Source organism: Pseudomonas sp. LBUM1647 (assembly GCF_059716175.1).
Genome location: NZ_CP166809.1, coordinates 339,478 through 397,148 on the forward strand (window position 1 = coordinate 339,478; position 57,671 = coordinate 397,148).

Consider the following 57,671-nt stretch of genomic DNA (forward strand, 5'->3'; position numbering starts at 1 on the left):
TGTGGTTCAACAATGAACCCAAGGCTCACGGCGAGTTCGTCGACGGTAGCCTCGCGTTGCTGTTCGAGGCTGAAGGCAAGGCGCAGAAAGGTCAGCTCAAAATCAACGACAAGAGCGTGAACTGGCGCGTGCGTTTGAGTGATGGGGGGTTGTTGCTGACGGTGGTGGCGGCCCGGCCACTGCAGGGCGAGTGGGCCGGTAGCGAGGTCGATGACCGCTGGCGGCTGGAGATCCATCTCCGAGAGCAATAAAAGAGGGAATCCCCGGCCTGCCTGTACCAAGGTCCCCAAAACGGAAGGGCTCGCGCATTGCGTCGTGAGCCCGGTGTAAAGAAGGAACCCCTGACCTGCCTGTATCAAGGGCCCCAAAACTGCTTGGGCTCGTCGCTTGTGCGGTGTGAGCCCGATGTAAAGAGGGGAATCCCCGGCCTGCCTGTACCAAGGTCCCCGAAACCGGGTAGTGAATCGAATCACTGAATGGACTATTGCAGGGGGCGTGCCAGGTTTTAACAAGTTGAAACAGAATGTCGCGCTGAAACGTCGAAAGCCCCGTATTCCGGGGCTTTCGTGTTTTTTCGATAGGGGTTCGATTGCGAACGCAGGCGGGGATTCGGATCGGTTGCCGTGCGCGATTGCGGTTCACAGTGCATTGCGGCGGTGCACGAAGCTTTAAAAATGTGGGAGCAGGCTTGCTCGCGAAGGCGGTGGGTCAGTCGATATCCATGCTGGATGTGCCGGCCCCTTCGCGAGCAAGCTCGCTCCCACAGGGTTCGGCGGTGTTCACTCGATTATGAAACCACCAAAGATTCACTGTGGGAGCGAGCTTGCTCGCGATTGGATGTAACTGTCAGCGAAGAGCTAAAGGCTGCTTAGCCCTCTTCCCCCTCATCATCATCCCCACCATCAACCTTCATCCCCAATTCCTTGATCTTGCGCGTCAGGGTATTACGCCCCCAGCCCAGCAAAACGGCGGCATCGCGGCGGCGGCCGGCGGTGTGTTTGAGGGCGGTTTCGATCATGATCCGTTCGAACGCCGGTACAGCGCTGTCGAGCAGGCTCGACTGGCCACGAGCCAACGCCTGATCGGCCCACTGGCGCAGCGCTTGCTCCCAGTTGGTCACCGGCGCCGAATCCTGCGGCAGGTTCAGCAGCTCCGGCGGCAGGTCGCTGATGTGCACTTCGCGACCCGAAGCCATCACCGTGATCCAGCGGCAGGTGTTCTCCAGCTGACGCACGTTGCCGCCCCACGGCAGGTTCTTCAGGTATTCCTCGGTTTCGCTTTTCAGCAGCTTCGGCTCCACCGCCAGTTCTTGAGCGGCGCGGCTTAGGAAGTGCTTGGCCAGGGTCGGGATGTCTTCGCGACGGTCCGACAACCGTGGAATGTGGATGCGGATCACGTTGAGGCGGTGGAACAAGTCCTCACGGAATTTCCCGGCGTGCACCAGGGTTTCCAGATTCTGGTGCGTCGCGGCGATGATTCGCACATCGACCTTCACCGGCACATGGCCGCCGACGCGGTAGAACTCGCCGTCCGCCAACACCCGCAGCAAACGAGTCTGGGTGTCAGCCGGCATGTCGCCGATTTCATCGAGGAACAGCGTGCCGCCGTCAGCCTGCTCAAAGCGCCCGCGTCGCAGGTTGGCCGCGCCGGTGAACGCGCCTTTCTCATGGCCGAACAGCTCGGATTCCATCAGGTCTTTCGGGATCGCCGCCATGTTCAGCGCAATGAACGGCGAAGCCGCACGCGGACTGTGACGGTGCAGCGCGTGTGCCACCAACTCTTTACCAGTACCAGATTCGCCGTTGATCAGCACAGTGATGTTGGAGTGGCTCAAGCGCCCGATGGCGCGAAACACTTCCTGCATCGCCGGCGCTTCACCGATGATTTCCGGGGTGCGGGTCAAGGCGACCGGGACTTCCAGGCCTTGCTGTTCCTGGGCGTGCTGGTTCGCGCGTTTGACCAGCGACACCGCCTCGTCAACGTCGAACGGCTTGGGCAGGTATTCAAACGCACCGCCCTGATACGACGCGACAGCGCTGTCCAGATCGGAGTGAGCCGTCATGATGATCACCGGCAGCCGTGGGTGTTGTTCGCGAATCCGCGCCAGAAGGTCCAGGCCACTGGCGCCCGGCATGCGAATGTCGGAGATGATCACGTCCGGCTGCTGGCGCGCCAGGCGGCTCATTACGCCATCGGCGCTGTCGAAGCTTTGCGTGGTCATGCCTTCTTGCTGCAAGGCTTTTTCCAGGACCCAACGGATAGAACGGTCGTCATCGACGATCCACACGGTTTCACTACGGCTCATGTCGATGTGGCTCCTTGTTCCAGTGGCAGAAAGATCGAGAAGGTGGTGTGGCCTGGATGGCTGTCACATTCGATCAGGCCCTGGTGCTGGCTGATGATGTTCTGGGTAATGGCCAGGCCCAGCCCGGTACCGTCCGGGCGGCCGCTGACCATGGGAAAGAAGATGGTTTCCTGCAACTCCGCGGGAATACCCGGGCCGTTGTCGATGATTTCGATCTTGGTCACCAGGCGATGGCGCACGTGGCCGATGGTGAACTGGCGCATGGCGCGGGTGCGCAAACTGATCCGGCCGAGGCGAAGCTCGTTCTGGCTGCTGATGGCCTGCATCGCATTACGCACAATGTTCAGCACGGCCTGAATCATCTGTTCGCGGTCGATCAACACGTCGGGAATGCTTGGGTCGTAGTCGCGCACCAAGGTGATGCAGCCCTGGCTTTCGGCCTCGACCAGATGGGAAACCCGCTCCAGCACTTCGTGGATATTGCACATGGCCAGGGATGGCAACTTGTTGGAGCCGAGCATCCGGTCCACGAGGTTTCTCAGGCGGTCGGCTTCTTCGATGATGACGTTGGTGTAGTCCCGCAGGCTTTCTTCCGGCAGCTCACGGGCCAGCAGTTGTGCGGCGCCGCGAATCCCGCCCAGCGGGTTCTTGATTTCGTGAGCGAGGCCGCGCACCAGCATCTTGCTGGTTTCCTGTTTGGACAGCTGCGCTTCTTCCTTGGTGATCCGCAGCAAGCGGTCACGGGGGTGGACTTCCAGCAGCAGCATCGTGTCGCCGTTGCTGAGGATCGGTGTTACCGCGTAGTCAACGGTCAGGGTCTGGCCGGTGAGGGCGGTGAGCATCGCTTCGCGCTTGGTGAACGGGTGGGCCTGCTCGACCGCCTGGCGCAGGGAGTTCAGCGCTTCGGTGGATTCGGTGAACAACTCGCTGATGAACTGCCCATGGCTACGCTGACCGCTGATGGCCAGGAGCATCTCCGCTGCCGGGTTCATGTACTCGAGGCGCAGTTCGGCGTCGAGCAAGATGGTGGCGGTGGTCAGGTTGTCGAGTAGCAAGCGGTGTAGTGCGTCGCTAATGGTCATCAGGACCTCTTTTGGAGCAGGGCATGCGCATGAATAACGCGCGTTTACGAGGAAAATGCAAAAACCAAACCAAGGCTCCGAAAAGAAGCGTTTAAGGCCTGAAACAGGCGTTTGACGCTCGTTTGCGTGGCGTTCTGCCAGCTTTGACGGGTACTTTCGAACCAAAATGGGATGGGATGTGAGTACGGTGCAACCAATTGCACCAATATAGTGCGCAAACCTGAGCGGTGTTAAAAGAAGCGCAGGAAGGGATTTTTTTCTTCTACGGGTTTGTCTTTGAGCGGGCATTCCGGCCGTTGACCGTAATCGGGGAGGGCGCAGGGTTTGACCTGGCGTTTCTGCGCGAGGGAGATGCGCAGCATGTGGAACGGCTGGTTGGCTGTGCGCTCGACCGTGCGGCCTTGCTCGTCAAGAATTTCCACGGAGAGGTTATGGCTGCCGCGATCGATGTTGCTCAGGGCGAACACCGGGCTCAGGCCGGGCGCTGCGGTAGGTTGGCCGTCGAGTAGCAATCGGTAGCGGTGACCGCGTTGCAGGCCGGGTTCGCTGGTGACGCTGACGATAATCTCGCCAGCACTGCTGCGCACCGTGGTGTCTGGCTCTGGCACCAGGACTCTCAGCATGTCGTAGTGAAACAGTGGTTTTGTTTCGGGCTTCTTTCCAGTCATCACCGGTGCTGCGCCGCCAGGGTTGGCGGACATGCGGTTACTCGGCGCCAGCGGCACGCGCTTGGCGTTGCGGGAGCCTGGCTGGTCGGTGTAGACCCGATTGCCCTGGGCGTCGACGTAGGTGAAAACCTCGGCCGTCACCGGCAGGGCTATCAAGCAGGTGATCAGCAGCCACAGCCTCACGGCTTATGCACCCGTTGTACGGTGAACGTCACGGAGGGACTTTGTTGAACGATGTTTTCCCCGTCGATCACCTGCACCGCGAGGCTGTGCGTGCCGCGATCAATATTGACCAGTTGCAGGATCGGCACGTTGCTCGGCTGGCCGTAAGGTTGATCGTCCAGCACCAGCCTGAACAAATGTGGGCCTTGCAGGCGGGGTTTGATCAGCACATTGACGGTGAAAGTGCCGTTGTTGGCACGCAGCGCTTCGGTAGTGGGTAAGTTGGTCAGCTCCAGCATCTCGTAAGCGCTGTGCGGCTGTTCGCGGCGGGTGGCTTCGACAGGTGGCGCAGAAGGGGCTTGGGGCTCAACCCTGTTCAGCGGTGGCAATTCGACCGGCTGAGCCTTCACGCCATCGGGCGGTTGATTGCTGTAGGCGGTGTTGCCGTCGGCGTCGGTGTACTTATAGATCTGCGCGGCGGCGGGCAAGGCGATCAGCAGCAGGATGAATAGAAAACCACGACCCATAAAATCGACCAGAAACGAAGGCGTTGGGTTGCAGCATAGGTCAGGGGCGGTGGTTGACCCAAGTTGTTAACATTTGGGCATGATTTAACGAATATCTCCCAGACACCACAACCCCCCTGTGGGAGCGAGCCTGCTCGCGAAAGCGCCAAGTCAGTCAATATCAATGTTGAATGATCACCCGCCTTCGCGAGCAGGCTCGCTCCCACAGGGTTCATCACCAATCTCTGAATCCCGGGCATAAAAAAGGCCTCCCGAAGGAGGCCTCTTTTTTGTCACGCCGCTTGCGCAGGCGCTACTGGATTAGCAGCTGTAGTACAGCTCGTATTCCAGTGGGTGTACAAAGGTACGTACTTTGATTTCTTCTTCGCTTTTCAGGGCGATGTAAGCGTCGATGAAGTCGTCGCTGAAAACGCCGCCTTTGGTCAGGAACGCACGACCTTTGTCCAGCTCTTCCAGGGCTTCTTTCAGGCTGCCGCAAACTTGTGGGATCTCTTTCGCCTCTTCAGGCGGCAGGTCGTACAGGTTTTTGTCAGCTGCGTCGCCAGGGTGGATCTTGTTCTGGATACCGTCCAGGCCGGCCATTACCAGGGCAGCGAAGGCCAGGTACGGGTTGGCTGCTGGATCCGGGAAGCGAGCTTCGATACGGCGAGCGCGAGGGCTGGACACGTAAGGAATACGGATCGAAGCGGAACGGTTGCGAGCCGAGTAGGCCAGCATTACTGGAGCTTCGAAACCTGGGACCAGACGCTTGTAGGAGTTGGTCGACGGGTTGGTGAAGCCGTTCAGTGCTTTACCGTGCTTGATGATGCCGCCGATGAAGTACAGGGCGGTGTCGGACAGGCCGGCATAGCCTTCGCCAGCGAAGGTGTTCTTGCCATCTTTGGCGATGGACAGGTGGACGTGCATACCCGAACCGTTGTCGCCGTACAGAGGCTTAGGCATGAAGGTTGCGGTGCGGCCATAAGCGACAGCCACGTTGTGTACGCAGTACTTCAGGGTCTGAACTTCGTCAGCCTTGGCTACCAGGGTGTTGAACTTCACGCCGATTTCGTTCTGACCGGCAGTCGCCACTTCGTGGTGGTGAACTTCGATGACCAGGCCCATTTCTTCCATGGCGTTGCACATGGAGGTACGGATTTCGTGGTCGTGGTCGAACGGCGGAACCGGGAAGTAACCACCTTTGATACCTGGGCGGTGGCCATGGTTGCCGCCTTCGATGTCCTGGTCGGACATCCACGAACCTTGTTCGGAGAAGATTTTGAACATCGAGCCGGAGATGTCGGACTTGAACTTCACTTGATCGAAGATGAAGAACTCAGGCTCCGGGCCAACGAAAACGGTATCGCCGATACCGGTCGACTTCAGGTATTCCTCGGCACGCTTGGCGATCGCACGTGGGTCGCGATCGTAGCCTTGCATGGTCGAAGGCTCGATTACATCGCAAACGATGATCAGCGTTGGGTCTTCGGTGAACGGGTCGAGAACGGCAGTGCTGTCGTCCGGCAGCAGGATCATGTCGGAAGCTTCGATGCCTTTCCAGCCAGCGATGGAGGAACCGTCGAACATTTTGCCTTCTTCAAAGAAAGCGTCATCCAGCGCGTCGCGAGCCGGCATGGTCACGTGGTGCTGAGTGCCTTTGGTGTCCGTGAAGCGCAGATCAATCCACTTGACGTCATGATCTTTGATGAGTTGAACCGACTTCGACATAGTGTCCTCCGGGTGGCTTCGGGCTTAGTAGTGGATGCCCTTAGAATGTGGGTGATGCCGGCGCGAATACTCTGCCAAGGCAACCTGCCTCACAAGGGAGCAAATTGCATGCCAGTGCCCCACCATGGGTTTTTTGCCCCAATTTCACGCTTATAAAGGAACAAAGCAGCGCATTACTGAAAATCGCGCCCCGTAATGTAGCGTTAAATTCAACAAATGACCTGTTTTGGTGCGTGCAAAACCTTCTGAACATTAACTGGTTAAACCTTGAGCAATTTCCGCTATAATCCGCGCCCCCCTTTTTCGGCTGGCCCAGCGCGCGCTGTTTTCATGAAACTAATCGTAAAAGTCTTCCCCGAGATCACCATCAAGAGCCGCCCGGTACGGATGCGTTTCATCCGCCAGTTGGCCAAAAACATCCGTACCGTGCTCCGCGACCTGGACCCGGCTGTGGTGGTGAACGGTGTGTGGGACAATCTCGAGCTTGAAACCCGCGTGGCCGAGCCCAAAGCCCTGAAGGAGATGACCGAGCGCCTGAGCTGCATGCCGGGCATCGCGCATTTCCTGCAGGTCGACGAATACCCGTTGGGCGACTTCGACGACATCGTCGCCAAGTGCAAGCAGCACTTTGGTGATGCGTTGGCGGGGAAGATTTTTTCGGTGCGCTGCAAGCGTGCCGGCAAGCATGAATTCAGTTCGATGGACGTCGAGAAATACGTCGGCAGCCAACTGCGTCGTCAGTGCGGCGCCGCCGGAATCTCGCTGAAAGAGCCGGAAATCGAAGTTCGCATCGAAATTCGCGACAAACGGTTGTTCGTGATCCACAACCAGCACAACAGCATCGGCGGTTATCCGCTGGGTGCACTGGAACAGACACTTGTGCTGATGTCCGGCGGCTTCGATTCCACTGTTGCTGCTTACCAGATCATGCGCCGCGGGCTGATGAGCCATTTCTGCTTCTTCAATCTGGGCGGACGAGCCCATGAACTGGGCGTTATGGAAGTCGCGCACTTCATCTGGAAGAAGTACGGCAGCTCCCAACGCGTGTTATTTGTGAGTGTGCCGTTCGAGGAAGTACTGGGAGAAATTCTCGGGAAAGTCGATAACAGTCATATGGGCGTAGTTTTGAAGCGTATGATGTTGCGCGCTGCTTCCCGTATTGCCGATCGGCTGGAGATCGATGCGCTGGTCACCGGCGAAGCGATTTCCCAGGTGTCGAGCCAGACGCTGCCGAACCTGTCCGTGATCGACTGCGTGACCGACAAGCTGGTCTTGCGTCCGCTGATCGCCAGTCACAAGCAGGACATCATCGACCTGGCCAACGAAATCGGTACTGCCGACTTCGCCAAGCACATGCCGGAATACTGCGGGGTCATCTCGGTGAACCCCAAGACCCACGCCAAGCGTCCACGCGTGGAGTACGAAGAACAACAGTTCGACATGGCAGTACTTGAGCGTGCGCTCGAGAACGCCAAACTGGTGCCGATCGATCGCGTGATCGACGAATTGGGCCAGGACTTGCAGATCGAAGAAGTCAGCGAAGCGCTGGCTGGTCAGATCGTCATCGACATCCGTCATCCGGATGCCGCTGAAGACGACCCGCTGGGCCTCGTTGGCATTGAGGTACAAACGATGCCGTTTTATGCATTGAACGCTCGTTTCAAGGAACTGGACCCTACTCGCCAGTACCTGCTGTATTGCGACAAAGGCGTGATGAGTCGCCTGCATGCCCACCATTTGCTCAGTGAGGGGCATGCCAATGTGCGCGTTTATCGACCGAGCTAAGTGCCCGGGGCTGTTTGCCTGTGGCCTGCGTCACCGGCCCCCCGACGCCGCCGTCAAGCTGTAACGGCTTTGCCGGACTCTACTGTTAATCGCTGCCAAGACTTGTCAGCACACCGAATCCTCTGATCGAGATACACAAGTGATCGAAAATCTACGCAACATCGCCATCATTGCTCACGTTGACCATGGTAAGACCACCCTGGTAGACAAACTCTTGCGTCAATCCGGCACCCTGGAGCGCAACGAGCTCAACGACGAGCGCGTGATGGACTCCAACGACCAGGAGAAAGAGCGCGGTATTACCATTCTGGCGAAAAACACCGCCATCAACTGGAACGGCCACCACATCAACATCGTGGACACCCCGGGCCACGCCGACTTCGGCGGCGAAGTTGAACGCGTAATGTCGATGGTTGACTCCGTTCTGCTGCTGGTTGACGCTCAAGACGGCCCTATGCCGCAAACCCGTTTCGTGACCAAGAAGGCTTTCGAAGCCGGCCTGCGTCCAATCGTGGTCATCAACAAGGTTGACCGTCCAGGCGCGCGTCCGGACTGGGTTCTGGACCAGATCTTCGACCTGTTCGACAACCTGGGTGCTACCGAAGAACAGCTGGACTTCAAAGTCGTCTACGCCTCGGCCCTGAACGGCATTGCCGGTCTGGAACACACCGACATGGCTGAAGACATGACCCCGCTGTACCAGGCGATCATTGACCACGTACCGGCTCCAAAAGTTGACCGTGACGGTCCGTTCCAGATGCAAATCTCGGCACTGGACTACAACAGCTTCCTGGGTGTTATCGGCGTTGGCCGTATCGCCCGTGGTCGCGTCAAGCCGAACACTCAAGTTGTGGCTATCGACGCCGACGGCAAGCGCCGTAACGGTCGTATCTTGAAGCTGATGGGTCACCACGGTCTGCACCGTATCGACGTTGACGAAGCAGCTGCCGGCGACATCGTCTGCATCAGCGGCTTCGACCAGCTGTTCATCTCCGACACTCTGTGCGACCCACTGAACGTCGAAGCGATGAAGCCGCTGACCGTTGACGAACCAACCGTTTCCATGACCTTCCAGGTTAACGACTCGCCGTTCTGCGGTCGTGAAGGCAAGTTCGTCACCAGCCGTAACATCAAAGAGCGTCTGGACAAAGAACTGCTCTACAACGTTGCCCTGCGCGTTGAAGAAGGCGACACCGCCGACAAGTTCAAAGTCTCCGGCCGTGGTGAGCTGCACCTCTCGGTGCTGATCGAAACCATGCGTCGCGAAGGCTTCGAAATGGGTGTTGGTCGTCCGGAAGTGATCATCCGCATGGTTGACGGCGTCAAGCACGAACCGTACGAAAACGTGACCATCGACCTGCCAGAAGAATCGCAAGGTTCGATCATGGAACAGATCGGTATCCGTAAGGGCGACCTGACCAACATGGTTCCGGATGGCAAGGGCCGTGTGCGCCTTGAGTACAACATCCCGGCTCGTGGCTTGATCGGTTTCCGTAACGAGTTCCTGACCCTGACCTCCGGTGCAGGCATCCTGACCTCGATCTTCGACCGTTACGACGTGATGAAGTCCGGCGACATGTCCGGCCGTCAGAACGGCGTGCTGGTTTCGGTTGCTACCGGTAAGGCTCTGACTTACTCGCTGGAAACCCTGCAAGCTCGCGGCAAACTGTTCCTGGGTCACGGTGAAGACGTGTACGAAGGTCAAATCGTCGGCATCAACAGCCGCGACAACGACCTGGGCGTCAACCCAACCAAAGGCAAGAAGCTCGACAACATGCGTGCCTCGGGTAAAGACGAAACCATCGCTTTGGTTCCGCCTATCCGTTTCACCCTGGAACAAGCTCTTGAGTTCGTGCAAGAAGACGAACTGTGCGAAGTCACTCCTAAGTCCATCCGTCTTCGTAAGAAGATCCTGGGCGAAAGCGAGCGTACCCGCGCTGCCAAGAAAGCCGGTAACTGAGTTTCGACTTAGTTAGCTGCTAAAAAAAACGCCCCCGACCGCAAGGTCGGGGGCGTTTTTGTTTGTCTGGCTGTAGCGACTCGTTCGTCTCTGTAGCAGCTGTCGAGCTCCAGCGAGGCTGCGTTATGTGGCGAGGGGATTTATCCCCGTCCGGCTGCGCAGCAGTCGTAAAACCATTGCATGCGGTGTGTCAGACAAAACGGGGCTGCAAGCTTGGGGCCGCTTCGCGACCCAACGGGGATAAATCCCCTCGCCACATAACGCAGCCTCGCTGGAGCTCGACAGCTGCTACGGGGATCGAGGTGGGGTTAAAACTTCTCGAGAGTGCGGCGGCTCTCGCTGGTCTCACGCGCCACTTCTTTAGGCTTGTAAGCGCAATACCCCGGCCGCGGCCCGATTTTCGGGTGGTTGCGGCAAGTATCCGGGCGCTTTTCATAAATAGTGCACAGACGGCTCTTACGATCCAGGTACAGGCAATCGTTGTTGCTCATGCGCTGAAGGGTGAAGATCTCGGACTTCTGGTTGTAACGCTCGACGATCCCTTCCTTCTGCAGGCGCTTGGCGATGTTCTTCGGCGGCTCGCCGCGCTCGAATTCATCGACGATGCCGATACGGATCAGATCCTTGATCTTGACCTCGACCGGCAGGGTGCAGCAGCTGGAAACGCACGAACCACACATCGGGGCGGAGTACTTGGCCCAGGTATCGAGGCGATCGATCTCCGCGGCGGCGATCAGGTTGGACTTCATCATCGGTTGTTACCAGCGTGCATCAGGGCGCGCGATCATACCGGGACTGGTGGATTTTTGAACAACCTTTCGCCAGATTTTTTCGTATGCCGCCCAATAACACCTGTAACCCGGCACGGCCCCTGCATTCTTTCCGGTGCGCGACAAGGTAATGTCGATCTATCTCGCACTATCAGGAAAAACTGCCGAACCAGAGTTCCAACGGCCTGTCAGACCGTCTAGGCTCAGACAATTCCAAGCTCGCTCGAGGTCCTATCGATGACTCAAGAACCACTTGTTCGCGAAGCAGAGGTGGCCGCATTCCGCGACGCCGTCTTGACCAAACTCACCTACGCGGTGGGCAAAGACCCGGATCACGCCTTCGACCACGACTGGTTCGAAGCCATTGCCCTGGCGGCGCGCGATCATATGGTCGAGCACTGGATGGATCACACCCGGCAGATTTACCGCAAAGGTCAAAAGCGGGTTTATTACCTCTCCCTCGAATTTCTGATCGGCCGTCTGCTCTACGACAGCCTGAGCAACCTTGGCCTGCTGGACGTCGCCCGCGAGGCCCTGACTGAGCTCGGCGTCGACCTTGAGCGCATCCGCCTGCTGGAGCCCGACGCAGCGCTGGGCAACGGCGGCCTCGGTCGTCTGGCCGCGTGCTTCATGGAAAGCATGTCGACCCTCGGCATTGCCGGCCACGGTTACGGCATTCGTTACGAACACGGCTTGTTCCGCCAGGCCATCGTCGACGGCTGGCAACAGGAACAGACCGAACACTGGCTGGATTTCGGTAACCCTTGGGAGTTCGAACGGCCAGAGGTTGTTTACCCGATCGGTTTCGGCGGCAGTGTCGAAACCGTCACCGACGAAGCGGGCAAGTCCAAGCAAGTCTGGACGCCAGCGGAAACCGTTCGCGCGATTGCTTATGACACGCCGGTCGTCGGCTGGCGCGGGGCGAGCGTCAACACGCTGCGCCTGTGGCGCGCCCGGGCCATGGAAGATTTGCACCTGGAACGCTTCAACGCCGGCGACCACTTGGGCGCCGTAGCAGAAGTGGCCCGGGCCGAAAGTATTTCCCGTGTGCTCTACCCGGCGGACAGCACCGAAGCGGGCCAGGAACTGCGCCTGCGTCAGGAGTATTTCTTCGTCGCCGCTTCCTTGCAGGACTTGCTGCGCCGCCATCGCAACATGCACACCACGGTCCTGACCCTGGGCGATCATGCCGCGATCCAGCTCAACGACACCCACCCTTCGATTGCCGTGGCCGAGCTGATGCGTCAGCTGGTCGACGTTTACGACGTCGCGTGGGATGCGGCGTGGCAAGTCACCGTCGACACGCTGTCCTACACCAACCACACGCTGCTGCCGGAAGCGCTGGAAACCTGGCCGGTCGGTTTGATGGAGCGGATGTTGCCGCGGCACATGCAGATCATTTATTTGATCAACGCCCAGCACATCGATTCGCTGCGGGCCAAGGGTATCCATGACTTCGAGGTGCTGCGCGCGGTGTCGCTGATCGAGGAAGACAACGGTCGCCGTGTGCGCATGGGCAACCTGGCGTTCCTTGGCTCCCACAGCGTCAACGGCGTGTCCGGGCTGCACACGCAGTTGATGCGCAAAACGGTGTTCTCCGAGCTGCACAAACTCTACCCGGACCGGATCAACAACAAGACCAACGGCATCACCTTCCGCCGTTGGCTTTACCAGGCCAACCCCGAACTGACCTCAATGATGGTCGACGCCCTCGGCCCGGATTTGCTGGACAACGCCGAAGAGCGTTTGCTCGACCTGGAGCCATTTGCCGAGAAAGCCGCGTTCCGCAAGGCATTCGCCGAGCAGCGGCTGCACAGCAAGAAAGCCTTGGCATACATCATTCACGAGCGACTTGGCGTTGCGGTCAACCCGGCGGCGATGTTCGACGTGCAGGTCAAACGGATCCACGAATACAAACGTCAGTTGCTTAACCTTTTGCACACCGTTGCGCTGTATCAGGCGATTCGCGCCGAGCCGGAAATCGACTGGGTGCCGCGGGTGAAGATCTTCGCCGGCAAGGCGGCGGCCAGTTATCACCAGGCCAAGCTGATCATCAAACTGACCAACGACATCGCCCGGGTAGTGAACAACGACCCGACCGTGCGCGGTTTGCTGAAAGTGGTGTTCTTGCCCAACTACAACGTCAGTCTGGCGGAAAGCATCATTCCGGCAGCGGATTTGTCGGAGCAGATTTCCACCGCAGGCTTCGAAGCCTCGGGCACCAGCAACATGAAGTTCGGCCTCAACGGCGCGCTGACCATCGGCACCCTGGACGGGGCCAACGTGGAAATGTGCGAACGCATCGGCGTCGAACACATGTTCATCTTCGGCCTCAGTGCTCAGCAGGTTGAAGCGCGCAAGCAGAACCATGAGTTCAACGCGACGCCGGATATTGCCGCATCCCATCGGCTTAATGACGTGCTGCAAGCGATACGCGGCGGGGTGTTCTCGCCGGATGATCCTTCCCGTTACACAGGATTGATCGATTCGCTGATCGACTACGATCGCTTCCTGGTCTGCGCCGATTTCGACTCTTACTGGGACGCGCAGATGCGCGTTGAAGCCCATTGGCACGATTCGAAGGAATGGTGGCGTTCGGCGGTGTTGAGCACCTCCAGGATGGGCTGGTTCTCGTCCGACCGGACCATTCGCGAGTACGCCACGGATATCTGGAAAGCTTTGGAGTAAGCCTTCGTTCGGGTCGATATACTGGCGCCCCGGAAAAGATCGCAGCCTTCGGCAGCTCCTACAGTCAGCGTTCACCTAACATTGGGTGAACGCGGTCGGTGTAGGAGCTGCCGAAGGCTGCGATCTTTGCTGTACGGGCTGCGCTAATCTTCTTGGATTGGCCACTGCGCTTAGGGATATCGACCATGCAATGGATGTTCATGCTGATTGGGCTGGTGCTGGGCTGGCTACTCGACGAGTCGTTCAGCGATGCGCTGCTGGGCGCGCTGCTCGGGTTGGGTATTGGCCAGGCCATTCGCATTGGTCGCTTGGGTTCACAGGCTGAGGAGCAACGTAAGCTACTTGATCAGGCTCAGATCGCGCTGAATGCGCTGCAGCAACGGCTGTCATTGCTGGAAGTGTCAGGCGTCAAGACGCCGGAAACCCACGAATCTGCGCCGTCTCCTGAGTTCACTCTCGACGAAATCCCTGTCGAAGCCCCGGAGCTGATCTGGGAACTCCCTCCCGAACTGGAACCGATTACCGCGGCCGCCGCCGAAGCTAGCCGTCCAGTGCCCCTTGATGCCTGGAAACCCGAACCGGTCGCCCGCGAGCCGCAACAACCCGCCATCCCACGTGGTCCGAACTTCATCGACCGCGCCATCAGTGGCGCCCGCAACTGGCTGTTCGGCGGCAACACGGTGCTGCGGGTCGGTGTGGTGCTGTTATTTCTCGGCTTGGCCTTCCTGCTGCGTTACGCCACCGAAGGCATGGTGGTGCCGATCGAGTTGCGTTACGCCGGTGTTGCGGCGGCGGCATTGGGTCTTCTGGGACTGGGTTGGTGGCTTAGAGCACGCAACAGCCATTACGCGTTGATGTTGCAGGGCACCGGGATCGCGGTGTTGTACCTGACCGTGTTTGCTGCGATGCGCCTGCATCCGCTGCTCGATCCTACGGCGGCGTTAGGTCTGCTGGTTGCGGTGACGGTGTTCTCGGCGATTCTTGCCATCACCCAGGATGCCTTGGGCCTGGCTGCCGCTGCGGCACTCGGTGGTTTCGCGGCGCCGATCCTGACCTCCACCGGTGCCGGCAACCATGTCGCGCTGTTCAGCTACTTCGCCTTGCTCAACGCCGGCATCCTCGCCATTGCCTGGTTCAAGGCCTGGCGGTTGCTTAACCTGATCGGTTTCGTCGGCACCTTCGGCATCGGTTTCGCCTGGGGCCTGCGTTCCTATACCCCGGAACTGTTATGGAGCACTGATCCGTTCCTGATTGTGTTTTTCCTGATGTACCTGGCCATTGGTCTGCTGTTCGCCCGGCGCACGTTGCTGGACATGAGCGACGCGCCCGAGGACGGCAACCGTGAAGCACTGCTGAATTGGTCGGCGCGCAAGGGCGATTACGTCGACGGCACAATGCTGTTCGGTCCTCCGTTGGTGGGCTTCGGTTTGCAATTCGCACTGGTTCAGCATCTCGAGTTTGCCGCAGCCTTCAGCGCGTTGGCATTGGGCATGATTTACATGGGCCTGGCGCGGCTGCTGATGGGCGGACGAGCGTTGTTGCTGGCGGAAACCTGTATGGCGCTGGGGGTGATCTTCGCCAGCCTCGCGATTCCGTTGGGGCTCGATGCGCGCTGGACCGCTGCTGCCTGGGCCGTCGAAGGCGCCGGCATCTTCTGGCTCGGCCTGCGTCAGCAACGACCGCTGGCCCGAGCTTTTGCCTTGCTGCTGCAACTGGGCTCGGCGTTGGCGTTTATCAGTGAGCTGCGAATCGGTGAAAGCAGCCTGCTCGACGGTGCGCCGCTCGGTGCGTTGATGCTTGGCGTGGCATTGCTGTTCAGTTTCTACCAGTTGCGCAAAGCCTTGCCCGAGCAGACGTCGGACTGGGAGCGCAAAGGGCTGCCGGTGTTGGCCTGCCTCGGACTGACCTTCCTCTATCTGCAGGCGCCGTTGTTCTTCTTCATTCACGGCACGGCGATCAGTTGGGCGCTGGCGGGGTTGGCGACGTTGTTTGTTGGCTTGCGTCTGCAGTCGCGCACCTTCCTGTTCACCGCATTCGCCGTGCAGTTGCTCGGCGGTGCGTTGTTCCTGCTGCGGCTGCAGGGTTCGAGCGGTGAGTCTGGCGCCGTGTTCCGTGCGGGTTGGAGCGGTCTGCTGAGCGCGTCGTTGATCGGCCTGGCGCTGATCGCTGGCATGTTGCTGGCGGCGCGCGATGAGATGGTCCGAAGCGACGTGCGATTGCTGCGCGGCTTGTCGGTGCTGCTGCTCGCCGGTCTGGTGTTGATCAATCTGGCGGTGCTGTTCGTCCTGCCTTGGCAAACGGCGAGTGCGGTGTGGGCGGCCAGCGGTCTGTTCATCATCTGGCTGAGTCTGTACCTCAAGCAGCGCGTGAGTTTTGTCTTCGGATTGCTGTTGCAGGTCATCGGCGGCGCGGCGTTCCTGATGGCCGGGCCTGATTTGCTCGGACCGCTTGCGAGCGAAGGGTTGAAGCCTCTGGCTCATAGCGGTTTCTGGACACCGCTGGTGTTGGGTTTGGCTGCGATGGTTGGCGCCTGGCGCTTGCAGCTCGGCAACCATGCCTCGGCCTTCGATGTGCTGAGCTTGCAGCGTTTGTCCGAAGTGCTGCTGGTGTGGGGCGCAGGGTGGTGGGCGCTGGCGTGGGTGAGTGAAGTACTGCGCTTGGCACCGTTGAATCTGCAAGCGACGTTGTTGCTGGCGGTTGCGGCAGTGAGTGTGGCGCTGTGGACAGTCTTGGCGTTGCGTTTGAATTGGTCGTCGCTGGGCTTGCTCTGCACCTTGCTGATACCTGCGGCCGGTTTGGTGTTGCTGGCTGCGTGGCACTCGCGTTATCACCCGGCGGCCAACTTCGGATGGCTGGTATGGGCGGCCGTGTTCGTTGTGCATTTCATCTCCCTGCGGCGTTTGGCGCCGATGTTGCCGGCCCGCGCCCTCAGTACCGCGCACGTGCTCGGCTGCTGGCTGTTGATCGGTGTGCTGGCCTTGGAGCTGCGTTACGGCCTGTTGCTGTTGTCCGAGCAATACAACGCCTGGCGCTGGTTGGGTTGGGCGATTCTGCCGAGCCTGTATCTGGTGCTGATGGCGGCACCCCGTGCATGGCCATGGCCGGTGTCGGCTTATTCGCGCGAATACCGTGTGTACGCGGCGGCACCGCTGGCGTTGCTGATGCTCGGCTGGTTCTGGCTGGCGAACGTCGTCAGCGACGGCACCGCCGAGCCGTTGCCTTACGTGCCCCTGATCAACCCGCTGGAGTTGGGTCTGCTGTTTGCGCTGTTCGGCGTCTACGTGTGGTCCCGCAGCGCCGTGACGCAACTGGCGATTCGCAAGGACTATGCCGAACACGCCACGCAACTGATCGCTGGCGCCTCACTGTTTGTGTTCTTTACTGCGCTGGTGATGCGCACGGCCCACCATTGGGGCGATGTGCCGTTCGAGCTGGAGGCGTTGCTCGAATCCATGCTGGTGCAGGCCGGTCTGTCCATCGTCTGGACCTTGATGGCCCTGAGTCTGATGATCGGCGGCCATCTGCGTCATCGCCGTGAAGTCTGGCTGATCGGTGCGGCGCTGATCGGTGTGGTGGTGTTCAAACTGTTCTTTGTCGAATTGAGTAACCGCGGCGGACTCGCCCGGATCGTCTCGTTTATCGGCGTTGGCGTGTTGCTGTTGGTGGTGGGCTATTTCGCCCCGTTGCCGCCCAAGCGCTTTGATGCTGTGCCGGAGGCTGAAAAACCGGCCCCGCAAACCGAAGGAGTGTCGTCTTGAGTCAGAAGCTGAACCTTGTCTGGTTGGGCGCTGTTGCGCTGGGTGTGGCGCTGTCGGCCAGTGCTCAGGAAAAATTGGCGGACTTCGCCACACAGGTGCCGTTGTCGGTCAGCGGCGAAGGTCCGTGGTATCGCCTCGAATTGCCGTTGAGCGTGCAATTGAATGCACGGCAAACCGATCTCAGCGATGTGCGCGTGTTCAACGCCGCCGGTGAGGCTCAGGCGTATGCCTTGGCGCGCGCTCCGGCGCAGACCAGCGACAATCGCACCCTGACCGACGTGAAATGGTTCCCGCTGTACAACTCGGCGGATTCCACCGAGCACGCACCGAGCGTGCGGGTGCAATCGAGCGCCAATGGCACGCTGGTCGAAGTGCAACCGTCCAGTCAGTTGGAGGCGGGCGAAGAAATGCTGCGCGGTTGGTTGCTCGACGCCAGCAGCATCAAAGCACCGTTGCAGCAGTTGATCCTCGACTGGACCAGCGAACGCGATGGCTTCCAGCGTTTCACCATCGAAGCCAGCGACGACTTGCAACATTGGCAGTCATGGGGCGAAGGACAGGTGGCACGCCTGACGTTCGCCGACGAGCGGGTCGAGCAACATGAAGTCGCCCTGCCGGGTCAGACGGCCCGTTATCTGCGCTTGCTGTGGAACACGCCGCAATCGGCCCCGACATTGACCTCGGCGCAACTGCAAAGCGCCAAGACCCGCAGCCTGCCGCTACCGCTGGCCTGGTCGCAACCGCTGGCCGGTAGCAGCGTGAAGGCCGGTGAATACACCTGGCAATTACCCATGGGACTGAATGTCGAGCGCTTGCAGGTCGAGTTGAGTCAGCCCAACAGTTTGGCGCCCGTGACCTTGTCCGGTCGTCGGGAAAGCAGCCTGCCGTGGCAGCCGCTGAGCAGTGGTTTGCTCTATCGCCTGACCCAGAGTGGCCAGGACGTGGTGCAGAACGAATTGCAGCTGTCGGGGCAAACCGTGCAGCAGTTGAAGCTGACGGTGGACGAACGCGGCGGCGGTCTGGGGGCTGAGGCACCGACTGTGCGGTTCGCTGTGCGCTCCATTCAATTGGTGTTCCTGGCGCGCGGGGCGGGGCCTTATACGCTTGCGCTGGGAAGTGCCACGGTGAAGGCGGCGAACCTGCCGCTGTCGACGTTGATTCCGGATTACAGCGCTGCAAAGTTGGCGACATTGGGCAAGGCTACGGTGGAGGGCGGGGCGGTGGTCACGCCGGCGTCGACCGTGACCACGGCTGCGACGATGGACACAAACTGGAAGAAGTTCGGGTTGTGGGCGGTGTTGCTGCTCAGTGTTTTGTTTCTGGCCGCGATGGCATTCAGTCTGTTGCGCAAGCCTCCGCTCAAGCCTTGAAACTGGCAGCAACGCCCGGTGCACATCCGGGCGGTTTCGAACTACGCTCAACCGGGCGCATGAACTCTATTGGGTGTAACACGTCTGATAGGAGGAAATGCGCCCCGACTCGCGTTAAACTGCGCGGGTTTTTAGCCCCCCCATTCCACCGGAGCCTTCCATGTCCCGCGTTACCCTGAGTCGCTATTTGATTGAGCAGACCCGTAGCAACAACACCCCTGCCGATCTGCGTTTCCTGATCGAAGTGGTGGCGCGCGCCTGCAAGGAAATCAGCCACGCCGTGTCCAAAGGCGCCCTCGGTGGTGTTCTGGGCAGCATGGGCACCGAAAACGTCCAAGGCGAAGTGCAGAAGAAACTCGACGTGATCTCCAACGAGATCCTGCTGGAAGCCAACGAATGGGGCGGTCACCTGGCCGGCATGGCGTCCGAAGAAATGGACAATGCCTACCAGATTCCGGGCAAATACCCGAAAGGCGCGTACTTGCTGGTATTCGACCCACTGGACGGCTCGTCGAACATCGATATCAACGCACCGGTCGGTACTATCTTCTCGGTGCTGCGTTGCCCGAGCGAATACCTGAGCCAGAACGAAGCCTTGAACGAAAAGGCCTTCCTGCAGCCAGGCACCGAGCAGGTAGCCGCCGGTTATGCCATCTACGGCCCGCAGACCATGCTGGTGCTGACCTTGGGCGACGGCGTAAAAGGCTTCACCCTGGACCGTGAAATGGGCAGTTTCGTGCTGACCCATGAAGACATCCAGATTCCGGCCTCCACTCAGGAATTCGCGATCAACGCCTCCAACCAGCGTCACTGGGAAGCGCCGGTACAACGCTACGTCGGCGAACTGCTGGCTGGCGAAGAAGGCCCGCTGAAAAAGAACTACAACATGCGCTGGGTCGCCGCGATGGTCGCGGACGTGCACCGCATCCTGACCCGTGGTGGTCTGTTCATGTACCCACGCGACAGCCGCGAACCCTCCAAGCCGGGCAAGCTGCGTCTGATGTACGAAGCCAACCCGATGTCGTTCCTGGTTGAACAGGCTGGTGGCGCTTCCACCGATGGCCATCAGCGCATCCTCGACATCAAGCCTGACGGCTTGCACCAGCGTGTCGCGGTGTTCCTCGGTTCGAAAGAAGAAGTCGAACGCGTCACGGCTTACCACAAGGAATAAACCATGACCGCGCCCTGGCAGCCGTTGCTCGAATGGTGGTTCGGAACGCTCGAATCCCCCCACGAGATAGCGGCTGACAAGGGCAAGTTATGGTTCGGCAAGCGCGACAGCCAGGACCTCGAAGCGCAAACGCGTTTCGGGGACTGGGTCGAGCAGGCACTGGCCGGCGGATTGACTGACTGGGTGCAACGTCCCGAAGGTTGGCTGGCCCTGGTGCTGCTACTCGATCAACTCCCGCGAATGATCTTTCGCGATACTCCCAAATCCTTTTCCGGCGATCTCAGGGCTCAGGCACTGGTGGCGCAAGGCATTGCTGCTGATTTCGATCGGCAGTTGCGGCCCATACAGCGGGTATTCATCTATCTGGTGTTTGAGCATTGCGAGAATCTGGCGGTGCAGAACGAAGCGGTTTCGCGGTTTATCGAGCTGGTGGCGCAGCAGCCTGAGGCTGATCGGGCGGTGCTTGCCGATAACCTGGATTATGCCGAGCGGCATCAGAAAGTGATTGCGCGGTTTGGGCGGTTTCCGCATCGCAATGCGGTGTTGGGGCGGGAGTCTACGGCTGAAGAGCTGGAGTTTCTGAGCGGGCCAGGGTCGCGTTTCTGAACACGCCCTGAACTTAGGGATTGCCTTGCAACAGTCGCTTCATCAGCAGTGTTGGCAAATTTTTCCGCGTATCGGCAACGATGTGGATGTAGACCGTTTGCTCTCGCACTTCATAAATGACGCGGTTCATTCCTGAGAGAATTTGTCGATACTGGCTGAGATTGAGCTTCTCGATTTCTTCCGGGATTGCCCCTGCATAGGGCAAGGACTCCAAATGGCGAATTGCAGCCTTCAGGCTGGCATAGGTGCTTTGCCAGGTCTGGGCAGAGAAGTGCTTGGTGAGATAGGTACGGAGTTCTTTGAGGTCTGTTTCGGCTGACTGAAGAATGACGACCTTAAAACTCATTGATGGTCGACCCTGTCCAGCTCTGCAAAGACATCTTCGGCATCCCGGAATTTACCTTCTTCAATCTCACGATTACCCATCGCCAAGAGCTTTAACAGGGCCATGGTGTCTTCTTGTTCTTCAAAACTTTTCACATCCATGACCACGAGCTTGGCTTCACCATTTTGGGTGATGACCAAAGGCTCTCTGCTTTCTGTGATCGTTTTGACGATTTCGGCCGCGTGGCTTTTCAGGTAGCTGATCGGCTTGATTTGAGATGAAAGCTTCATGGAATGAACCCCGTCAGATTAAGTAGGACCGAGTTTAGTCTTAATTCAGTCTTGCGTCAGGTTGTGTCGACCGGCGTTTGATCGTTCCCACGCGCAGCAAAGGATGCAGTCCGGGACGCTCCGCGTCCCTTCCAAAGCCGAACGCGGAGCGTCCAACTTTTGGGGTGCAGACCAGAGCGTGGGAACGATCAGTGACGGGCTGTCAGATCCGGAAGCTACCCACCAACTGCTTCAACCGCGCCGCCTGTTGCTCAAGATCCGCACACGCGCGCAAGGTCGACTGCAAGTTCTCCACGCCTTCCTGATTCAGCGTGTTGATCTCGGTAATGTCGACGTTGATCGACTCCACCACCGCCGTTTGCTCTTCCGTCGCAGTGGCCACCGACTGATTCATTCCGTCGATTTCACCAATACGCTGGGTCACGCTGCCCAGACGTTCACCAGCCTGGTTGGCAATACCGACACTGCTTTCGCTTTGGCGCTGGCTGTCGGTCATGGTGATCACGGCTTCCCGGGCGCCGACTTGCAGTTCCTCGATCATCTTCTGCACTTGTTGCGCCGAATCCTGAGTACGGTGCGCGAGGTTACGCACCTCGTCCGCTACCACGGCAAAACCGCGACCGGCTTCACCGGCACGGGCCGCTTCGATGGCGGCGTTGAGTGCCAGCAGGTTGGTCTGCTGGGAGATGCTGGTAATCACTTCCAGAATCTGCCCGATGTTTACGGTGTTGCTGTTAAGCGTTTCGATGTTGCCGCACGAATCGCTGATCTTCGCCGAGAGCTGCTGCATCGCTGCGATGGTTTTATCGACGACTTGCTGGCCATCCTCGGCCAATGCGCGAGCATCGCTCGAATGCTGAGAGGCGAGGGCGGCGTTCTGGGCGATTTCCTGGGCAGCGGCGCCCAGCTCGTTGATGGCGGCGGCCACGCTGCTGGTGCGCGAGGCTTGCTGGTCGGAGTTGAACATCGACGAGTTCGACGCGGCAACCACACGCAAGGCGACTTCGTTGACCTGGCCGGTGGCCGAGGACACTTCGCGAATCGACGTGTGAATACGCTCCACAAAACGGTTGAACGAGGTGCCCAGTGCACCGAATTCGTCGTGGCCGTGAATGGTCAGGCGTTTGGTCAGGTCACCTTCGCCTTCGGCGATGTCATGCATGGCGCGGCCCATGGTCAACAGCGGTTGCATCAAGAAGCTGATCAGCATGCCCAGCAACGCGATGATGATCACCACGGCAATGACCATGGCGATGATCGCCGAGGTGCGAAATTCGCTGAGCATCGCGAACGCGGTGTCCTGATCCAGCACCAGCGCCACGTACCAGTCTGCCGAGGGCACACCATTGACGTGGGTAAAGGAGATGAATTGAGTCTTGCCGTCGATCTCGACTTCTTTCATGCCAGGGCTGACTTTCGGCGCGCCGTTCGGGTAGGCGTCGGTCAGGCTCTTGAGCACCAGTTTGCTGTCCGGGTGGATCAGGATTTTGCCGTCGGCGCTGACAATAAACGCATGGCCGTGGCCTCCGAAGTTCAGCGAGTTGATGATCGCGCTGACGCTGGACAGGTCGATGTCTGCCCCGGCGACGCCGATCATTTGATTCTGATGTTTCACTGGCGTGGCGACGGTGATCACCAGTTTGCCCGACGACGCGGCGATATAAGGTTCGGTGACGATGGTCTGTTGCGCACCGTTGGCCGCCTTGTACCAGCCACGGGCGCGGGGGTCGTAATCCGCCGCTCGATTGCCGGCCGGGACCGAAAACATCACGCCATCGGTGCCACCGAAGTAGCTCAACTGAAAATTACTGGTGTAGGCCGGCAGGTCGATGGCGCGCTTGAGGTTGGCCAGGGCGCTGCCGTCCACGGCGATCTGCTGGGACAGCGATTGCAGCAACTGCATGCGGCTTTCCAGCCAGGTCTGGATGTTGCTGCTGGTCAGGCTGCCGAGTTCCTGCATCGAGGATTCGGTACTGCTGCGCAGGGTTTGCCGCTGGCGGTAGTCGTTGAAGAGGATGAAACAAGCGAATGCAACGGCCACCACGAGGGCGGCAGCCAACAAGATCTTGTGGCTGAACTTCATGTTTCTGGTCATTAAATGAGCTACCGCGGAGAGGCTGGTCAACAAAGGGGCGTCAATTTGCCACAGTCGTGGGCTTTGCGCTGCTTTTATGTCGACTGACCGGCGCCAAAGATTAGGCAGCTTTTTGCGAAAACCGACGAAATACTCAATAGCGAAAGAAAGTTGCTGATTTTTCGAAAAAAGGTAGACGAGCGGCCCAACAAATAGCCGGCCGGCCAGGGAACCAGACAGGGGTTTTCTCTTCTAAGCTTCTGCTTGGCAGCCATGCCATTCCCCTTCGCCCCAGGAGCTACACCATGTCGCTGCGTTCTATTGCCCTGCTTTCGTTCTGCGTGTTGTTGGCCGCGTGCAGCAAGGTTAATCAGGAAAACTACTCGAAGCTGTCGTCAGGCATGCCCAAGGCCGAAGTAGAAACCTTGCTGGGCAAACCCGCCGATTGCTCGGGCGCGCTCGGCATGTCCAGTTGCACCTGGGGCGACAAAAACAGCTTTATCAGCGTGCAGTACGCCGGTGACAAAGTGCTGATGTTTTCTGGCCAAGGCCTGAAGTAATCCGGGGTTATACGCCCACGGGAGAAAAACAATGAAGCGGTTATTGATAGTCCTTTTAGCCGGCCTGGTATTGGCCGGCTGCGCCACGTCTGGCGTCGATCCGTTGGCACCGAAAACCGCCAATAGCGTCAATCTCAAGAAGTACCAAGGGACCTGGTACGAGTTGGCTCGTCTGCCGATGTATTTCCAGCGCAACTGCGCGCAATCCGAAGCCCATTACACGCTCAAGCCTGACGGCAAGGTGTTGGTGCTCAATCGCTGCCTGACGGCGGACTGGCAGTGGGAAGAGGCCAAAGGCACGGCCTGGCCACAGGACCCGGGCAAAACCGACAAGCTGTGGGTCGAGTTCGATACTTGGTTTTCGCGGCTGATTCCGGGTGTGTCGAAGGGTGAGTACTGGGTGTTGTATGTCAGTGATGACTACAAGACCGCCATTGTTGGCGATCCGAGCCGCAAGTATCTGTGGCTGCTGTCACGGACCCCGACGGTCAATGGCGTAGCGCGTGAAGAACTGCTGAGCAAGGCACGTCAGCAAGGTTACGACACTACGCGGCTGATCTGGCGCGCGACAGACACGCAGATGGCCAAGACCTCGAACTAACTGCGCGGCTGAAAAAAGATCGCAGCCTTCGGCAGCTCCTACAGGGATCAAGTGATTCTGTAGGAGCTGCCGAAGGCTGCGATCTTTTGCTTTTAACCGAGCAAGTCGCGCAGGACTTGGGTGAAGGCGCGGTTACTTGCTTCTTCGTCCGCATGACGCCCGTCGCGCACAACCCACTGGCCATTGACCAGCACATCCCGCACCTGGCGATCACCACCGGCAAACAGCCAACGATTGAGAATCCCGTCGCCACTGGCTGTCGCCAGGTACGGATCGTTGCCATCCAGCACCAGCCAATCCGCACGTTTGCCAACTTCCAGCGCACCAATCGACTGACCCAGCGCTTGAGCGCCGCCATCCAGTGCCGCGTCGTACAACGTGCGGCCAACCATCGGCTGATCCGCGCCATACAAACGATTACGCCGTTGGTCGCGCAGACGCTGGCCGTATTCCAGCCAACGCAATTCTTCCACCACGCTCAAAGACACATGGCTGTCGGAACCGATGCCCATGCGCCCGCCCTGAGCGAGGAAATCCACCGCCGGGAAGATACCGTCGCCGAGGTTGGCTTCAGTCGTCAGGCACAAGCCGGCGATGGCGCGACTCTTGGCCATCAGCGAGACTTCTTCCGGGTTGGCGTGGGTCGCGTGAACCAGGCACCAGCGTTGATCGACCTCGGTGTTTTCGTACAGCCATTGCAGCGGACGGCGACCGCTCCAGCTCAGGCAGTCATCGACTTCTTTCTGCTGTTCGGCAATGTGAATGTGCACCGGGCACTGCTTGTCGCTGGCGGCCAGGACTTCGCTGATTTGCTGTGGTGTTACCGCGCGCAACGAGTGGAAACACAAACCCAGTGACTGCGCCGGTTGCTGCGCCAGGATCGGCTGCAAGCGCGACTGAAGCTTGAGGTAGTTTTCGGTGCTGTTGATAAAGCGGCGCTGGCCTTCGTTCGGGGCCTGGCCGCCGAAACCGGAATGGCTGTAGAGCACCGGCAGCAGGGTCAGGCCGATCCCGGCGGAACTGGCGGCCTGGCTGATGCGCAGCGCCAGCTCGGCCGGGTCCGCGTAAGGCTGGCCGTTGGTGTCGTGGTGTACGTAATGAAATTCCGCGACCGAGGTGTAACCGGCCTTGAGCATTTCGATGTACAGCTGACGGGCGATGACGCCGAGTTGGTCCGGGCTGATTTTTCCGACGAGGCGATACATCAAATCGCGCCAGGTCCAGAAACTGTCATTCGGATTACCCGCCACTTCCGCCAGCCCGGCCATGGCGCGCTGGAAGGCGTGGGAGTGTAAATTCGGCATACCCGGCAGCAGCGGACCGCTTAGCCGTTCGGCGCCATCTGCATTGGAATCGGCCTGGATATGGGTCAACACGCCATTGGCGCTGACCTCAAGACGTACATTGTTGGCCCATCCACTAGGCAGCAGCGCGCGTTCGGCAAAGAAGGCGGACATGGTTCAGCACCCCATCGTGTGTTATTTGTATATACATATACAGACGTTTGCCTGCTCGGTAAACTCCGGCAAGCTAGTAACCTCTCTTCAACGAACAAGGATTAACCGTGCCGACTCCGCCTGCAGTCTCTCCGTTGGCCGCACACATGGGCGACAGTCCGGCGCCCTTGTACGCCCGTGTCAAACAAATGATCACCCAGCAAATCGACAGTGGAAACTGGCCGCCGCACTACCGCGTTCCGTCGGAAAGCGAGTTGGTCAACCAACTGGGCTTCAGCCGCATGACCATCAACCGCGCCCTGCGCGAGATGACCGCCGACGGTCTGCTGGTGCGCATGCAGGGTGTCGGCACGTTCGTCGCCGAGCCGAAAAGTCAGTCCGCGCTGTTTGAAGTCCACAACATCGCCGACGAAATCGCCTCCCGTGGCCATCGCCACACCTGCAAGGTCATCACCCTCGAGGAAGAGGCCGCCGGTTCCGAGCGCGCCTTGGCGCTGGACATGCGTGAAGGCCAGAAAGTCTTTCACTCGCTGATCGTGCATTTCGAAAATGATATCCCGGTGCAAATCGAAGACCGTTTCGTCAACGCACTGGTGGCGCCGGACTACCTCAAGCAGGACTTCACCCTGCAAACGCCATACGCCTATCTGAACCAGGTCGCGCCGCTGACTGAAGGCGAGCACGTGGTCGAGGCGATTCTGGCCGAGGCCAGCGAGTGCAAATTGCTGCAGATTGAAAAGGGCGAGCCGTGCCTGCTGATTCGTCGCCGCACCTGGTCCGGCCGTCAGCCAGTGACTGCCGCCCGCTTGATCCACCCCGGTTCCCGTCATCGTCTGGAAGGGCGGTTTCATAAATAGAGAGCCATAAATGAATGAGTTGAAGGTTTTACGCGCCATTGATTACCCGCGCATGCCATGGAAAAACGGCGGCGGCAGCACTGAAGAAATCACCCGTGATGGAGGTGCCGGCCTTGAGGGTTTCGGCTGGCGCCTGTCGATTGCCGACATCGGCGAGTCGGGCGGCTTCTCGACATTCGCCGGCTATGAGCGAGTGATCACTGTGCTGCAAGGCGACGGCATGACCTTGCGGGTTGATGGTCAGGACACTCGGCCATTGTTACCGCTGGACCCATTTGCTTTCAGCGGCGAGAGCCAGGTTTCCTGCACATTGCTCGGTGGGCCGATCCGCGACTTCAACCTGATTTATGCACCGCAGCGTTATAGCGCGCGATTGCAGTGGCTGGACGGCGAGCAGCGGTTTTTCAGCTCGGCAGGCACCGTGCTCGTATTCAGTGTCACCGACGAGCTTGAAGTGAAGGTCGGTAACAGTGCCTCGCAACTCGGTCGCCATGATTGCCTGCAACTCGACGGTAACGCCGGCCTGCTGGAAGTTTCCAGCAATGGTCCGTGCTGTGTGATCGAGCTGATCGTACGCTGATTCAAAATCCCTAAAAGATCGCAGCCTCGTTTCACTCGACAGCTCCTACAGGGTGAACGCCATCCCCTGTAGGAGCTGTCGAGTGAAACGAGGCTGCGATCTTTTGCTTTTCAACGTTCCCGAATGCGCACCACTTTGTTACCGAACGCCCCAGCGTGGCGCAAAACCCCGCTCAAGTAACAGCTGTAACCCTCCTCGCAAAATCCCCCCGAAAAATTTCATCTTTGCCAGAACCCTTGATCCAGGCGCTTTCCAGCCCTTTCAAAACTTTTCTTGAACACTCATCCAGCAAGTTGGCCGCTTGATTGCATATGCTTGTATGTACAAGTAAAGACGTATGCGTATGAGTCGATCGAGACTCCTCGCAACGTCCACTGATTCGCTTGGGGCGCAACGATGCGCACAAGCTGGCTTGCCCACCGCCAGGGTTGGTTTGGATTGATCGCTGAGGAGTCTTTTTCGTGACTGACAATACCCAGAAACCTACTAAGTTTCGTGACGTTGAAATTCGTGCCGCTCGCGGTAACACGCTGACCGCCAAGAGCTGGCTGACTGAAGCGCCGCTGCGCATGTTGATGAACAACCTCGACCCGGAAGTCGCCGAGAACCCTAAAGAACTGGTGGTTTACGGTGGTATCGGTCGTGCGGCGCGTAACTGGGAATGCTACGACAAGATCGTCGAAAGCCTGACCAACCTGAACGACGACGAGACCCTGCTGGTGCAATCCGGCAAGCCGGTCGGCGTGTTCAAGACCCACAGCAATGCCCCGCGCGTGTTGATCGCCAACTCCAACCTGGTGCCTCACTGGGCGAGCTGGGAACACTTCAACGAACTCGACGCCAAAGGCCTGGCCATGTACGGCCAGATGACCGCCGGCAGCTGGATCTACATCGGCAGCCAGGGCATCGTTCAAGGCACCTACGAAACCTTCGTCGAAGCCGGTCGCCAACACTACAACGATGACCTGAAAGGTCGTTGGGTCCTGACCGCAGGCCTCGGCGGCATGGGCGGCGCTCAGCCTCTGGCCGCGACCCTGGCCGGCGCTTGCTCGCTGAACATCGAATGCCAGCAGGTCAGCATCGATTTCCGTTTGAACAGCCGTTATGTCGATGAGCAAGCCACCGACCTCGACGACGCGCTGGCCCGTATCGCCAAATACACCAAGGAAGGCAAAGCGATTTCCATCGCCCTGCTGGGTAACGCGGCTGAAATTCTGCCGGAACTGGTCAAGCGCGGCGTGCGCCCGGACATGGTCACCGACCAGACCAGCGCCCACGACCCGCTCAACGGTTACCTGCCAGCCGGCTGGACCTGGGAAGAATATCGCGCTCGCGCCAAGACCGAGCCAGCCGCTGTCGTCAAAGCAGCCAAGCAATCGATGGCCGTGCACGTTAAAGCGATGCTCGAATTCCAGAAGATGGGCATTCCGACCTTCGACTACGGCAACAACATCCGTCAGATGGCGCAAGAAGAAGGCGTGGAAAACGCATTCGACTTCCCAGGTTTCGTACCGGCTTACATCCGTCCGCTGTTCTGCCGCGGTATCGGCCCGTTCCGTTGGGCTGCACTGTCGGGCGATCCGCAAGACATCTACAAAACCGACGCCAAAGTAAAAGAACTGATCCCGGACGACGCGCACCTGCACAACTGGCTGGACATGGCGCGTGAGCGCATCAGCTTCCAGGGTCTGCCGGCACGTATCTGCTGGGTTGGCCTGGGCCTGCGCGCCAAGCTCGGTCTGGCGTTCAACGAAATGGTTCGCAGCGGTGAATTGTCCGCACCAATCGTAATCGGTCGCGACCACCTGGACTCCGGTTCGGTAGCCAGCCCGAACCGCGAAACCGAATCCATGCAGGACGGTTCCGATGCCGTGTCCGACTGGCCACTGCTCAACGCTCTGCTCAACACCGCGAGCGGCGCGACCTGGGTTTCCCTGCACCACGGCGGCGGCGTCGGCATGGGCTTCTCCCAGCACTCGGGCATGGTGATTGTCTGCGACGGTACTGACGAAGCGGCCGAGCGTATCGCTCGCGTTCTGCACAACGACCCGGCTACCGGTGTCATGCGTCACGCCGATGCGGGTTACCAGATCGCGATCGACTGCGCCAAGGAACAGGGGCTGAACCTGCCGATGATTACCGGCAAGTAACGCAAAACCCTGTAGGAGCTGCCGCAGGCTGCGATCTTTTGGCGTCGTTACTGACGCCGAAGATCAAGATCAAAAGATCGCAGCCTCGTTTCACTCGACAGCTCCTACAGGGACCGAGTGAATTCCATAACAATCCACAGAGGTTGAATCATGGCTGTTAACAGCGATCGTGCAGGCAGTAAACCGTTGATCGAGAAACGTTCGATCGACTACATCCCGGAAGCGGAGAGACACGGTCGTCTGTTGAGTCAGTTCACCCTGTGGATGGGTGCCAACCTGCAAATCACCGCGATTGTCACCGGGGCCTTGGCCGTGGTGCTGGGCGGTGACGTGTTCTGGTCGTTGATCGGTCTGTTGATCGGTCAACTGCTCGGCGGGGGCGTAATGGCGCTGCATGCGGCGCAAGGGCCCAAGCTTGGCCTGCCGCAGATGATCTCCAGCCGGGTACAGTTCGGCGTGTATGGCGCGGCCATCCCGATCGTGCTGGTCTGTCTGATGTACCTCGGTTTCACTGCGACGGGCACCGTGCTTTCCGGCCAGGCGCTGGGCCAGTTGTTTGGCGTCAGCGACAGCGTCGGTATCCTCATCTTCGCCAGTGTCATCGTGCTGGTGACGGTGCTTGGTTATCGGGTGATCCATTGGATCGGCCGTGTCGCCAGCGTCATTGGCGTGATTGCCTTCGTTTACCTGTTCAGTCGCCTGATGAGCCAGACTGACGTTGGCGCACTCCTGCAAATCCGCCACTTCAGCTGGACCAGCTTTCTGCTCGCGGTGTCGCTCGCGGCGTCCTGGCAGATCGCCTTCGGCCCCTACGTGGCTGACTATTCACGCTACCTGCCGAGCAAGACTTCCTCGGTGAAAACCTTTTTCGCCGCCGGTGCGGGTTCGGTCATTGGCGCACAGGTGGCGATGATCCTCGGCGTGCTTGCCGCCGCCTCGGCCAATGGGCAGTTCGCCGGCCACGAAGTGGCCTACATCGTGGGTCTGGGCGGTACCGGTGCCACCGCTGCGCTGCTGTACTTCAGCATCGCGTTCGGCAAGGTCACCATCTCCACGCTGAACTCATACGGCAGCTTCATGTGCATTGCGACCGTCATCAGCGGTTTCCGTGGTGACCTGCGGGTAACGCGCTTGCAGCGTCTGGTCTTCGTGTTGGTCATCGTCGGCACTGCGACCCTGATCGCGTTGCTCGGTCAGCACTCGTTCCTCGGTGCGTTCAAGTCCTTCATCCTGTTTTTGCTGGCTTTTTTCACGCCATGGAGCGCGATCAACCTGGTGGACTACTACTGCATCACCCGCGAGCGCTATGACGTGCCGGCGCTGGCCGATCCGAACGGTCGCTACGGCCGTTGGAACCCCCTCGGTATCAGCGTCTATGTCTTCGGTGTGCTGGTGCAACTGCCGTTCATCTCTACCAAGTTCTATACCGGTCCGCTGGTGGACGCTCTGGGTGGTGTGGATATTTCCTGGATCATCGGTCTGGTGCTTCCTGCAGCCCTGTATTACGTGTGCGCGAAAAAATGGCACAGCGCAGTACCCGATCAACTGATCCTGCCGGTCGAGCAGGACAGCGTTGTACAACCTAAAAATAGCGGGGCCGGTCGCGCTGCGGCGCAGGCCTGATTGGACGTGGACAGGGCTGGATGCCTCTTGACTGCCGTAAGCCAACTCATGATTAGGAGCGTCACACAATGAAATCGAACAAGACCCTGCTGACCACTTTGCTTTCCATGGGCCTGCTGGCCAGCGCCGGCGCCACTCAGGCGGCTGGTTGGTGCGAGTCGGGCAAACCGGTGAAATTTGCCGGCCTGAACTGGGAAAGCGCCATGCTGCTGACCGACGTGCTGCAAGTCGTGTTGGAGAAAGGCTACGACTGCAAGACCGACAGCCTGCCGGGCAACTCCATCACCATGGAAAACGCCCTGAGCAGCAACGATATTCAAATCTTCGCCGAAGAGTGGGTTGGTCGTAGCGAAGTCTGGAACAAGGCCGAAAAGGCCGGCAAGGTTGTCGGTATCGGCGCTCCGGTCGTGGGTGCTGTCGAAGGCTGGTACGTGCCGCGTTACGTGATCGAAGGCGACGCCAAGCGCAAGCTGGAGCCTAAAGCTCCAGACCTGAAAGCGATCGCCGATCTGGGCAAATACGCTGCAGTGTTCAAGGATCAGGAAGAGCCATCCAAGGGCCGTTTCTATAACTGCCCGGCCGGCTGGACCTGTGAGCTGGATAACAGCGAAATGCTGAAAAGCTACGGCCTGGAAAGCACCTACACCAACTTCCGTCCGGGCACCGGTCCGGCACTGGATGCCGCGGTGTTGTCGAGCTACAAGCGTGGTGAGCCGATCCTGTTCTACTACTGGTCGCCAACCCCGCTGATGGGCCAGGTCGACCTGGTCAAACTCGAAGAGAAACCAGGCGTGGACAAACGCGTGACCATCAAGGTCGGCGTGTCCAAGGTCTTCCACGAGCAAGCCCCGGAACTGGTGGCTGTGCTGGAAAAGGTCAACCTGCCAATCGACCTGCTCAACCAGAACCTCGGGCGCATGGCCAAAGAGCGGATCGAGTCACCAAAACTGGCGAAAATCTTCCTCAAGGAACATCCTGAAGTCTGGCACGCATGGGTGAGCGAAGACGCAGCCAAAAAGATCGACGCGGCCTTGTAGGTTGAGCCTCTCCGACTGCCCTGAGCGGCAGTCGGATGCTTGATCGCAACCCCTTGATTGAGAGTCTCTTATGTTTCCCGAAAGCTTTACCTTTTCCATCGCCGACTGGGTCAACAGTTGGGTCGATTCACTGGTCACCAACTACGGCGACGTGTTCCGGCAAATCTCCGATACCCTCCTGTGGGCCATCGTCAATCTTGAAGGGCTGCTGCGTGCGGCGCCCTGGTGGCTGATGCTGGCGATCGTGGCGGGCGTTGCCTGGCACGCGACCCGCAAAGTCGTGACCACCGCCGTGATCGTTGGCTTGTTGTTCCTGGTGGGTGCGGTCGGCCTCTGGGACAAGCTGATGCAGACCCTGGCGCTGATGATGGTGGCGACCATCATTTCGGTGCTGATCGGCATTCCGCTGGGCATTCTTTCGGCGCGCAGCAATCGCCTGCGTTCGATATTGATGCCGTTGCTGGACATCATGCAGACCATGCCGAGTTTCGTGTACCTGATCCCGGTGCTGATGCTGTTCGGCCTGGGCAAGGTCCCGGCGATTTTCGCCACCGTGATCTACGCCGCACCACCGCTGATCCGCCTGACTGATCTGGGTATTCGCCAGGTTGACGGCGAAGTGATGGAAGCGATCAACGCCTTCGGTGCCAACCGCTGGCAGCAACTGTTTGGCGTGCAACTTCCGCTGGCCCTGCCGAGCATCATGGCCGGGATTAACCAGACCACCATGATGGCCCTGTCGATGGTAGTGATTGCCTCGATGATCGGTGCCCGTGGCTTGGGTGAGGACGTGTTGGTGGGGATTCAGACCCTCAACGTCGGACGTGGTCTTGAGGCGGGTCTGGCGATCGTGATTCTGGCAGTGGTTATCGACCGTATTACTCAGGCGTATGGTCGGGCACGGCATGAGGTGAGCAAATGAACAACGAAGCCATCAGCAAGATCGAAGTCAAAAACGTCTTCAAGATTTTCGGCAACCGTTCCAAGGATGCGCTGGCCATGATCGGCCAGGGCAAAACCAAAGATCAGGTGCTGTCCGAAACCGGCTGTGTGGTCGGCGTTAACGACTTGTCCCTGAGCATCGGCACCGGCGAGATCTTCGTGATCATGGGCCTGTCGGGTTCCGGCAAGTCCACCTTGGTGCGCCACTTCAATCGCCTGATCGACCCGACCAGCGGCGCGATCCTGGTAGACGGCGTGGACATCCTGCAATACGACATGGAAGCCCTGCGCGAATTTCGCCGGCATAAGATCAGCATGGTGTTCCAGAGCTTCGGCCTGCTGCCGCACAAGACCGTGGTGGATAACGTCGCCTACGGCCTGAAAGTGCGTGGCGAGACCAAGCAAATGTGCTCCGAGCGTGCGCTGCACTGGATCAACACCGTGGGCCTCAAGGGCTACGAAAACAAATACCCGCATCAGCTCTCGGGCGGCATGCGTCAGCGTGTGGGCCTGGCTCGCGCCTTGGCGGCAGACACCGACATCATCCTGATGGACGAAGCCTTCAGTGCCCTCGACCCGCTGATTCGCGCCGAAATGCAGGACCAGTTGCTGGAACTGCAAAAGACCCTGCACAAGACCATCGTCTTCATCACCCACGACCTCGACGAGGCCGTGCGCATCGGCAACCGCATTGCGATTCTCAAGGATGGCCGTCTGATTCAGGTCGGCACGCCGAGAGAGATCCTGCATTCGCCGGCGGATGAGTATGTGGACCGGTTCGTACAGCGTCGGGCTGCGGTGGTTTAAGAGATTTGCGGTGTCTGTGCTGGCCCCATCGCGAGCAAGCTCGCTCCCACAGGGATTTTGTGAACGCTGGAGATCCACTGTGGGAGCGAGCTTGCTCGCGATGAGGCCGGTGAAGCTGCATCAATATTCAAGTTGTACGCACGAGGTCAAAGATGTCCCAGGCTGAAAAAATCGTTATCGCCGACGCCCCGTTGCGTTGGCAGGATGTGGTCGCCGTAGCCCGCCATGGCGCACAGCTTGAGCTGTCGACCGAGACCTGGGCGCGGATCGACAATGCCCAGGCGATCGTCCAGCGCATCGTCGTCAGCGGCGAGCGCGCGTATGGCGTCAACACCGGCCTCGGCGCGCTGTGCAATGTCTCGCTCAAAGACGAGCAACTCAGCCAACTGTCGCGCAACACCCTGCTCAGTCACGCCTGTGGCGTTGGCGCACCATTGGCCGACGAACAGACCCGCGCAATCATCTGCGCCGCCATTCGCAACTACAGCCACGGCAAATCCGGCATTCATCGCCGGGTGGTCGAAGCCCTGTTGGAACTGCTCAATCGCGGCATTACCCCGCAAGTGCCGTCCCAGGGTTCGGTGGGTTACCTGACCCACATGGCCCACATCAGCATCGCGCTGCTGGGTGTCGGCAATGTCAGCTATCGCGGGCAGATCGTTTCCGCCCAGCAAGCTCTGGCCGAAGAAGGTCTGCAACCGGTTCAGCTGGGCGCCAAAGATGGCCTGTGCCTGGTCAACGGCACGCCGTGCATGTCCGGCCTCAGCTGCCTGGCAATCGCCGACGCGACACGTCTGGTGCAATGGGCCGACGTGATCGGTGCCATGAGCTTCGAAGCTCAGCGCGGTCAGATTGCCGCGTTCGATGCCGAGATCATCGCGCTCAAACCGCATCCAGGCATGCAGCAAGTCGGCATCAACCTGCGTGCGTTGCTCGATGGCAGTGAAGTGATCGCCAGCAGCAAAGGCATTCGTACTCAGGACGCGCTGAGCATCCGCTCGATCCCGCAAGTCCACGGCGCCGCTCGCGATCAGCTTGAGCACGCGAAAAAGCAGATCGAAACCGAACTCAACTCTGTCACCGACAACCCGATGCTGCTGGGCACGCCGGATGACTTCCGAGTGGTGTCCCAGGCCAACCCGCACGGTCAATCCGTGGCCTTGGCGGCGGATTTGCTGGCCATCGCCATGGCTGAAATCGGCTCCATCGCCGAACGTCGGCTGGATCGCTTGATCAACCCGCATGTCAGCGGTTTGCCGGCATTCCTGGTGGCCAATCCGGGGGTGAACTCCGGGATGATGATCGTCCAGTACGTCGCCGCTTCGCTGTGTGCGGAAAACCGCCAGTTGGCGCAACCGGCCGTACTCGACAACTACGTCACCTCCGGCCTGCAGGAAGACCACTTGAGCATGGGCACCAACGCGGCGCTGAAGCTGCACCGCGCTTTGGAAAACTGCACGCAGATCCTCGCGATCGAGTACCTGCTGGCGGCCCAGGCGTTTGAATTTCTCAAGGAACAACGCTTCGGCGCCGGCACCGATGCCGCCTGGCGTCTGCTGCGCGAGCGAGTCCCGGCCTACGACCAGGACCGCTGGCTGGCACCGGACATCGCCAGTGCCGCCGCCGTTTTGAAAGACCCGATTTTGCTGCACAACGCGTTACCGAACCTGAACTGATTTCCACCACACCAGCGTGCCAAGGCGCGGCTCCCCAGAAGGCGAGACGCGACGGACAACGGACAACTCCGGAGCGTCTGGTGAGTTAATAAAAGACTCTCAAAAGGAGAATGAAATGACTGCGTTAAACCTTATTCCCGGCCAACTGAGCCTTGCCCAACTGCGTGATGTGTATCAGCAGCCGGTCAAAATCACCCTCGACAACAGTGCCTCGGCCCAGATTGAAGCCAGCGTTGCCTGCGTGGAACAGATCCTCGCCGAGAACCGCACCGCTTATGGCATCAACACCGGTTTCGGCCTGCTGGCGTCGACCCGTATCGCCAGCGAAGACCTGGAAAACCTGCAGCGCTCGCTGGTGCTGTCCCACGCCGCCGGTGTCGGCGAGCCGATCAGCGACGCGCTGGTTCGACTGGTCATGGTGCTCAAGGTCAACAGCCTGAGCCGTGGTTTCTCCGGCATTCGTCGTAAGGTCATCGATGCACTGATCGCCCTGATCAACGCCGAGGTTTACCCGCACATTCCATTGAAAGGTTCGGTCGGTGCATCCGGTGACCTGGCGCCTTTGGCCCACATGTCGCTGGTGCTGCTGGGCGAAGGTAAAGCTCGCTACAAAGGCGAGTGGATGGAAGCAACCGAAGCGCTGAAAGTAGCCGGTCTAACACCGTTGACCCTGGCTGCCAAAGAAGGTCTGGCGCTGCTCAACGGCACTCAGGTGTCCACCGCTTACGCGCTGCGTGGTCTGTTCGAAGGTGAAGATCTGTTCGCTGGCGCTGTAGCGCTTGGCGCCCTGACCGTTGAAGCCGTGCTGGGTTCGCGCTCGCCGTTTGATGCTCGCATCCACGCCGCTCGTGGCCAGAAAGGCCAGATCGACGCCGCTGCCGCTTACCGCGATCTGCTGGGCGAGCGCAGTGAAGTGTCCGACTCGCACCAGAACTGCGACAAGGTCCAGGACCCGTACTCCCTGCGCTGCCAGCCGCAAGTCATGGGTGCTTGCCTGACCCAGTTCCGTCAGGCCGCCGAAGTGCTGGCGGTCGAAGCCAACGCCGTGTCCGACAACCCGCTGGTGTTCGCCGCTGAAGGTGACGTGATCTCCGGCGGTAACTTCCACGCCGAACCGGTCGCCATGGCTGCCGACAACATGGCGTTGGCCATCGCTGAAATCGGTTCCCTGAGCGAACGTCGTATCTCGCTGATGATGGACAAGCACATGTCGCAACTGCCGCCGTTCCTGGTGGCCAATGGCGGCGTCAACTCCGGCTTCATGATTGCCCAGGTGACCGCTGCGGCACTGGCCAGCGAGAACAAGGCGTTGTCCCATCCGCACTCGGTGGACAGCCTGCCGACTTCCGCGAACCAGGAAGACCACGTTTCCATGGCGCCGGCTGCCGGCAAGCGTCTGTGGGAAATGGCCGAAAACACTCGCGGCGTTCTTGCGGTGGAATGGTTGGCGGCCTGTCAGGGTCTGGATTTGCGTGATGGTCTGAAGACTTCGACCAAGCTGGAAAAGGCTCGCGCCATCCTGCGTGCTGAAGTGCCGTTCTATGAGAAGGATCGGTTCTTTGCGCCGGACATCAATGCTGCTAGCGAGCTTCTGGCGACTCGTTGCCTGAACGAGCTGGTTTCGGCGAAGTTGCTGCCTAGCCTGTGATGACCTCTTCGCGAGCAGGCTCGCTCCCACAGGGTTTACGCAATCCAATGTGGGAGCGAGCTTGCTCGCGATTCGATTTTGCGTCGAATAAGAATAATTAAGGACGAGCAATGCAACAGTCAGAAAAGGGTTTGAAACGCGGGCTCTCTGCCCGACATATTCGCTTCATGGCACTGGGGTCGGCGATCGGCACCGGGCTGTTTTACGGTTCTGCCTCGGCCATTCAAATGGCCGGACCTGCGGTCCTGCTCGCTTACCTGATCGGTGGCGCGGCGGTGTTCATGGTCATGCGCGCCCTCGGTGAGATGGCGGTGCACAACCCGGTGGCCGGTTCTTTCGGCCACTACGCCAGCACCTACCTGGGGCCGATGGCGGGCTTCATCCTCGGTTGGACCTACGCGTTTGAAATGGTCATCGTCGGCATGGCCGACGTCACCGCATTCGGTATTTACATGGGCTTCTGGTTTCCGGAAGTCGCCCGCTGGATCTGGGTGCTGGGCATCGTTTCGGTGGTCGGCGGCTTGAACCTGTGCAACGTCAAAGTCTTCGGTGAAATGGAGTTCTGGCTGTCGCTGCTCAAGGTCGCAGCCATCGTCGCGATGATCCTCGGTGGCTTCGGCATCATGTTGTTCGGCATCAGCACGGCGCCTGGCGCCCAAGCGACCGACATCAGCAATCTCTGGAGCCATGGTGGCTTCATGCCCAATGGCGTGGGCGGCCTGATCGCTTCGTTTGCGGTGGTGATGTTTGCGTTTGGCGGCATTGAAATCATCGGCGTGACCGCCGGTGAAGCCAAAGACCCGCAGCGCGTGCTGCCCCGGGCGATCAATGCCGTACCGTTGCGTATCCTGCTGTTCTACGTGCTGACGATGTTCGTACTGATGTCGATCTTTCCATGGCAGCAGATCGGCAGCCAAGGCAGTCCATTTGTGCAGATTTTCGACAACCTGGGGATTAGTTCGGCGGCGACCATTCTCAATATCGTGGTGATCTCGGCGGCAGTGTCGGCCATCAACAGCGACATCTTCGGCGCTGGCCGCATGATGTACGGTCTGGCCCAGCAAGGGCATGCGCCCAAGGGCTTCGCCCGCTTGTCGCGCAATGGCGTGCCATGGATGACGGTAGTGGTGATGAGTGTCGCGTTGCTGTTGGGCGTGCTGCTGAACTACCTGATTCCGGAAAACGTGTTCCTGTTGATCGCCTCTATCGCCACCTTTGCGACGGTGTGGGTCTGGTTGATGATTTTGTTCACCCAAGTGGCCATGCGTCGTTCCATGAGCGCCGAACAGGTCGCACAGTTGAAATTCCCGGTGCCATTCTGGCCCTATGCGCCGATGGCGGCGATTGCCTTCATGCTGTTCATCTTTGGCGTGCTGGGCTATTTCCCGGACACCCAAGCGGCTCTGATCGTCGGCGTAGTCTGGATTGTATTGCTGGTGCTGGCCTACCTGACGTGGGTGAAACCGGCGGCAGGGAAGGCAGTACCGGTGGAGCGGGAACCTTCTTTTTCTCATCGATAACCTAACGGAGGCCACGGATGAAAACTCTCTGGCAACACTGCCACGTCGCAACCATGGCGCAAGGCATCTACTCGATCATCGAGGATGCGGCCATCGTGACGTCAGGAGCGCACATTGAGTGGATTGGCCCACGCGCTGAACTGCCGTCGGGCGAGTACCCGGCAGTCAATGATCTTAACGGGGCCTGGGTGACGCCGGGCCTGATCGACTGCCACACCCACACGGTGTTCGGCGGTAACCGCAGCGGTGAATTCGAACAGCGTCTGCAAGGCGTCAGCTATGCAGAAATCGCAGCGGCCGGTGGTGGCATCGCCAGCACCGTACGCGCCACTCGCGCGGCCACTGAAGATGAACTGTTCGCCAGTGCCGCCAAGCGTCTGAAGAGCCTGATGCGCGACGGCGTGACCACGGTCGAAATGAAATCCGGCTACGGTTTGGACCTGGCCAGCGAACGCAAGATCCTGCGGGTCATCCGCCGTCTCGGCGCCGAACTCCCGGTCAGCGTGCGCAGCACCTGCCTGGCCGCTCACGCCTTGCCGCCGGAATATGCGGATCGCGCCGACGACTACATCGACCACATCTGCGCCGAGATGCTCCCGGCCCTGGCCGCCGAAGGGCTGGTGGATGCGGTGGACGCGTTCTGCGAATACCTGGCGTTTTCGCCGGCACAGGTTGAACGGGTGTTCATCACCGCGCAACAACTCGGTTTGCCGGTGAAGCTGCACGCCGAGCAATTATCGTCGCTGCATGGATCGAGTCTGGCCGCGCGTTACCACGCACTGTCGGCCGATCACCTGGAATTCATGACCGAAGACGACGCCATCGCCATGGCCAAGTCCGGCACCGTCGCGGTGTTGCTGCCCGGCGCGTTCTACTTTCTGCGGGAAACCCAATTGCCGCCGATGGAGGCTCTGCGCAAACACGGCGTGAAAATCGCCATCGCCACCGACCTTAACCCAGGCACCTCACCGGCACTGTCGTTGCGTTTGATGCTGAACATGGCGTGCACCTGTTTCCGCATGACCCCGGAAGAAGCCTTGGCGGGTGCAACGATTCATGCCGCCACGGCGCTGGGCATGGCTGAAACCCACGGTTCGCTGGAAGTCGGCAAGTGTGCAGATTTCGTCGCCTGGCAAATCGATCGTCCGGCCGACCTGTCTTACTGGCTGGGCGGTGACCTGGACAAACGCGTCGTGCGTCACGGCGTTGAAGTGAGCATTTAGGAGAACAGTTGTGGATAAGGTTCTGAACTTCAAACATGGTCGCGTACCGCTGCTGATCAGCATGCCCCACGCCGGCCTGCGCCTGACCCCGACGGTCGAAGCCGGATTGATCCCCGACGCGAAAAGCCTGCCGGACACCGACTGGCATATCCCGCAGCTTTACGAATTTGCTGCCGAGCTAGGCGCCAGCACCTTGGCCGCCGAGTACTCGCGTTTTGTCATCGACCTGAATCGACCGTCTGACGACAAGCCGTTGTATGTCGGTGCGACCACCGGTCTGTACCCGGCGACGCTGTTCGACGGCATTCCGTTGTTCCGTGAGGGCATGGAGCCGTCAGCGGCGGAACGCGCGACTTACCTGGAGCAGATCTGGACGCCGTACCACACCACCTTGCAGCAGGAACTGGCGAGACTGAAAACCGAGTTTGGCTACGCATTGCTGTTCGATGCGCACTCGATCCGTTCGGTGATCCCGCACCTGTTCGAGGGCAAGCTGCCGGACTTCAACCTCGGCACCTTCAACGGCGCCAGTTGCGATCCACAGTTGGCCACTCAGCTGGAAGCCATCTGCGCGCGCCACGGCGATTTCAGCCATGTGCTGAACGGTCGCTTCAAGGGCGGCCACATCACCCGGCATTACGGCAATCCGGCCGAGAACATTCATGCGGTGCAACTGGAGTTGGGCCAGTGCACGTACATGGAAGAGTTCGAGCCGTTCCGTTATCGCCCGGACCTGGCGGCGCCGACTCAGGTGGTGCTTAAGGAATTGCTGCAAGGGCTGTTGGCCTGGGCCGAAAAGCACTACGGCGCATAAGATCAAAAGATCGCAACCTGCGGCAGCTCCTACAGGTGTACACAAAACCCTGTAGGAGCTGCCGAAGGCTGCGATCTTTTAAGGCACTTCCTGTCGCCACCGTGCAAAACACGGTCGCTACAGTTCGCTTTTACCCTCTCGACGCTGCGTAATGTTCCGGGCACGGTGCACAAAGACACCGGCCCGACAATAATCCGCTGCCGCACGAGATCCTCCCAATGAAAAGACTGTTTACCCGCTGTCTCTCAATCCTCTGCGGCACTGCTCTCCTGAGCACCAGCGTACTGGCCAGTGACGACGCTTCCTGCAAGGCCGTGCGCATGGGCGTGGTCAACTGGACCGACGTGATCGCCACCAGCGGCATGGCTGACGTACTGCTCAATGGCCTGGGCTACGAAAGCAAGCAAACCAGCGCCGTGCAGCAAATCATCTTCGCCGGCATCCGCGACAAGCGTCTGGACATCTACCTTGGTTATTGGAAACCGGCGATGGACAAAAACATCGCGCCGTTTCTGGCTGCCAATCAGGTGAAGGTCATGGACAAACCGAGCCTGGCCGATGCTCAGGCAACGCTCGCCGTACCTGAGTATGTCGCCGAAGCGGGTCTGAAAACTTTCGCCGATATCGCCAAATTCAAGGATCAACTCGGCGGCAAGATCTACGGCATCGAGCCCGGCAGTGGCGCCAACACCACCATCAAAACCATGATCGAGACCAATCAATTTGGCTTGAAGGATTTCAAGCTGATCGAGTCGGGTGAGGCCGGCATGCTAGCCGCCGTTCAGCGGGCGGTGAATCGCAAGGAGTTCGTGGTGTTCGTCGGCTGGACCCCGCACCCGATGAACATCAACATGAAAATCGCCTACCTGACCGGCAGCGAAGACGTTTACGGCCCGAACGAAGGCGCTGCGACCGTCTCCACCGTGACCGCCCCGGACTACGCCCAGCGCTGCCCGAACGTAAACCGTCTGCTGGAAAACCTGACCTTCACCGCGGCCCAGGAAAGCCAGTTGATGGTGCCGATCATGGAGCGCAAGACGCCGCAGGACGTTGCCAAACAATGGCTGCGTGATCATCCGGAAGATTTGCAGCGTTGGCTTGCCGGTGTCACCAGTTTTGATGGCAAGGATGGCGTGGCGACCGTTCAGACCCGTTTGAAACTTTGATGAGTTCCTATCCGTTATCCGAGCAAATGGCGGCTTTCGTCGAAAAAACCGTCAGCTTCAACAGCACCGACAGCAGCCTCGGCGGTTTGCGTCGGGCCTACAGCGGGATGTGCCGGGCGTTCACCCCGTCGCGTCCCGCCGGGCTTTATGTGGTCGACTTTGAATTGGCCGGCGTGCCAGTGCGGTCTTATCAACCGACGGTTTCGCCACCGACCGGCGGTTGCCCGTGCATCGTTTATTTGCACGGCGGCGGGTGGGTGGTGGGAGACCTGGATTCCCACGACTTCATCTGCGCCGAACTGGCGTCGACGCTCGGTGTGCTGGTGATCGCCGTCGATTATCGATTGGCGCCGGAATATCCGTTTCCGGCGGCGTTCGAGGATTGTCTGGGTGTCTGGCGCGCGCTACGGACCGGGCCATTCCGGCTCGATCCCGAGCGAACGCTGGTGGCCGGGGACAGCGCCGGTGGCAACCTTGCGGCTGCGTTGTGTCTGGGGTTGCGCGATGCGGGCGAGCCATTGCCGGCTGCGCAGGTGCTGATTTATCCGGGGCTGGGCGGTGATCACCGATTGCCGTCGCGCAGTGAATGCGTCGATGCTCCCTTACTCAGCAGCAGCGATCTGGATTGTTATCACGCCCTGTACTTGCGCGGCACCGGACAGCCAAGTGCTTATGCGATGCCGTTGCTCGCCGAGGATTTCAGGGGCTTGCCGCCGGCCTTGATCGCCGTGGCGCAATTCGACCCGCTGCGCGATGACGGCATGCTCTACGCCGAGCGACTGAATGCAGCAGGCGTGGCAGCGACGCTTTATTACGGCGAGGGGTTGGTCCACGGCTGTTTGCGGGCTCGGGGGCAGGTCGCCGAGGTCGACGCACTCTATGAAACGCTGCTCGGCTATTTGTCTGAAAAAACGGGCTGAAAAACTCTGACTCTGCAAGGCATGCTCATTGGCGTAATTCGGGTTTATGATGCCGGACGGCAGAATAATAGAAGTCCCCCCAGGGATGACCTCGACCCCTTACGGAGCGCGCAATGCAGACTTTGTACCCGCAGATCAAACCCCACGCCCGGCACGATCTGGCCGTCGATGAAACCCACACGCTGTATGTCGACGAAAGCGGTTCGCCGGAAGGTTTGCCGGTTGTATTCATCCACGGCGGCCCCGGCGCCGGGTGTGATGCCCAGAGCCGTCGGTTTTTCGATCCAAACCTGTATCGCATCGTGACCTTCGACCAGCGCGGTTGCGGTCGTTCCACGCCCCACGCCAGCCTGGAAAACAACACCACCTGGGATCTGGTCGCCGACCTTGAGCGGATTCGCCAGCACCTTGGCATCGATAAATGGGTACTGTTCGGCGGTTCGTGGGGCTCGACCCTGGCGCTTGCCTACGCGCAAACCCACCCGGAGCGCGTGCACGGTCTGATTCTGCGCGGGATTTTTCTCTGCCGTCCGCAGGAAATCGAGTGGTTCTACCAGTGTGGCGCCAGTCGTCTGTTCCCCGATTACTGGCAGGACTACATCGCGCCGATCCCGCTGGACGAGCGCGAAGACTTGCTCTCGGCTTTCCACAAGCGCCTGATCGGCAACGATCAGATTGCCCAGATGCACGCGGCCAAGGCCTGGTCCACCTGGGAAGGCCGGACCGCCACCCTGCGCCCGAACCCGATGGTGGTCGATCGTTTCTCCGAGCCACAGCGCGCGTTGTCCATCGCCCGCATCGAATGTCACTACTTCACCAACAATGCGTTCCTTGAGCCTAACCAGCTGATCCGCGACATGGGCAAGATCGCCCATTTGCCTGGCGTGATCGTCCACGGTCGGTACGACGTGATCTGCCCGCTGGATAACGCCTGGGAACTGCATCAGAACTGGCCGAACAGTGAGTTGCAGGTGATCCGCGACGCCGGCCATGCCGCCTCCGAACCTGGCATTACTGACGCACTGGTTCGCGCCGCCGATCTGATGGCCCATCGTCTGCTCGACCTGGCCCCTGAAGAAGCATGAAGGGCCTGCTGCAACGCGTGCGTGGCGCGCGAGTCGAGGTAGCGGGGGAGGTGGTTGGCGCCGTCGATCAGGGTTTGCTGGTGCTGGTGGCGGTCGAGCCCGAGGATACTCGGGCCAGCGCCGACAAACTTCTGCAGAAGCTGCTTAACTATCGTGTGTTCAGTGACGCCGAGGGCAAGATGAATCTGTCCCTGGCGGATGTAGGCGGTGGGTTGCTGCTGGTCTCACAGTTCACCCTGGCCGCCGATACCAAGAGCGGGTTGCGCCCGAGTTTTTCGACCGCTGCCCCTCCGGCCCTTGGCGAGGAACTTTTCGACTATCTATTAAGCAAAGCGAAACAGGTGCATGGCACTGTGGCATCAGGTAGATTCGGCGCGGATATGCAGGTGCACCTGGTCAACGACGGCCCGGTAACCTTCCTGTTACAGACCTGAAAGCGCTTGAAACATGTTTTTAAGGGCTTTTCGACTGAAAACAGGGGTTTTTCGCGATAAATACTTTGTTACCCCTGATGCGTTGTAACGCGGCCTACTAGATAATCGCGCGCTACGGGGATCAGCGTTCGTTGGTCCATTTTGACTTAGGTAGAGACTTGTCCTGGACCTCTTGGGGAATCATTTAGCCCCATAGGAGTCGGAACAATGCTCGCCAACTTGGCAAGAGTGGTCTGTAGGGTCGGTTTTTCCATGCCGTTCTCCTCACAGGCACTTTAACTGGCCGTTGGTTTTTTGATCTGTTTTCGGCGAGGGTTGCTCGTGATTGTTAGTCCCTGTAATGCAAAATTGTCTGCCAAACGGTTACGAAGCGCTCTGGTAGCGGGCTCTGCACTGCTCTGCCTGCTCAGCGCCGGTCAGCTTTGGGCATTCAATCTGGATGATGTATCGGTCAAGGCAAAAGAGCTGGCCGGGCAGAAATACGAAGCTCCGCGCAGTAACCTGCCGAACGAGTTCCGCGAGATGAAATTCGCGGACTATCAAAAAATTCGCTTCCTGACCGAAAAAGCCGAGTGGGCCGATCAGAAGACCCCGTTCAAGCTGTCGTTCTATCACCAGGGTATGCATTTCGATACGCCGGTGAAAATCAACGAAATCACAGCTAATACCGTCGAAGAGATCAAATACGACCCAAGTCGTTTCGATTTCGGCGACGTGAAGTTTGATCCTAAAGCCACCGAGCAACTGGGTTATGCCGGTTTCCGTGTGCTGTACCCGATCAACAAGGCTGACAAGCAAGACGAAATCATGACCATGCTCGGCGCGAGTTACTTCCGCGTTGTCGGCAAGGGGCACACCTATGGCTTGTCCGCTCGCGGCATGGCCATCGATACCGCGTTGCCGTCCGGCGAAGAATTCCCGCGTTTCACCGAGTTCTGGATTCAACAGCCAAAACCGGGTGACAAGCACCTGGTGATCTTCGCCCTGCTGGATTCGCCACGCGCTACCGGTGCCTATCGCCTGACCCTGCGTCCGGGCAGCGACACCGTTGTCGACGTCAAGGCGAAGATGTTCCTGCGTGACAAGGTCACCAAGCTTGGCGTTGCGCCGCTGACCAGCATGTTCCTGTTCGGCGCCAATCAGCCGTCGAAAGTGCTGAACTACCGTCGCGAACTGCACGATTCCAGCGGTCTGTCGATCCATGCCGGCAATGGCGAGTGGATCTGGCGCCCACTGAACAATCCGAAACACCTGGCGGTGAGCAACTTCTCGATCGAAAACCCGCGCGGTTTCGGCCTGCTGCAACGTGGCCGCGACTTCAGCCACTACGAAGACCTCGACGACCGCTACGACAAGCGCCCAAGTGCCTGGATCGAACCAAAAGGCGATTGGGGCAAGGGCTCCGTCGATCTGGTAGAGATTCCGACTGCCGACGAAACCAACGACAATATCGTTGCGTTCTGGAGTCCGGAAAAACTGCCTGAGCCTGGCCAACCGCTGGACGTCGCTTATCGCATGCACTGGACCATCGACGAAGCCGCGCTTCATGCACCGGACAGCGCCTGGGTCCAACAGACCCTGCGTTCCACGGGTGACGTGAAACAGTCCAACCTGATTCGTCAGCCGGACGGTAGCGTTGCTTATCTGGTGGACTTCGAAGGCCCGTCCCTTGCGGCATTGCCGGAAGCTACGGAGGTTCGTAGCCAGGTCAGCGTTGGCGAGAATGCCGAGCTGGTCGAGAACAGCGTACGTTACAACCCTGAAACCAAGGGCTGGCGCCTGACGCTGCGGATGAAAATCAAGGATCCGGGCAAGCCTACCGAGATGCGTGCTGCACTGGTCAAGAACATCGTGACTGCTGACCTGGCCAAAACATCGTTGCCGGCATCCAATTCTTCCGTCGCCAAGGCTGACAAGATTGCCGCTCGGCAGCAGGAGAAGCTGGACAAGGAAGCCAAGGAAGCGAAGGAAACCAAGCAAGCTGAGACCAAGCAGGTTGAAGCCAAGCCGGCCGAAGCCAAGCCAGCCGCAGATTCCAAGGACAAGGACAACAAAGACGCCAAGCAGCCTGTTGCTGCCGAGGCGGTCCCAGCCACACCGGAATCGGTTCCGACTGAAGAAGTCCTGACCGAGACCTGGAGCTACCAGTTGCCTGCCGATGAGTAATTCTCAAGTACAGCCAGAGACTCTTGCCGAGTATCTGGCGCATCTGCCGATGACCGACCAGCAGCGCGCGGAACTCGCGGGCTGCCAGTCTTTCAGCGAATTGCATGAGCGCCTTTCGTCCTCGACGTTCGACGCGCCGACCGAGGCTGCTCAAGCTTCGGTGGGTCGTCGCCTGACCCTGAACACCGCCGAAGAACTGGCAGACGCTGAAATGCTGGTGCTCGACGCCAGCGGCCGGGTTTGCCTGCGGGCAACCCCACCGATTCGTCGGACCAAAGTCGTGCCGGAGCCGTGGCGCACCAACATTCTGGTGCGTGGCTGGCGTCGTCTGACCGGTCGCACCAATCCGCCGGCCCCGCCGAAGGATGAAAATGTGCTGCCGGCGGCTCGCTGGCGCACCGTCGGTTCGATCCGCCGCTACATTTTGCTGATACTGATGCTCGGCCAGACCATCGTCGCCGGTTGGTACATGAAAGGCATCATGCCGTACCAGGGCTGGTCGTTCGTCGACCTGAACGAAGTGCTGCATCAACCGCTGTCGCAGACGGTCACGCAAGTACTGCCGTATGCGCTGCAGACCAGCATCCTGATCTTGTTCGGGATTCTGTTCTGCTGGGTGTCGGCCGGTTTTTGGACCGCGTTGATGGGCTTCCTCGAGTTGCTCACCGGTCACGACAAATACCGCATTTCCGGTAAAAGCGCCGGTAACGAGCCGATCCCTACGGACGCTCGCACCGCATTGGTGATGCCGATCTGCAACGAAGACGTGCCACGGGTGTTTGCCGGTTTGCGGGCGACCTTCGAGTCGGTTGCGGCCACGGGTAACCTGGATCGCTTCGACTTCTTTGTCCTCAGCGACAGTAACGACGCCGATATCTGCGTTGCCGAGCAACAAGCCTGGCTGGACGTCTGCCGTGAAGCCAAGGGTTTCGGCAAGATCTTCTATCGCCGCCGTCGCCGTCGCGTTAAGCGTAAAAGCGGTAACCTCGACGACTTCTGCCGTCGTTGGGGCGGTGATTACAAGTACATGGTCGTGCTCGACGCGGACTCCGTGATGAGCGGCGATTGCCTGACCAGTCTGGTGCGCTTGATGGAAGCCACCCCGGACGCCGGGATCATCCAGACCGCGCCGCGCGCGTCTGGCATGGACACGCTGTATGCACGCATGCAGCAGTTCGCCACCCGCGTGTACGGTCCGCTGTTTACCGCCGGTCTGCACTTCTGGCAGTTGGGCGAATCCCACTACTGGGGCCACAACGCAATCATCCGCATGAAGCCGTTCATCGAGCACTGCGCCCTGGCGCCGTTGCCCGGTAAAGGCGCGTTTGCCGGTGCAATTCTGTCCCACGACTTCGTTGAAGCGGCGCTGATGCGCCGTGCCGGCTGGGGCGTGTGGATTGCCTACGACTTGCCGGGCAGCTACGAAGAATTGCCGCCGAACCTGCTGGACGAGCTCAAGCGTGACCGTCGCTGGTGTCACGGCAACCTGATGAACTTCCGGTTGTTCCTGGTAAAAGGCATGCACCCGGTGCACCGTGCGGTGTTCCTGACGGGCGTGATGTCTTACTTGTCGGCACCGTTGTGGTTCTTCTTCCTCGTGCTGTCGACGGCGCTCCTGGCGGTCAACACGCTGATGGAACCGCAGTACTTCCTTGAGCCACGTCAGCTCTATCCGTTGTGGCCACAATGGCACCCGGACAAGGCGATCGCGCTGTTCTCGACCACCGTCGTGCTGCTGTTCCTGCCGAAGTTGTTGAGCATCATCCTGATCTGGGCCAAGGGCGCGAAAGAGTTCGGTGGCAAGTTCAAGGTGACCCTGTCGATGCTGCTGGAGATGCTGTTCTCCATGCTGCTGGCGCCGGTACGGATGATTTTCCACACCCGTTTCGTACTCGCCGCGTTCCTCGGCTGGGCCGCGACCTGGAACTCGCCGCAACGTGACGACGACTCCACGCCATGGAGCGAAGCGGTAAAACGCCACGGTCCGCAAACCTTGCTGGGCTTCTTCTGGGCCCTGCTGGTGATCTGGCTGAACCCGAGCTTCCTCTGGTGGCTGGTGCCGATCGTCGGTTCGTTGATGCTGTCGATACCGGTGTCGGTGATCTCCAGTCGAGTAGGCCTGGGCCTCAAGTCCCGTGACGAAAGCCTGTTCCTGATCCCTGAGGAATACAATCCGCCACAGGCGTTGCTGGCGACCGACCAGTACACCCACGAAAACCGCTGGCATGCGCTGAACGACGGCTTCGTCCGTGCAGTGGTCGATCCACAGCAGAACGCGTTGGCGTGCTCGCTGGCGACGTCCCGCCACCGTCAGGCCGAGCCGATCGAATGGCTGCGGATTGAACGGGTTCGTCATGCGCTGAAAGCCGGGCCTGAGGGTCTGAACAACAATGAGCGCGTGCAACTGCTCAGTGATCCGGTGGCATTGGGTCGTCTGCATGAGCAGATCTGGAGCGAAGGTCACCCCGAGTGGCTGGAAGCGTGGCGTAAATCGGTGAAAGCCGATCCCCATGCGCCGCTGTTGCCGCTCAAGCCGCTGAGTGTGCAGCCTCAGTTGGCGTGATGAAATCCCCCCGCATCCTTTGACATCGGGGGCGCTTCAAAAAGATCGCAGCCTTCGGCAGCTCCTACATGGCGTACATCTGTAGGAGCTGCCGAAGGCTGCGATCTTTTGCTTTCCGCCCTCCGAAACAACAAATCCCAACCAAACCCTTGTGCAAACGAACGAGTGCGTTAGCATCCGTCCCCGAATTGGTGCGCCCGAACAACTTTCTGTTCGTATCTGCCGGTTTTCCAAGGGAAACCCGCGGATTGCGCGCCTCACAACGCGATGGTTTTGGGGACTTGATGATGAAGAAGTATCTCTCGATGCTGCTGGTCGGCGTCACGGCATTGGTTGCAGTCAGCGCGGCGCAGGCCGGTGCCATCGATGACGCGGTCAAGCGCGGCACGCTGAAAGTCGGCATGGACCCGACCTACATGCCGTTCGAAATGACCAACAAGCGCGGCGAGATCATCGGCTTCGAAGTCGACATTCTCAAAGCCATGACCAAGGCCATGGGCGTCAAGCTGGAGATGGTTTCCACCGGATACGACGGCATCATCCCGGCCCTGCTGACCGACAAGTTCGACATGATCGGCAGCGGCATGACCCTGACCCAGGAACGCAACCTGCGCCTGAACTTCAGCGAACCGTTCATCGTGGTGGGCCAGACCCTGCTGATCCGCAAGGAACTGGAAGGCACCATCAAGTCCTATAAAGACCTGAACACCGCCGACTTCCGCATCACTTCCAAGCTCGGCACCACCGGCGAGATGGTGGCCAAAAAGCTTATCTCCAAAGCCAACTACCACGGCTACGACAACGAGCAGGAAGCTGTGCTCGACGTGGTCAACGGCAAGGCCGACGCTTTCATCTACGACGCGCCTTACAACGTTGTGGCGGTGAACAAGGTCGGTGCCGGCAAACTGGTGTTCCTCGACAAGCCGTTCACCTACGAGCCTTTGGCCTTCGGTCTGAAGAAGGGTGACTACGACAGCATCAACTTCATCAACAACTTCCTGCGCCAGATCCACGAAGACGGCACCTACGATCGAATCCATGACAAGTGGTTCAAAGACACCGCTTGGCTCAAGGACATGGAATAACACTCGGTCAGATAGACCGCGTCGCTCCATTCGCGAGCAAGCCCGCTCCCACATTGGAATGCGTTCTCCTGTGGGAGCGGGCTTGCTCGCGAAGACGGCCTCCCTGGCGACACAGAATTCGGAATCTTCAGAGCAAATGAAACAGAAAAAAGCCCAATGGCCGTGGCACGTTTTAACCGTGCTGCTGCTGATCGGCCTGGCCGGCGCGTTGTATTACGCCACCTCGCTGATGTCCTACGAATGGCGCTGGAACCGCGTGCCGCAATACTTCGCCTACCACGCCGAAGAATCCCAGCGTGCCGCCGACATCTCCACCGTCAGCGAACTGGTGCGCAAGGGCGACAAGGCTGAAGTCACCCTGCGCAATGATGCAGGTACAGAGCAGCACCTGACCGTCGACGACAACAGCCTGCAAGTCGCTCAAGGTGATGACGTGGCCGAAGGCGACGTGATTGGCGTGACCCGTCATTGGGCCGCCGGACCGCTGATGTGGGGGCTCTGGACCACCTTATGGTTGTCCGTGGTTTCAGGTGTGCTCGGTCTGCTGATCGGCCTCGCCACGGGCCTGTGCCGACTGTCGAGCAACCCGACCCTGCGCGATCTCTCGACGATCTACGTCGAACTGGTGCGCGGCACGCCGCTGCTGGTGCAAATCTTCATTTTCTACTTCTTCATCGGCACCGTGATGAACCTCTCCCGGGAGTTCGCCGGGATCGCCGCGCTGTCGCTGTTCACCGGCGCTTATGTGGCGGAAATCATCCGTTCCGGCGTGCAATCCATTGCCCGTGGCCAGAACGAAGCCGCGCGCTCCCTGGGCCTGAGCGCTGGTCAGTCGATGCGCCACGTGGTGCTGCCGCAAGCCTTCAAACGCGTGCTGCCGCCGCTGGCCGGTCAGTTCATCAGTCTGGTCAAGGACACCTCGCTGGTGTCGGTGATCGCCATTACCGAGCTGCTCAAAAGCGGTCGCGAAGTCATCACAACGTCGTTCTCGCCGTTCGAAATCCTGTTCTGCGTGGCCGGTCTGTACCTGTTGATCAACCTGCCGCTGTCGAAAATCGCCAGCCGGCTTGAGCGGAGGCTCGCGCAAAGTGATTGAAGTCCGCGATCTGGTAAAAGTCTTCGACACCCGCGGCCACGTGGTTCGCGCGGTGGATAACGTTTCGACGCACGTGGCCAAGGGCGAAGTGCTGGTGGTGATCGGCCCGTCTGGTTCCGGCAAGTCGACCTTCCTGCGCTGCCTCAACGGCCTGGAAGAGTTCGACTCGGGCTCGGTGAGTATCGACGGCTTGCAACTGGCCGACCCGAAAACCGACGTGAATGCCTATCGCCGTGAAGTCGGCATGGTGTTCCAGCATTTCAACCTGTTCCCGCACATGACCGTGCTGGAAAACCTCTGCCTGGCCCAGAAAGTCGTGCGCAAGCGCGGCAAGAAGGAGCGCGAGGCCAAGGCCTTGGCGTTGCTGGAAAAGGTCGGTATTGCGCAGAAGGCCAACGAGTTTCCGTCGCGTCTGTCTGGCGGTCAGCAGCAGCGCGTGGCCATCGCGCGGGCATTGGCCATGGAGCCCAAGGTCATGCTGTTCGATGAGCCGACTTCGGCGCTCGATCCGGAAATGGTCGGCGAAGTGCTGGATGTGATGAAAACGTTGGCCGTGGAAGGCATGACCATGGTTTGCGTCACCCACGAAATGGGCTTCGCCCGGGAAGTGGCGGATCGGGTGCTGTTTTTCGATCACGGCAAATTGCTGGAAGATGCCTCGCCGGCCGAGTTCTTCGATGCGCCGAAGGATCCGCGGGCTCAGGCCTTCTTGCGGCAGGTTCTCTAACTTCAGCGCCTAAAAAAGATCGCAGCCTTCGGCAGCTCCTACAGGGTTTTGTGTACACCCGTAGGAGCTGCCGAAGGCTGCGATCTTTTCGTTTGACGCGGTTTTAAACCTTGAACCGCCCCACCAGCATCTGCAGATGCGTCCCCAGCCGTGCCAGCTCAACGCTGGACGCCGCGGTCTCTTCACTGGCTGCCGAGGTCTGCTCGGACACGTCGCGCACGTTCAGCACGCTACGGTTGATCTCTTCGGCCACCGCACTTTGCTGTTCGGCCGCGGCGGCGATCTGCTGGTTCATCGACTGAATCGCCGACACGGTGCGGGTAATGCTTTCCAGCGAGCCACCGGCGCGGCGGGTCAGTTCGACGCTGCTGTCGGTCAGGCTGCGGCTGTTGTCCATGATGGTCGCCACTTGCTGGGTGCCGGTTTGCAGGCCGACGATCAGCTCTTCGATTTCTTCGGTGGACTTCTGGGTACGCTGGGCCAGGCTGCGGACTTCGTCGGCGACCACCGCAAAACCACGTCCGGCCTCACCGGCGCGGGCGGCCTCGATGGCGGCGTTGAGGGCCAGCAGGTTGGTTTGCTGGGCCACGGATTTGATCACGTCGAGCACGCTGCCGATCTTGTCGCTTTCGCGTTTGAGATGACCCATGGCTTCGGTGGAGTTGCCGACTTCTTTGGCCAGGCGCTCGATCTGGGCGATGGCTTCACTGACCACTTTGTCACCTTCGCGGGCCTGCTGATCGGCGGCGACGGCGGCTTCGGACGCTTCTTCGGCGTTACGCGCGACTTCCTGCACGGTGGCGGTCATTTCGTTCATGGCGGTGGCCACCTGGTCGGTCTCGACCTTCTGGCTGTTGACCCCGGCGCTGGTCTGCTCGGTGACTGCCGACAGCTCTTCGGCGGCACTGGCGATTTGCGTGACGCCGTCACTGATGCCACCAATCAACTCGCGCAGGCCCAGGGTCATGCTTTGCATGGCGCGCTGTAGCTGGCCGAGTTCATCCTGACGCTCAGAGATAAGGTTTTGGGTCAGGTCGCCGGCAGCAACACGCTCCGCCACCTTGAGGGTCTGGCTCAGGGGAATCACGATCTGGCGAGTGATGGCCCACGCGGCAAGCATGCCGAAGGCGAGCGCCAGGACGGCGGCCAGCAGCAGCAGGTTTTTGGCGTGCGCGGCATCGGTGTCTCGGACGATGGTTTGCGACACGGTGAGTTTTTTGCTGACGTCGAGCAGGATGTCGCCTTGTGCGGCCATGCGTTTGAGCGCGGCAGCGCTGGCAACCTGAGAGTCACGGAACTGGCTGACGGCGGCGCGATAGGCCTTGAGCGAGTCAGTGGCCTGCTGCAGGTTGGCGATGTGCTGTTCCGGCAGTTTGGAGGGTAGGCTTTCGAGGTTTTTCAACGCGTTGTCGATGGCGTCGAGAGCAGGTTGCTCTGCTTCGGTTTTGCCACTGTAGGTGTAACCGCGAACCTGGAAGCGCGCTTGCTGGATCAGTTTGCTCAGGTCGATCACGCTGTTGAAATCGGCGACGCTGTCACCTTGCAGCATGGATTTTTCGACTTCGGCGACACGGACCACGGCGTTGTCGGCGGTGGCGCCGAGTTTGCTGCGGGCGTCTTCGCGGTGGGCGCCGGCCTGGGTCATGGCGGTGAAGGCTTGTTTGTACTCACTGACGGCGGCCAGTTGCTGGTCGATCATGGCCACGTCGGCCGGTTGTTCGATCAGCGTGCGCGCGGTTTTCAGGCCGGTATCGAGTTGGCCGAGCAGGTCGTTGACCGCGCCGGGGCCTTGTTCGCCGCGACGCATTTCGTAATCCAGGCGGGCCAGGCGCAGGTCTTTGGTCAGGTCATTGAGGCTGGCAATAAACCCCAGCTTATCGCCGCGACTCATCACACCGCTAAGGCCGGTCCAGCCGGTGAAGGTGATCAACAAGGTAAGCAGCAGCACCAGACCGAAGCCGACACCCAGTTTGCGATTGACGCTGACGTTCCCCAGTTTCTCGGCTAGCCATCGGTACATGCTGCAATTCCCTCGAACCATTTGTTGGTTTTATGGGAGCTGTATCGGCTGGCGAACGGGAATCTGTAGGCGTACACGTTGGTTGGGGCGACGAGTTTTCCTGTGGGAGCGAGCTTGCTCCGGGCGGCGATCCGACGATGGCGGTGGGTCAGTCAACGCATGGGTTAACTGGCAGTCCGCTATCGCGAGCAAGCTCGCTCCCACAGGGATAGTGTCTGGTTTTAGAAGAGGCGAGAGAGCAGCGCAGTGACGGCGGTTTCGACCCGCAGGATGCGGTCGCCGAGCTGCACCGGTTGCAGGCCGGCCTTGCCCAACAGGTCAATTTCGTAAGGAATCCAGCCACCTTCGGGGCCGATGGCCAGGGTTACCGGTTCGTTCAGGCCACGAGGGCAGGGCGGGTAGTTGCCGGGGTGGCCAACGAGGCCGAGGGTGCTTTCGGTGATGGCCGGAAGACGATCTTCGACGAATGGCTTGAAGCGCTTCTCGATAACGACTTCCGGCAGCACGCTGTCCCGGGCCTGTTCGAGGCCGAGGATCAACTGCTCGCGAATCGCCTCGGGCTCCAGGAACGGGGTTTGCCAGAAGCTCTTCTCGACGCGATAGCTGTTCACCAGCACGATTCGTGGCACACCCATGGCCGCCACGGTCTGAAACACCCTACGGAGCATTTTCGGCCGTGGCAGGGCCAACACCAGGGTCAGCGGCAGCTTGGCCGGTGGTGGCTGGTCGAGGGTGACGCGCAGTTCGGCTTCATCGGCGTCCAGGCGCAGCAGTTCGGCCGAGCCCATCAGCCCGCCGATACGCCCGACCCGCAGACTGTCGCCGACAACGGAGCGGTGGACTTCTTGCATGTGCGTCAACCGGCGATCACGCAGGATCGCCCGGTCGGCCGCAATGAAGTCGGCCTCTTCGAGAAGCAGCAGGTTCACGGTTGAGTCGCTGGCGGCTGGTCGTTGTGATCGTCGGCCGGCTGGTCGTCCGGATGCTCGCCGCGCTTGCTGACCAGGCTGCCGAACAGGATGCCGATTTCAAACAGCAGCCACATCGGTACGGCCAACAGCGTCTGCGAGAAGATGTCCGGCGGCGTCAGGATCATGCCGACCACGAAGCAGCCGATGACCACGTACGGGCGGATTTTCTTCAGGTAAGCGACGTTGACCACGCCGATCCATACCAGCAGCACCACGGCCACCGGTATTTCGAACGCCACGCCGAAAGCGAAGAACAGCGTCATGACGAAGTCGAGGTAGCTGCTGATGTCGGTCATCATTTCCACCCCGGCCGGGGTGGCGGCGGCGAAGAATTTGAAGATCAGCGGGAACACCAGGTAATAGGCGAACGCCATGCCGGTATAGAACAGCAGGATGCTGGACACCAGCAGCGGCACCGCAATGCGTTTCTCATGCTTGTACAGGCCTGGAGCGATAAAGCCCCAGATCTGATGCAGGATCACCGGGATCGCCAGGAACAGCGAGACCATCATGGTCAGCTTCAGCGGCGTCAGGAACGGCGACGACACATCGGTGGCGATCATCGTCGCGCCCACGGGCAGGTATTGACGCAGCGGCGTGGAGACGAAGGTGTAGATCTGCTGGGTGAAGGCAAACAACCCGGCGAAGATGATGAAGATCGCCGCTACACAACGCAGCAGACGGGTACGCAACTCGGTGAGGTGCGAAACCAGCGGCATGTGCTGGTCATTTTCGGGGAGATCGCTCATGAGACTCGCGGCGGCAAAGTGGTGTCGTGAGGCGCCGGCGTTGTCGGCGCGGCGGCAGGAGCAACGGGTTCTACGGACGCGACAACCGGCGCCGGTTCAACAGCTTTCACCGTTTCCGTCGGTGCCGCGTCAGGTGCAGCTTCTGCCATCGGAGCATGAATCGTCTGCTCCGCCACAGGTTCAACCGGCTGAACCGGTGTGGCCTCTTGCTGAGTCGGCGTGAAAATCTTCCGCGCCTCCTGCTCAAGCGACAGAATGTGCTCATTGTGCAGCTGCCGACGAATCTCGTCGGCACCGATTTCACGTTCAACTTCCTGTTTGATCGCGTTGAAGCTGCGCTTCAGACGGCCGACCCACAGGCCGGCGGTGCGCGCAGCACCCGGCAGACGCTCGGGGCCCAGCACCAGCAGGGCCACGAGGCCGACGAGCAGCAGTTCAGAGAAGCTGATACCAAACATTAGTCAGTGCTCACACGTCTTTGCGGATCGGCTCTTCGACTTTTTGCGCCTGCACGTCGATGGTGTGCGGCTGGTTCACGGACTGAGTGGTCTGTGGCTGCGCGGGTGGAACCGGTTGGGCCGGTGTCACCGTCGGATCAGTTGGCTTGTCTTCATCGTTCATGGCTTTTTTGAAGCCCTTGATCGATTCGCCGACGTCAGTGCCGAGGTTTTTCAGTTTCTTGGTGCCGAACACCAGCACGACAACAACCAGGATGACGATCCAGTGTTTCCAGTCAAAAATGCCCATGTTGCTGCTCCTCTCTAATAGTTGTTCAGGCGGACGGGCGCGAGGCTTTCTCGGCGTGTCCGGACAGACCGAAACGACGGTCCAGTTCATCGAGTACAGCCTGTGGATGCTGCCCCAGTTGGGCGAGCATGACCATGCTGTGGAACCACAAATCGGCGGTTTCGTAGATCACATCGCTGCAGTCACCGCTGATGGCGGCATCCTTGGCGGCAATGATGGTTTCGACCGACTCTTCGCCGACTTTTTCCAGAATCTTGTTCAAGCCCTTGTGGTACAGGCTGGCGACATACGAGCTGTCGGCGGCGGCGCCTTTGCGCTCTTCCAGCACTTGGGCCAGACGGGTCAGAGTGTCACTCATGGGTGTGTCCTGCGGAATAGATGGCGTGCGGGTCTTTCAGAACCGGGTCGACGGTTTTCCAGTCGCCGTTCTCGAAGACGCGGTAGAAGCAGCTCTGACGGCCGGTATGGCAAGCGATGTCGCCGATCTGCTCGACCATCAGGATGATCACGTCGGCGTCACAGTCCAGGCGCATCTCATGCAGGATTTGCACGTGGCCGGACTCTTCGCCCTTGCGCCACAGCTTGCCACGGGAACGTGACCAGTAAATGGCGCGGTTCTCGGCAGCGGTCAGTTCCAGCGCTTCACGGTTCATCCAGGCCATCATCAGGACGCGCCCGGTCTTGTGATCCTGGGCAATCGCCGGCACAAGGCCATCGGCGTCCCACTTGATCTCGTCCAGCCAGTTTTTCATCTTCGACTCCGACAGCGGGTTCCACACTTCATGAGTAGAACCCAAGCGTTGAAACAGTGTGCCAGCGTGCGGGGGCGCTGGCTATCGGCGAACGACCAGATACAAACCAACCGCCACCATGATGCCGGCCGGCCAATGACCCAGTTCGTTCAACGGCCCACCGGCAGCGAGTATGGTGCCGCCGGCCAGGTGCGCACAGCCGAGCAGCCGCAGGAGCCAATCGTCCTTGCGGCGGTGCCACGGTGGCGGCGGGTCGTAGGCGTGGGGCTGGGACATGCGTTCGAGCAGGTCGCGGGCCATGTTGGCCAGGTGCGGCAGCTGTTCGAACTGGCTCTGCACATTGCCGATCAAGGCTTTGGGGCTGACGCGCTCGCGCATCCAGCGTTCGAGGAACGGCTGGGCGGTGTTCCACAAATCGAGGTCCGGGTACAACTGACGACCCAGGCC

The 57,671-nt window shown here is 59.7% G+C and carries 49 protein-coding genes and 1 pseudogene (2 of these 50 only partly in view); 31 read left to right on the forward strand and 19 right to left on the reverse strand.

The genetic code is table 11. The annotated features are described in order from the left end of the window. Positions 1 to 251, forward strand: partial view of a hypothetical protein gene (locus ACA059_RS01570; protein ID WP_046052179.1) — the 3' portion only. The gene continues 190 nt to the left of window position 1, outside the view; the window shows 251 of its 441 coding nt (coding positions 191-441); its start codon lies off the left edge, out of view; its stop codon occupies positions 249 to 251. 617 nt (positions 252 to 868) lie between these two features. Here ACA059_RS01570 and ntrC read toward each other — a convergent pair. The 5 genes from ntrC to glnA all read right to left on the reverse strand — a co-directional run bounded on the left by ntrC (position 869) and on the right by glnA (position 6,451). Then, positions 869 to 2,305, reverse strand: a complete 1,437-nt coding sequence (gene ntrC / locus ACA059_RS01575) for a nitrogen regulation protein NR(I) (RefSeq protein ID WP_046052178.1) — start codon at positions 2,303 to 2,305, stop codon at positions 869 to 871. Then, positions 2,302 to 3,387, reverse strand: coding sequence for a nitrogen regulation protein NR(II) (glnL, locus tag ACA059_RS01580; protein WP_133837830.1), 1,086 nt, complete (start codon positions 3,385 to 3,387; stop codon positions 2,302 to 2,304). The genes ntrC and glnL overlap by 4 nt, the downstream gene beginning before the upstream one ends. Positions 3,388 to 3,617: 230 nt before the next feature. Further along, positions 3,618 to 4,238: a DUF4124 domain-containing protein gene (locus tag ACA059_RS01585; RefSeq protein WP_497632448.1), complete on the reverse strand. Its 621-nt coding sequence runs from the start codon at positions 4,236 to 4,238 to the stop codon at positions 3,618 to 3,620. Further along, complete coding sequence (locus tag ACA059_RS01590) at positions 4,235 to 4,744, reverse strand: DUF4124 domain-containing protein (RefSeq protein WP_497632449.1); 510 nt, start codon at positions 4,742 to 4,744, stop codon at positions 4,235 to 4,237. Before ACA059_RS01590 ends, ACA059_RS01585 begins: the two co-directional genes overlap by 4 nt. A gap of 300 nt (positions 4,745 to 5,044) precedes the next feature. Continuing rightward, positions 5,045 to 6,451, reverse strand: coding sequence for a glutamate--ammonia ligase (gene glnA, locus ACA059_RS01595; RefSeq protein ID WP_140668136.1), 1,407 nt, complete (start codon positions 6,449 to 6,451; stop codon positions 5,045 to 5,047). Positions 6,452 to 6,781: 330 nt separating this feature from the next. Between glnA and thiI the strand changes: the two genes are divergently transcribed. Then, positions 6,782 to 8,236: a tRNA uracil 4-sulfurtransferase ThiI gene (gene thiI / locus ACA059_RS01600; RefSeq protein WP_497632450.1), complete on the forward strand. Its 1,455-nt coding sequence runs from the start codon at positions 6,782 to 6,784 to the stop codon at positions 8,234 to 8,236. 139 nt (positions 8,237 to 8,375) lie between these two features. Next, a complete protein-coding gene (typA, locus tag ACA059_RS01605; RefSeq protein ID WP_033055293.1) occupies positions 8,376 to 10,196 on the forward strand; it encodes a translational GTPase TypA in 1,821 nt (606 codons plus the stop codon). A 308-nt stretch (positions 10,197 to 10,504) separates the two neighbouring features. Here the strand turns inward: typA and ACA059_RS01610 are convergent, their stop codons facing one another. Then, entirely contained in the window at positions 10,505 to 10,948 is a 444-nt protein-coding gene (locus tag ACA059_RS01610; protein ID WP_008149447.1) for a YkgJ family cysteine cluster protein, read from the reverse strand. Positions 10,949 to 11,203: 255 nt separating this feature from the next. Between ACA059_RS01610 and ACA059_RS01615 the strand changes: the two genes are divergently transcribed. The 5 genes from ACA059_RS01615 to ACA059_RS01635 all read left to right on the forward strand — a co-directional run bounded on the left by ACA059_RS01615 (position 11,204) and on the right by ACA059_RS01635 (position 20,559). Further along, positions 11,204 to 13,654: a glycogen/starch/alpha-glucan phosphorylase gene (locus tag ACA059_RS01615; protein ID WP_497632451.1), complete on the forward strand. Its 2,451-nt coding sequence runs from the start codon at positions 11,204 to 11,206 to the stop codon at positions 13,652 to 13,654. A gap of 185 nt (positions 13,655 to 13,839) precedes the next feature. Next, complete coding sequence (locus ACA059_RS01620) at positions 13,840 to 17,412, forward strand: DUF2339 domain-containing protein (RefSeq protein ID WP_497632452.1); 3,573 nt, start codon at positions 13,840 to 13,842, stop codon at positions 17,410 to 17,412. Then, positions 17,409 to 18,782, forward strand: a complete 1,374-nt coding sequence (locus ACA059_RS01625; protein ID WP_497632453.1) for a DUF3999 domain-containing protein — start codon at positions 17,409 to 17,411, stop codon at positions 18,780 to 18,782. Before ACA059_RS01620 ends, ACA059_RS01625 begins: the two co-directional genes overlap by 4 nt. Positions 18,783 to 18,942: 160 nt before the next feature. Next, the gene (locus ACA059_RS01630) at positions 18,943 to 19,953 is read left to right on the forward strand and encodes a class 1 fructose-bisphosphatase (protein ID WP_497632454.1); all 1,011 of its coding nucleotides are present in this window, start codon (positions 18,943 to 18,945) and stop codon (positions 19,951 to 19,953) included. A 3-nt stretch (positions 19,954 to 19,956) separates the two neighbouring features. Then, entirely contained in the window at positions 19,957 to 20,559 is a 603-nt protein-coding gene (locus ACA059_RS01635; RefSeq protein WP_497632455.1) for a DUF924 family protein, read from the forward strand. Between the two features lie 13 nt (positions 20,560 to 20,572). Here ACA059_RS01635 and ACA059_RS01640 read toward each other — a convergent pair whose 3' ends face one another. The 3 genes from ACA059_RS01640 to ACA059_RS01650 form a co-directional block, all read right to left on the reverse strand. Further along, the gene (locus tag ACA059_RS01640) at positions 20,573 to 20,905 is read right to left on the reverse strand and encodes a type II toxin-antitoxin system RelE/ParE family toxin (RefSeq protein WP_497632456.1); all 333 of its coding nucleotides are present in this window, start codon (positions 20,903 to 20,905) and stop codon (positions 20,573 to 20,575) included. Beyond that, positions 20,902 to 21,174: a type II toxin-antitoxin system Phd/YefM family antitoxin gene (locus tag ACA059_RS01645; protein ID WP_095127543.1), complete on the reverse strand. Its 273-nt coding sequence runs from the start codon at positions 21,172 to 21,174 to the stop codon at positions 20,902 to 20,904. Before ACA059_RS01645 ends, ACA059_RS01640 begins: the two co-directional genes overlap by 4 nt. A 202-nt stretch (positions 21,175 to 21,376) precedes the next feature. Beyond that, a complete protein-coding gene (locus tag ACA059_RS01650) occupies positions 21,377 to 23,269 on the reverse strand; it encodes a methyl-accepting chemotaxis protein (RefSeq protein ID WP_497632457.1) in 1,893 nt (630 codons plus the stop codon). A 284-nt stretch (positions 23,270 to 23,553) separates the two neighbouring features. On the opposite strand from ACA059_RS01650, the gene ACA059_RS01655 reads away from it, so the two are divergent. Then, entirely contained in the window at positions 23,554 to 23,808 is a 255-nt protein-coding gene (locus tag ACA059_RS01655; protein ID WP_046052167.1) for a lipoprotein, read from the forward strand. Positions 23,809 to 23,839: 31 nt separating this feature from the next. After that, positions 23,840 to 24,409, forward strand: a complete 570-nt coding sequence (locus ACA059_RS01660; RefSeq protein WP_497632458.1) for a lipocalin family protein — start codon at positions 23,840 to 23,842, stop codon at positions 24,407 to 24,409. A 92-nt stretch (positions 24,410 to 24,501) separates the two neighbouring features. Here the strand turns inward: ACA059_RS01660 and ACA059_RS01665 are convergent, their stop codons facing one another. Continuing rightward, positions 24,502 to 25,866 carry a formimidoylglutamate deiminase gene (locus tag ACA059_RS01665; RefSeq protein WP_497632459.1) on the reverse strand — a complete coding sequence of 455 codons (1,365 nt, stop codon included), beginning with the start codon at positions 25,864 to 25,866 and terminating at the stop codon, positions 24,502 to 24,504. A gap of 146 nt (positions 25,867 to 26,012) precedes the next feature. On the opposite strand from ACA059_RS01665, the gene hutC reads away from it, so the two are divergent. The 21 genes from hutC to ACA059_RS01770 all read left to right on the forward strand — a co-directional run bounded on the left by hutC (position 26,013) and on the right by ACA059_RS01770 (position 51,985). Further along, positions 26,013 to 26,723, forward strand: a complete 711-nt coding sequence (gene hutC, locus ACA059_RS01670; protein ID WP_177326944.1) for a histidine utilization transcriptional repressor HutC — start codon at positions 26,013 to 26,015, stop codon at positions 26,721 to 26,723. Between the two features lie 10 nt (positions 26,724 to 26,733). Continuing rightward, on the forward strand, positions 26,734 to 27,303 hold the full coding sequence (locus tag ACA059_RS01675; RefSeq protein ID WP_497632461.1) for a HutD/Ves family protein: 570 nt from the start codon (positions 26,734 to 26,736) through the stop codon (positions 27,301 to 27,303). A gap of 461 nt (positions 27,304 to 27,764) precedes the next feature. Further along, on the forward strand, positions 27,765 to 29,453 hold the full coding sequence (hutU, locus tag ACA059_RS01680) for a urocanate hydratase (protein WP_497632462.1): 1,689 nt from the start codon (positions 27,765 to 27,767) through the stop codon (positions 29,451 to 29,453). Between the two features lie 150 nt (positions 29,454 to 29,603). Then, positions 29,604 to 31,076: a purine-cytosine permease family protein gene (locus tag ACA059_RS01685; protein WP_497632463.1), complete on the forward strand. Its 1,473-nt coding sequence runs from the start codon at positions 29,604 to 29,606 to the stop codon at positions 31,074 to 31,076. Between the two features lie 68 nt (positions 31,077 to 31,144). After that, positions 31,145 to 32,113, forward strand: coding sequence for an ABC transporter substrate-binding protein (locus tag ACA059_RS01690; RefSeq protein WP_497632464.1), 969 nt, complete (start codon positions 31,145 to 31,147; stop codon positions 32,111 to 32,113). Between the two features lie 70 nt (positions 32,114 to 32,183). Then, complete coding sequence (locus ACA059_RS01695) at positions 32,184 to 33,035, forward strand: ABC transporter permease (RefSeq protein WP_415758288.1); 852 nt, start codon at positions 32,184 to 32,186, stop codon at positions 33,033 to 33,035. Next, complete coding sequence (locus tag ACA059_RS01700) at positions 33,032 to 33,862, forward strand: quaternary amine ABC transporter ATP-binding protein (protein WP_008149478.1); 831 nt, start codon at positions 33,032 to 33,034, stop codon at positions 33,860 to 33,862. Before ACA059_RS01695 ends, ACA059_RS01700 begins: the two co-directional genes overlap by 4 nt. A gap of 152 nt (positions 33,863 to 34,014) precedes the next feature. Beyond that, positions 34,015 to 35,538, forward strand: coding sequence for a histidine ammonia-lyase (gene hutH / locus ACA059_RS01705; protein ID WP_497632465.1), 1,524 nt, complete (start codon positions 34,015 to 34,017; stop codon positions 35,536 to 35,538). A 115-nt stretch (positions 35,539 to 35,653) separates the two neighbouring features. Next, complete coding sequence (hutH, locus tag ACA059_RS01710) at positions 35,654 to 37,186, forward strand: histidine ammonia-lyase (protein ID WP_497632466.1); 1,533 nt, start codon at positions 35,654 to 35,656, stop codon at positions 37,184 to 37,186. A 110-nt stretch (positions 37,187 to 37,296) separates the two neighbouring features. After that, positions 37,297 to 38,706, forward strand: coding sequence for an amino acid permease (locus ACA059_RS01715; protein ID WP_008149483.1), 1,410 nt, complete (start codon positions 37,297 to 37,299; stop codon positions 38,704 to 38,706). A 17-nt stretch (positions 38,707 to 38,723) separates the two neighbouring features. Continuing rightward, positions 38,724 to 39,929, forward strand: a complete 1,206-nt coding sequence (gene hutI / locus ACA059_RS01720) for an imidazolonepropionase (protein ID WP_497632468.1) — start codon at positions 38,724 to 38,726, stop codon at positions 39,927 to 39,929. A gap of 10 nt (positions 39,930 to 39,939) precedes the next feature. Next, entirely contained in the window at positions 39,940 to 40,743 is an 804-nt protein-coding gene (gene hutG / locus ACA059_RS01725; protein WP_497632469.1) for an N-formylglutamate deformylase, read from the forward strand. Between the two features lie 218 nt (positions 40,744 to 40,961). Then, entirely contained in the window at positions 40,962 to 41,909 is a 948-nt protein-coding gene (locus ACA059_RS01730; protein WP_497632470.1) for a choline ABC transporter substrate-binding protein, read from the forward strand. Beyond that, the gene (locus ACA059_RS01735) at positions 41,909 to 42,829 is read left to right on the forward strand and encodes an alpha/beta hydrolase (RefSeq protein WP_497632471.1); all 921 of its coding nucleotides are present in this window, start codon (positions 41,909 to 41,911) and stop codon (positions 42,827 to 42,829) included. The genes ACA059_RS01730 and ACA059_RS01735 overlap by 1 nt, the downstream gene beginning before the upstream one ends. A gap of 113 nt (positions 42,830 to 42,942) precedes the next feature. Beyond that, positions 42,943 to 43,914, forward strand: coding sequence for a prolyl aminopeptidase (gene pip / locus ACA059_RS01740; protein ID WP_497632472.1), 972 nt, complete (start codon positions 42,943 to 42,945; stop codon positions 43,912 to 43,914). Then, complete coding sequence (gene dtd, locus ACA059_RS01745; protein WP_415772835.1) at positions 43,911 to 44,348, forward strand: D-aminoacyl-tRNA deacylase; 438 nt, start codon at positions 43,911 to 43,913, stop codon at positions 44,346 to 44,348. The genes pip and dtd overlap by 4 nt, the downstream gene beginning before the upstream one ends. A 321-nt stretch (positions 44,349 to 44,669) precedes the next feature. After that, positions 44,670 to 46,514: a glucan biosynthesis protein G gene (locus ACA059_RS01750; protein WP_497632473.1), complete on the forward strand. Its 1,845-nt coding sequence runs from the start codon at positions 44,670 to 44,672 to the stop codon at positions 46,512 to 46,514. Then, positions 46,507 to 49,077 carry a glucans biosynthesis glucosyltransferase MdoH gene (mdoH, locus tag ACA059_RS01755; protein ID WP_497632474.1) on the forward strand — a complete coding sequence of 857 codons (2,571 nt, stop codon included), beginning with the start codon at positions 46,507 to 46,509 and terminating at the stop codon, positions 49,075 to 49,077. Before ACA059_RS01750 ends, mdoH begins: the two co-directional genes overlap by 8 nt. 287 nt (positions 49,078 to 49,364) lie before the next feature. Next, entirely contained in the window at positions 49,365 to 50,162 is a 798-nt protein-coding gene (locus ACA059_RS01760; protein WP_497632475.1) for a transporter substrate-binding domain-containing protein, read from the forward strand. 136 nt (positions 50,163 to 50,298) lie between these two features. Next, a complete protein-coding gene (locus ACA059_RS01765; protein WP_497632476.1) occupies positions 50,299 to 51,258 on the forward strand; it encodes an amino acid ABC transporter permease in 960 nt (319 codons plus the stop codon). Beyond that, positions 51,251 to 51,985, forward strand: coding sequence for an amino acid ABC transporter ATP-binding protein (locus ACA059_RS01770; RefSeq protein ID WP_046045596.1), 735 nt, complete (start codon positions 51,251 to 51,253; stop codon positions 51,983 to 51,985). The genes ACA059_RS01765 and ACA059_RS01770 overlap by 8 nt, the downstream gene beginning before the upstream one ends. Before the next feature lie 103 nt (positions 51,986 to 52,088). Here ACA059_RS01770 and ACA059_RS01775 read toward each other — a convergent pair whose 3' ends face one another. The 9 genes and pseudogenes from ACA059_RS01775 to ubiB form a co-directional block, all read right to left on the reverse strand. After that, the gene (locus ACA059_RS01775) at positions 52,089 to 52,961 is read right to left on the reverse strand and encodes a methyl-accepting chemotaxis protein (protein ID WP_497634615.1); all 873 of its coding nucleotides are present in this window, start codon (positions 52,959 to 52,961) and stop codon (positions 52,089 to 52,091) included. Further along, positions 52,947 to 54,026: pseudogene (locus ACA059_RS01780) on the reverse strand (methyl-accepting chemotaxis protein); the annotation flags it as partial. The gene ACA059_RS01775 and the pseudogene ACA059_RS01780, both read right to left, overlap by 15 nt. Positions 54,027 to 54,226: 200 nt before the next feature. Continuing rightward, positions 54,227 to 54,934 (reverse strand): 16S rRNA (uracil(1498)-N(3))-methyltransferase, encoded by a 708-nt coding sequence (locus ACA059_RS01785; protein ID WP_497632477.1) that lies wholly within the window; start codon positions 54,932 to 54,934, stop codon positions 54,227 to 54,229. Next, entirely contained in the window at positions 54,931 to 55,725 is a 795-nt protein-coding gene (tatC, locus tag ACA059_RS01790) for a twin-arginine translocase subunit TatC (RefSeq protein WP_169372009.1), read from the reverse strand. The genes ACA059_RS01785 and tatC overlap by 4 nt, the downstream gene beginning before the upstream one ends. After that, entirely contained in the window at positions 55,722 to 56,183 is a 462-nt protein-coding gene (gene tatB / locus ACA059_RS01795) for a Sec-independent protein translocase protein TatB (protein WP_497632478.1), read from the reverse strand. Before tatB ends, tatC begins: the two co-directional genes overlap by 4 nt. 10 nt (positions 56,184 to 56,193) lie before the next feature. Continuing rightward, positions 56,194 to 56,472 (reverse strand): twin-arginine translocase TatA/TatE family subunit, encoded by a 279-nt coding sequence (locus ACA059_RS01800; RefSeq protein ID WP_497632479.1) that lies wholly within the window; start codon positions 56,470 to 56,472, stop codon positions 56,194 to 56,196. Positions 56,473 to 56,497: 25 nt separating this feature from the next. After that, positions 56,498 to 56,830, reverse strand: coding sequence for a phosphoribosyl-ATP diphosphatase (locus tag ACA059_RS01805; RefSeq protein ID WP_007899279.1), 333 nt, complete (start codon positions 56,828 to 56,830; stop codon positions 56,498 to 56,500). Next, entirely contained in the window at positions 56,823 to 57,224 is a 402-nt protein-coding gene (hisI, locus tag ACA059_RS01810) for a phosphoribosyl-AMP cyclohydrolase (protein ID WP_125925768.1), read from the reverse strand. The genes ACA059_RS01805 and hisI overlap by 8 nt, the downstream gene beginning before the upstream one ends. 81 nt (positions 57,225 to 57,305) lie before the next feature. Further along, a protein-coding gene (gene ubiB / locus ACA059_RS01815) for a ubiquinone biosynthesis regulatory protein kinase UbiB (RefSeq protein ID WP_497632480.1) crosses the window boundary here: on the reverse strand, positions 57,306 to 57,671 show its 3' portion. It continues 1,239 nt past the right edge of the window; only the last 366 of its 1,605 coding nucleotides appear in the window; its start codon lies beyond the right edge, outside the window; its stop codon occupies positions 57,306 to 57,308.

What these genes read in the sequence shown, in the direction of transcription:
- ntrC (WP_046052178.1), bottom strand. Translation starts at nt 2,305, where the DNA reads ATGAGCCGTAGTGAAACCGTGTGGATCGTCGATGACGACCGTTCTATC.
- glnL (WP_133837830.1), bottom strand. Translation starts at nt 3,387, where the DNA reads ATGACCATTAGCGACGCACTACACCGCTTGCTACTCGACAACCTGACC.
- ACA059_RS01590 (WP_497632449.1), bottom strand. Translation starts at nt 4,744, where the DNA reads ATGGGTCGTGGTTTTCTATTCATCCTGCTGCTGATCGCCTTGCCCGCC.
- glnA (WP_140668136.1), bottom strand. Translation starts at nt 6,451, where the DNA reads ATGTCGAAGTCGGTTCAACTCATCAAAGATCATGACGTCAAGTGGATT.
- thiI (WP_497632450.1), top strand. Translation starts at nt 6,782, where the DNA reads ATGAAACTAATCGTAAAAGTCTTCCCCGAGATCACCATCAAGAGCCGC.
- ACA059_RS01610 (WP_008149447.1), bottom strand. Translation starts at nt 10,948, where the DNA reads ATGATGAAGTCCAACCTGATCGCCGCCGCGGAGATCGATCGCCTCGAT.
- ACA059_RS01615 (WP_497632451.1), top strand. Translation starts at nt 11,204, where the DNA reads ATGACTCAAGAACCACTTGTTCGCGAAGCAGAGGTGGCCGCATTCCGC.
- ACA059_RS01620 (WP_497632452.1), top strand. Translation starts at nt 13,840, where the DNA reads ATGCAATGGATGTTCATGCTGATTGGGCTGGTGCTGGGCTGGCTACTC.
- ACA059_RS01630 (WP_497632454.1), top strand. Translation starts at nt 18,943, where the DNA reads ATGTCCCGCGTTACCCTGAGTCGCTATTTGATTGAGCAGACCCGTAGC.
- ACA059_RS01635 (WP_497632455.1), top strand. Translation starts at nt 19,957, where the DNA reads ATGACCGCGCCCTGGCAGCCGTTGCTCGAATGGTGGTTCGGAACGCTC.
- ACA059_RS01640 (WP_497632456.1), bottom strand. Translation starts at nt 20,905, where the DNA reads ATGAGTTTTAAGGTCGTCATTCTTCAGTCAGCCGAAACAGACCTCAAA.
- ACA059_RS01645 (WP_095127543.1), bottom strand. Translation starts at nt 21,174, where the DNA reads ATGAAGCTTTCATCTCAAATCAAGCCGATCAGCTACCTGAAAAGCCAC.
- ACA059_RS01650 (WP_497632457.1), bottom strand. Translation starts at nt 23,269, where the DNA reads ATGACCAGAAACATGAAGTTCAGCCACAAGATCTTGTTGGCTGCCGCC.
- ACA059_RS01655 (WP_046052167.1), top strand. Translation starts at nt 23,554, where the DNA reads ATGTCGCTGCGTTCTATTGCCCTGCTTTCGTTCTGCGTGTTGTTGGCC.
- ACA059_RS01660 (WP_497632458.1), top strand. Translation starts at nt 23,840, where the DNA reads ATGAAGCGGTTATTGATAGTCCTTTTAGCCGGCCTGGTATTGGCCGGC.
- ACA059_RS01665 (WP_497632459.1), bottom strand. Translation starts at nt 25,866, where the DNA reads ATGTCCGCCTTCTTTGCCGAACGCGCGCTGCTGCCTAGTGGATGGGCC.
- hutC (WP_177326944.1), top strand. Translation starts at nt 26,013, where the DNA reads ATGGGCGACAGTCCGGCGCCCTTGTACGCCCGTGTCAAACAAATGATC.
- ACA059_RS01675 (WP_497632461.1), top strand. Translation starts at nt 26,734, where the DNA reads ATGAATGAGTTGAAGGTTTTACGCGCCATTGATTACCCGCGCATGCCA.
- ACA059_RS01685 (WP_497632463.1), top strand. Translation starts at nt 29,604, where the DNA reads ATGGCTGTTAACAGCGATCGTGCAGGCAGTAAACCGTTGATCGAGAAA.
- ACA059_RS01690 (WP_497632464.1), top strand. Translation starts at nt 31,145, where the DNA reads ATGAAATCGAACAAGACCCTGCTGACCACTTTGCTTTCCATGGGCCTG.
- ACA059_RS01695 (WP_415758288.1), top strand. Translation starts at nt 32,184, where the DNA reads ATGTTTCCCGAAAGCTTTACCTTTTCCATCGCCGACTGGGTCAACAGT.
- ACA059_RS01700 (WP_008149478.1), top strand. Translation starts at nt 33,032, where the DNA reads ATGAACAACGAAGCCATCAGCAAGATCGAAGTCAAAAACGTCTTCAAG.
- hutH (WP_497632465.1), top strand. Translation starts at nt 34,015, where the DNA reads ATGTCCCAGGCTGAAAAAATCGTTATCGCCGACGCCCCGTTGCGTTGG.
- hutH (WP_497632466.1), top strand. Translation starts at nt 35,654, where the DNA reads ATGACTGCGTTAAACCTTATTCCCGGCCAACTGAGCCTTGCCCAACTG.
- ACA059_RS01715 (WP_008149483.1), top strand. Translation starts at nt 37,297, where the DNA reads ATGCAACAGTCAGAAAAGGGTTTGAAACGCGGGCTCTCTGCCCGACAT.
- hutI (WP_497632468.1), top strand. Translation starts at nt 38,724, where the DNA reads ATGAAAACTCTCTGGCAACACTGCCACGTCGCAACCATGGCGCAAGGC.
- ACA059_RS01730 (WP_497632470.1), top strand. Translation starts at nt 40,962, where the DNA reads ATGAAAAGACTGTTTACCCGCTGTCTCTCAATCCTCTGCGGCACTGCT.
- ACA059_RS01735 (WP_497632471.1), top strand. Translation starts at nt 41,909, where the DNA reads ATGAGTTCCTATCCGTTATCCGAGCAAATGGCGGCTTTCGTCGAAAAA.
- pip (WP_497632472.1), top strand. Translation starts at nt 42,943, where the DNA reads ATGCAGACTTTGTACCCGCAGATCAAACCCCACGCCCGGCACGATCTG.
- dtd (WP_415772835.1), top strand. Translation starts at nt 43,911, where the DNA reads ATGAAGGGCCTGCTGCAACGCGTGCGTGGCGCGCGAGTCGAGGTAGCG.
- mdoH (WP_497632474.1), top strand. Translation starts at nt 46,507, where the DNA reads ATGAGTAATTCTCAAGTACAGCCAGAGACTCTTGCCGAGTATCTGGCG.
- ACA059_RS01760 (WP_497632475.1), top strand. Translation starts at nt 49,365, where the DNA reads ATGAAGAAGTATCTCTCGATGCTGCTGGTCGGCGTCACGGCATTGGTT.
- ACA059_RS01765 (WP_497632476.1), top strand. Translation starts at nt 50,299, where the DNA reads ATGAAACAGAAAAAAGCCCAATGGCCGTGGCACGTTTTAACCGTGCTG.
- ACA059_RS01775 (WP_497634615.1), bottom strand. Translation starts at nt 52,961, where the DNA reads ATGCAAAGCATGACCCTGGGCCTGCGCGAGTTGATTGGTGGCATCAGT.
- tatC (WP_169372009.1), bottom strand. Translation starts at nt 55,725, where the DNA reads ATGAGCGATCTCCCCGAAAATGACCAGCACATGCCGCTGGTTTCGCAC.
- tatB (WP_497632478.1), bottom strand. Translation starts at nt 56,183, where the DNA reads ATGTTTGGTATCAGCTTCTCTGAACTGCTGCTCGTCGGCCTCGTGGCC.
- ACA059_RS01800 (WP_497632479.1), bottom strand. Translation starts at nt 56,472, where the DNA reads ATGGGCATTTTTGACTGGAAACACTGGATCGTCATCCTGGTTGTTGTC.
- ACA059_RS01805 (WP_007899279.1), bottom strand. Translation starts at nt 56,830, where the DNA reads ATGAGTGACACTCTGACCCGTCTGGCCCAAGTGCTGGAAGAGCGCAAA.
- hisI (WP_125925768.1), bottom strand. Translation starts at nt 57,224, where the DNA reads ATGAAAAACTGGCTGGACGAGATCAAGTGGGACGCCGATGGCCTTGTG.